Consider the following 51,280-nt stretch of genomic DNA (forward strand, 5'->3'; position numbering starts at 1 on the left):
TGCGCTCCTCGCGCAGGACCAGCCGCAGGAAGGTGGACTTTCCGGAGCCGGAGGACCCCACGAGGAACACGAACTCGCCCTTCTCCACCTCGAGGGAGACATCCCTGAGTGCGGGGCGGGTCTGCTTGGGGTAGACCTTGGAGACGTTGTCGAATCGGATCACGGATGCACCACGGGTCGCCGGGGGTAGATGAGCGTGACCATACGCGAACCGGGTACGCAAGCGCAGGCGCAGGGAGGGGTTGCGGAAGGCTTGTGGGCTTTTGTCTGGTGCTGTGAGGGGGCGCAGCCCCCGCAGCACCAGGGGCGCGGGGAACTGCGCGACAAGCCCCCGTCGGCACGGGGCCGCGAGACAAGAGCAATCCCCCCTCTGGGAGCGACCCGCGCAACCTCCGGAGGAACCTGGCAGAGTGGTAGGGGAACGTTCGCGTTCCCGTAAGCGTTGTGTCCATGGAACCGGTGCAAGGAGGGCGAGCGCATGACGTACGACCGGCTGGTGTGCGCTAACTGCGCCGCGCCCGTGAGCGAGGGCCGGTGCCCGGTGTGCCGCGCGAACCGCGAGCGGCTGCAGCAACAGGAGAACTTCTTCGCGGGGCTGAACCCCATGGCGCTGATCGCGCTGCTGGCGGTGCTGGTGGCGGCGTTCGCGCTGCTGGCGCACCAGACCGCGTAACCCGCGGCGGGACACCCGAAGGGGCCCGGAGCTGCTGCTCCGGGCCCCTTGGTGCGTACGTCACGTACGGGTGCGACTACCTACCGTCAGGCAGCGGCCCCGCCGCGGCCCTCCACGAGGCGCGGCAGCACGCGGAAGCCGATGCCTCCGGCGATCATCGTGGCGGCGCCGATGATCAGGAACATGGTCTGTCCGGCACCGGTCTCGGCCAGCTCCTTGCCGCCGCTCTGCGCGGCCGCGTCGGAGGTGTCCGAGGTGTCGGTCAGCGCGGAGCTGCCCACCTCCTGGGTGGAGGCGCCGTCGGTGCCGGTGCCCGTACCGGCGGAGGCGCTGCCGGCCGAGGTCGAACCGGCGGAGGTGCCGCCCTCGGAGGACGAGCCCGAGGAGGTGTTGCCCGTCGAGGTACCGGACGAGGTACCGGTGGACGTACCGGACGAGGTGCCCGTGGACGTGCCCGCCGAGGTACCGGTGGACGTACCGGACGAGGTGCCCGTGGACGTGCCCGTCGAAGTACCGGTCGACGTGCCCGCCGAGGTACCGGTCGAGGTGCCCGAGGACGTACCGGTCGAGGTGCCCGTGGACGTACCGGTCGACGTACCCGTCGAGGTGCCCGAGGACGTGTTGCCCGCGACGGTGCCCGAGGACGTGTTGCCCGCGACGGTGTTGCCCTCGGAGGCGTTGCCCGCGGCCGTGTTGCCCTCGGAGGCGTTGCCCGCGGCCGTGTTGCCCTCGGAGGCGTTGCCCGCGGCCGTGTTGCCCTCGCTGGAGTTGCCCGCCGCCGTGTTGCCGCCGTCCTCGCAGTCCGGGTTGGCGACGATGGTGCACGGGTCGTCGCCGTCACCGGCAACGGTCGAGACGAGCCCGCTCAGGCCGCCCTCGTCGGTGTCGGCCGAGGCGACGCCGGCGATCGTCAGCGAGGCGCCCGCGGCGATCACGGCGCCGGCGGCTATGCGCGCGACCCGGATCCGCGTCTTCTTGGTCATATGGTTGCTACCCCCAGTAGCTGATCGTCGATGAGGCCGCGCTCGGGACTGTGATCGACGGAGGTAGCAGAGATGCAGCTGAAGTCCCCCGGTTCACATGCGCCCCGGAGATACGCATGCCACACTGCACCTTCCCCATTTTTCAAAGCAACGTCAAGGTCGTTGCGCACGCAATGTCCAGGTCGGGGCGCTTTGCGCGATGGCGGTGTTGTGAATGTGACGTAAAAGGTAACCGCCCCTGATCCAGGGGCGGTTACCTTGTCGACAAAACTACTTCTCTTGCTGCTTGCGCCAGCGAATTCCGGCTTCCAGGAACCCGTCGATCTCACCGTTGAACACGGCCTCGGGGTTACCGACCTCGAACTCGGTGCGCAGGTCCTTGACCATCTGGTACGGGTGCAGGACGTACGAACGCATCTGGTTGCCCCAGGAGCTGCCGCCGTCCTTGAGGGCGTCCATCTTGGCCCGCTCCTCCTGGCGCTGCCGCTCCAGCAGCTTCGCCTGGAGCACGTTCATCGCGGTCGCCTTGTTCTGGATCTGCGACCGCTCGTTCTGGCAGGAGACGACGATGCCGGTGGGCAGGTGGGTGAGGCGCACCGCGGAGTCGGTGGTGTTCACGCCCTGGCCGCCGGGGCCGGAGGAGCGGTAGACGTCCACCCGCAGCTCGGACTCGTCGATCTCGATGTGGTCGGTCTGCTCGACCACGGGGAGGATCTCGACACCCGCGAAGGAGGTCTGCCGGCGACCCTGGTTGTCGAAGGGCGAGATGCGCACGAGGCGGTGCGTGCCCTGCTCGACGGAGAGCGTGCCGTACGCGTACGGGACCTGCACGGCGAAGGTGGTCGACTTGATGCCGGCCTCTTCGGCGTACGACGTCTCGTAGATCTCGGTCTTGTAGCCCTTCTGCTCCGCCCACCGCAGGTACATGCGCTGCAGCTTCTCGGCGAAGTCCGCGGCGTCGACGCCACCGGCCTCGGCACGGATGTTGACGAGCGCCTCGCGGGCGTCGTACTCCCCGCTGAGCAGCGTCCGGACCTCCATCTCGTCCAGCGCCTTCTTGACGGCGGTGAGCTCGGACTCGGCCTCGGCGCGGGTGTCCGGGTCGTCCTCCTCCTCGGCCATCTCGAACAGCACGGAGAGGTCGTCGATCCGGCCGCGCAGCGCGTCCGCCTTCCTGACCTCGGCCTGGAGGTGGGACAGCTTGCTGGTGATCTTCTGCGCCTCGTCCGGGTTGTCCCACAGGGACGGCGCGGCCGCCTGCTCCTCGAGCACGGCGATGTCTGCCCTCAGCTTGTCGAGGTCCAGAACGGCCTCGATCGACTCCATGGTCGAGGAGAGGGACTTGAGCTCTTCGGATACATCGACGACTGCCACGCCTCCAGCGTAACGGACCCGGCATCCCAGCCCGTCCGGCATCCGGGAGACGAGGAGGTCACGGTGACGCCGGGGTCGAGTTGTTGGTGTCCTGCGGGGTCGCCCCCGCGTCGTCGCCCGAGGTGGCCGCCCAGGTGCCGATCCCCGCGGCAGCGACCAGGGCCGCCGCGGCCACGCCCAGCGTGATCCGGCGCCGACGCGTGGCGGAACGGTTCCGTGCCGAGCCGGGGCGCGGTGCACCGGCCGCCCTCGGCACCCGGGCCGTCCCGTGCGCCCCGCCCGCCAGCTCGTCCGGCGCGGGGACGCGCATCGACGTGTGGGTGTCGCGGTTGGAGTCCGGCTTCGCGCCCGGCACCAGCGGGACAGAGCCCCGCCGGACCTTCCCGGAGGGCGCCTCGGGGGCGGACGCGGCGGGCGCGGTCTCGTGCGGCTCGGCGCCGTCCTCCTGCTCCGTGTCCGGCGAGTCGACGTCCAGCGGCGGCATTCCCGCCAGCGTCGGCAGCTGCTCCCGCAGCCGTGCGGCCAGCTCGGACGCCCGCAGCCGGGAGGCCGGCGCCTTCGCCAGGCACTGCACGAGCAGTTGCCACAGCTCGTCCGGGATGCCGGGCAGCGGGGCGACGGACTCGGTGACATGGCGGCGCAGCACCGCGCCCGGGTGCCCGCCGCCGAACGGGGTGAAGCCCGCGAGCAGCTCGTACAGCACCGTCGCCAGGGCGTAGATGTCGACCGAGGCGCGCGGCGGGAGGCCCTCGACGATCTCCGGGGCGAGGTAGTCCGGCGTGCCGATGATCTTCGTGGCGCGGGTCCGCTTGGGGGTGTCGATGAGTTTCGCGACGCCGAAGTCGGTCAGCAGCGCGCGGTGCGAGCCACCGGGGCCGAGCGGGCCCTGCATGTCGAGCAGGATGTTCTCGGGCTTCACGTCGCGGTGCACGATCCCGGCGGCGTGCGCGGCGGCCAGGCCCTCGGCGACGTCCGCGACGATCGCCACGGCGGCCTCGGGCGCGAGCCGCCGGTCGCGTTCGAGGCGGGTGCGCAGGTCGGTACCCCGGACCAGGTCCATGACCAGCGCCAGGTCGTTGCCGTCGACCACCAGGTCCCGTACGGACACCACATGGGGGTGTTCCAGACCGAGCAGTGCCGTGCGCTCCTGCACAAAGCGGCCCACGAGCTCCTCGTCGGAGGCGAGGTCCTCGCGCAGCAGCTTGACGGCGACGGGGCCTTCCGGTCCCTCGCCCAGCCACACCGTGCCGGCGCTGCCCCGTCCCAGGATCTGGTGGGCGGTGTACCGGCTGCCGATCTTCCGTGCCAAGACTGCTCCTACAGACGCGTGTTGCCCATCAAAGTACGCGTCCGAAGAGCCAACCTTCACCGCGGAGACGGAAATCACCCGTCAGATGTCGACAAGTCCACAAACTCGCGGTCAGGGCAGGCGCCGAAACGGTGCCGACCGGTGCCGACCGGTGTCTCCCGGCGGCCACCGGTGCCTCAGTTCCCGGTGCCGCCCGAGCCGCTCCCGCCCAGGTCGCCGATCCACCCGGTGACATCGCCGATCCAGCCGGTGACCAGCTGCCAGTAGCTCTTGCCGGTGCCGATCCAGCCCTGCAGCGGGCTGAACTCCCAGACCAGCCAGCCGGCCACGAACAGGATGACGATCGTGAACAGGCAGCCCTTGAGACAGCCCAGGCCGGGGATCCGCATCGGGTTGGCGCTGCGCTGCCGCGGCTCGCGCGGCTGCCGGGGCTCGGGCGCGGGCCGCTGCTGCGGCTGCTGGGGCTGCGGCGGCGGCGCGTACCGCTGGGGCTGCTGGTGAGGCTGCTGGGCTTGCGGAGGCGCGTACTGCTGCTGCGGCTGCCCCTGGTACCCGTAGCCGGGCTGCTGTTGTTGCGGACGCTGCGGAGGCCGCTGCTGCTGCGGTTGCTGCGGGGGATACGGCTGCTGCTGCGGCTGCTGGCGGTTGACCTGCCGCTGGGGGCGGCGGCGCAGCGGGTCCTCGCCGGGGTCGAGGTACTGCTGGACCTGGGTCTGCTCGTTGCGGGCGCGGGCGCCCTGCATCTGGGACTGCCAGGGGTGCGGCTGCTCGGGCTGCTGCCCCTGCTGGTGCGGCGGCACCGGCGGCAGGACGGCCGTCGGATCGGCCGCGCCCTGCGGAGTGCCCGTGTGCGGCAGGACGGCGGTGGGGTCGGCGGCGCCCGCCGGGCCGTTCGTGTGCGGCAGGACGCTGGTCGCGGCGTTCGGGTCGTAGGCGCCGCCGGGCACGGTCGCGGGCGAGGGGTCGGGCGCGAGCACATGGCCGACGCCCTCGGCGGCGGCGATCTGCATCGAGTTCGCGTGCACCCCGATGCCCTCGGCGACGATCCGCAGCCCGCGCGCGAGGTTCTCGGCGCTCGGCCGGTCGTCGGGGTTCTTGCGCAGACAGCGCTCGATGACCGTCCACAGCGGATCGGGGACCGTGGAGGGGCGGCGCGGCTCGGCGCTCAGATGCTGGTGGAGGACCTCCAGGGCGGAACCGCCGGAGAACGGCGGACGGCCGGTGACCAGCTCGTACAGCAGGATGCCGGCGCCGTAGATGTCGACGGCGGAGGTCTGCGGGCGGCCCTCGGCGGACTCGGGGGCGACGTACGCGGGCGTGCCGACGAACTCGCTGGTGCGGGTCAGTCCCGGGGAGTCGGCGAGGCGGGCGATGCCGAAGTCGGTGAGCAGGGGGTGCATCTCCCCGCCGTTCTGCCGCAGCAGCACGTTGGCCGGCTTCAGGTCGCGGTGCACTACGCCGTCGGCGTGACTGGCGGCGAGCGCGTCGGCGACCTGGGCGGTGAGCAGGGATGCGGCGACGGGGGTGAAGGGGCCGTTCTCGCGCAGATAGCGGTGCAGGTCGGGGCCCTCGACGAGGTCCATGACCAGCGCCAGCAGATCGCCCTCGACGACCAGGTCACGGACCTGGACGATGTTCGGGTGGGTCAGCCGCAGCAGTACGGACCGCTCCCGCAGGAAGCGCATCACGACGTCGGGGTCGTTGGCCAGCTCTTCCTTGAGGACCTTGATCGCCACGGTCTCACCGGGCTGGCCGGGCACGGCCGCCTCGGCGCCCGCGGTCTCGCGCTGGCGGGCTCGCCAGACGGTGCCCGTGGCGCCGCGTCCGAGCGGCTCCTCGAGCAGGTACTTGCTGCCGACTGGCCGCACGTCACGCGCTCCCTGCTGCTTGCTTACCTGTCTGTCCGTGTTCCGACCCACTGTAGTGCCGCCGTACGGACACCGGGCTGTCGTCCTGGTGCGAAGGAAAGACGCGTGACTCGGTCGTCCTGGTTGCCGGAGCCGGACGTGACCGATCTCAACTGATCATCGGCGCCGCACTTGTCAGGCACTTTTGCGGGCAGAGCCGACCAATCAAGATCACTTGCCATCGGGTGGTGGGCGCATTGTCAGTGACAGGTGCGAGGATGCCTTCAGTACTGGCCGCTGTGCTCGTGTGGGGTGGGGGAAGTCCGCGCCCGTGCAGAAGGGACCGCTGACGGCGATGCAGATCCGGCTGACCGTCGTAGACCCGCAGGGCCCGCACCCCGAGGCGCGGGGCCGGGCCGCGAGCTGCGACGTGCTGGTCACGGCGCCCGCCGGCACCGCCCTGGCCGCGGTGGCGTCGGCGCTGGCCGCGGCGGTCTCCGGCGAGGGCGCCGCGTCGTCCTCGACCGCGGCCGCAGTCGTGCTGTACGCGGGCGTGGAGCGGCTCGACGCCCAGCGCTGCACGCTCGGCGAGCCCCCGCTGATCGACGGCGCGGTGCTGTCCCTGGGCGCCCCGGCCGACCCCGAACCGCATCCCGAGGTCGACGACGCCCCGGCCCGGCTGCACGTGGTGGCGGGGCCCGACGCGGGCGGGGTCCATCTCCTGCACGGCGGCCAGGTCCGCGTCGGCCGCTCCGCCGACGCCGACGTGCCCCTCGACGACCCGGACGTCTCGCGCCTGCACTGCGCGCTGACGCTCTCGCCCGACGGCCGGCTCACGGTCGCCGACCTCGGCTCCACCAACGGCACCACCCTGGACGGCACGCGCGTACCGTCCCGGCCCGTCCGCCTCGCCCCCGGCGCCCTGCTCCGCATCGGCGAGTCGGCCCTGCGCCTGGCCCCGCCCGGCGGCCCGGGCCCCCGGGTGGCGACGACCCCGGACGGGGAGGGTCATGTCCGGGTGCCGTGCGGGGGGACGGACGCGGAGGCGGCCCGCCACACGCGTGTGCCGGGCGGCAGCGAACCGGCCGGCACGACGGGACCGGCCCCCGCGCGCGTGCCAGGCGGCACCGCGTCGGCCACGAGCGGCCCGGTCGGCCGGGCGGGCCCTTCCGGTCCGACCGGTCACGCCTACGGCACGGTGGACTGGAGCGGCTCGGCCGACGCCCGGGGCGAGCGCCCGCGCGGCTCCGGGGAGACGCCGCTGGTGCCGGACCAGGGCACGGCGCCACGCATCGAGAGCCGGCGCGGCGACGGCACGGCGCGCGCGGCGGACGTCGGCCGCCGGACCCCGCCGGGAGCCGTTCCCCCGGGCGGCACGCCCGCAGCGGGCGGCGCAGCCATGGACGCCTCGGCCACCCACGGCGGCCGCTCCGGCCTCGGCTCGTTCACCACGGCGGACGACGACGTCCGCGGGTCTCACAACTCCCCGGCTTCCCACGCCTCCCACCCCCCGCAGCACCCGTCCGCCGCTTCACCCGCCTCCCCCGCCTCCCCCTACGACGGCCCTGACGACGTCCCCGACACCGACCCGCGGAGCGCCTCCCGCCGCAAAGGCACCCCCCTGCGCGGCACCGACGTGCCCCCTGGCGTGCGCAGACGCGGGGGGCTCTCCGGGTGGGCGCGGCGGCTGGCCGGGGGCCGCGGGGGCGACCAGGAGACGGCCGCCCCGGGGGACCACGACGACGAGCCGGCCGGTATCGAGGCGCAGCCGTCGGCCGCCGCCCCGCCGCCCGCACCCGAGACCTGGCCGGACCCGGCGGCGCTGCTGCTGACCGCGCTGGGCCCGGGCCCCCGCCTGTGGGAGCGCGGCCCGGGCCACCCGGAGGCGCTCACCGTGCGGCTGGGCACCGCCGACCGGCCGGCGCCGGACGGCTCGGGCCTGCTGCCCGCGGTCCCGGTGACGGCGGGGCTGCGCGAGGTCGGCGCGCTCGGTCTGGCCGGGCCGCGCCCGCGGCTGTCCGGGCTGGCACGCGCGGTGCTGGCCCAGCTCGCCGCGCTGCACTCCCCCGACGCCCTGGAAGTCGTCCTGATAAGCGCGGACCGCGCGCGTTCCGAGGAGGAGCGCGTCGCCGAGTGGTCCTGGCTGGGCTGGCTGCCCCAACTGCGGCCCGGGCACGGCCAGAACTGCCGTCTCCTGCTCGCCTACGACCGCGACCAGGCCACGGCCCGCACCGACGAACTCCTGCGCCGCCTTCAGGACCACCTCTCCGACAGCCCGAGCGGCGCGGACAGCGCCACCGCACCGGCGCACGTACCCGCGCCCCGCGGCACCGAACGCCGACCCTCCTGGGCGGTGGCCGACGACACGACGGGCGGCGGCTTCCCCGGCCCGTACACGGTGCTCGTGGTGGACGGCGACCCCGGCGGCGCCGACCTGCGGGAAGCCGTGAGCCGGCTCGCGGTGGCCGGTCCGCGCGCGGGGATCCACGTCGTCTGCCTGGCGGAGACGCCCGCGGCCTCCCCTGCCGCACCGGTGACGCAGATGTACGAGGCGGCCTGCGCGACGGCGCCCACGTTCCGCGCGTGCGGGGCGGTCGCGCTGCTCAGCGGGGACGTGGCGACGGCCCTGCGGCTGCTGCGGGTCGCGCGGGCCGGGGCGGAGACGGAGCGGCCCGGCCCGGTGGGTGCCGGCACGGTCGGCGCGGTGGACGCGGTCTCCCCGGCCTGGGCCGAACGCTTCGCGCGGGCTCTCGCACCGCTGCGAACGGACGGCTCGGGCGGCGGCGAGCGGCACACGCGTGTGTCGGCGCCGCTGCCCCAGTCGGCGCGTCTCCTGGACGAGTTGGGTCTCGCCCGGGCCACGCCGGCCTCCCTGATGGCCCGCTGGGCGGACGCGGCGGACGACTCCGACGCGCTCGGCGGCCGGGTCCGGGCCGTGCTCGGCGCCGGTCCGCGCGGGCCGGTCGGGGTGGACCTGGTCGCCGAGGGCCCCCATCTGCTGATCGAGGGCCCGACCGGCAGCGGGCGTACGGAGTTGCTGCGGGCGGTCGTCGCCTCGCTGGCCGCGGCCGAGCGCCCGGACCGGCTGGGCATCATCCTGCTGGACGGCCGCGACACCGTCGGCAAGGGCAGCGGCGGCCCGGGCGACGGCCTGCAGGTCTGCACGGACGTCCCGCATGTCACCACCCATCTCACCGCCAACGACCCGGTACGGATGCGGGAGTTCGCGCAGTCGCTGAGCGCCGAGCTGAAGCGGCGGGCCGAACTGCTGGGCCGCTCCCACTTCGCGGAGTGGCACACGCACCGCGCGGTCTCCGGCCGCATCGTCCCGCAGCGCACCGCGAACACCCCGCCCCCGGGGACCGGAGCGGGCCACAACGCCACGTCCGGCGCCGCATCGGGCGCCGCCGATTTGGAGGCCCCGCCCAGCACCACCCTCCGGCTGCGCCCGGGAGCGGCCGCCCGGCAACGTACCGAGACGGTGTCCCCGCTGCCCCGTCTGGTGGTCGTGGTCGACGACCTGGACGCCCTCGTCGCCCCCGCTCTCGGCTCCCCGGGCCGGCCCGCCGCCGGCTCCGTCATGCGCGCGCTGGAGGCGGTGGCCCGCGAGGGCGAGCGGCTCGGCGTGCACCTGGTGGCGGCGGCCGGTCCCGGAGGCCGTACGGCGGAGTCGGAACCGGCCCGCATGTCCACCGTTCGGATCACTCTCGACCCGCCGAGTTCCGGCGCGGACGAACCGGCGCCGGGCCGAGGCCGCCTCAAGGGTGCGGACGGCCGACTCACCCCGTTCCAGGGCGGCCGCGTCACGGGCCGTATCCCCCGCACGGCGACGCTGCGCCCCACGGTGGTTCCCCTGGAGTGGCCCCGCATGGGCGACCCTCCGACCCGCAGACCGGTCCGAGAACTGGGCAACGGCCCCACCGACCTGGCCCTGCTGGCCAGCGCCCTGGAGCGGGCGGCACGCCAACTCGGCCAATTCAGCCCGTCCGGCGTGTGAGGAGCGGCGCCCACCGATCACGACGCGGTCACGATCCCCCGCTTGGCAGCGGGGGCGCTCTTGCCGAGGCATGGCACCCGGCGTAGACCAGTGCCCACGGGACAGCGCTCAACGTTCGACGAGGAACGAAGAACGGGGCAGTGATGCGCAGCACCAGCGACGACACCATCCGGACACGCAGGACCGTGAAAGCAGCCGCCACGCTCCTGGCGGGGGCCCTCGCGCTCTCGGCCACGGCGTGCAGCAGCGGCGACGGCAAGAGCAGCGGAAGCGACAGCAGCACCGGAACCAAGGACTCCGGCAGCACTCTCACCCTCCCCAAGCTCGACGGCACCACGCTCGAGGTGGCCGCCGTCTGGACCGGTACCGAGCAGGCGAACTTCAAGAAGGTTCTGGCCGAGTTCGAGAAGCGCACCGGCGCGAAGATCACCTTCGTGCCCGCGCAGGACCCGATCATCAACTTCCTCGGCTCGAAGATCGCGGGCGGCGCCCCGCCGGACGTGGCGATGCTGCCGCAGCCCGGCGCCATCAAGCAGGCCGCCGACAAGGGCTGGGCCAAACCGCTGGGCGCCGAGGCCCAGGCGGAGCTCGCCAAGAACTACTCGCAGGGCTGGCAGGACATCGGCAAGGTGGGCGGCAAGCAGTACGGCGTCTACTACAAGGCCGCGAACAAGTCTCTGATCTGGTACAACGCCAAGGTCTTCGAGAACGCGGGGGCGGCCGAGCCCAAGACGTGGAAGGACCTGCTGGCCACCGCGCAGACGGTGTACGACTCCGGTGTCACGCCGTTCTCGATCGGCGGCGCCGACGGCTGGACGCTCACCGACTGGTTCGAGAACGTCTATCTCTCCCAGGCGGGCCCGGAGAAGTACGACCAGCTCGCCCAGCACAAGATCAAGTGGACGGACCCCTCCGTGAAGGAGGCGCTGACCACGCTCGCCCAGATCTGGGGCAAGAAGGACTGGGTGGCGGGCGGCGCGAAGGGCGCGCTGCAGACCGAGTTCCCGGCCTCGGTGACCCAGACCTTCACCGGCGGCGACCAGCCGAAGGCGGCCATGGTCTACGAGGGTGACTTCGTGCAGGTCAACATCGCCGACACCAAGTCGAAGGTCGGCACGGACGCCAAGGTGTTCCCGTTCCCGACGGTCGGCGCCACCGCGCCCGTGGTCTCCGGCGGCGACGCGGCCGTCATCCTGAAGGACTCCAAGGGCGCCCAGGCGCTGGCCACCTTCCTGGCCTCGCCGGACGCGGCGGAGATCCAGGCCAAGCTCGGCGGCTATCTCTCGCCGAACAAGAGCGTCGACATCTCCGCGTATCCGAACGAGGTGCAGCAGACGATCGCCAAGGCGCTGATCGCGGCCGGCGACGACTTCCGCTTCGACATGTCCGACCAGGCCCCGCAGGCCTTCGGCGGTACGCCCGGCAAGGGCGAGTGGAAGGACCTGCAGGACTTCCTGAAGAACCCGACGAACGTGGCCGGCACCCAGGCGAAACTGGAGTCGGACGCGGCGACGGCGTACGGGAACTGACCCGGCGATGGCGACGCCCGCGGCGGTGGGGGCTCCCGGAGCCCCCACCCCTCCTCGCTCGCGCAAGAGTGTGACCGGCACCCGAAGGACCGTGGCAGCGCTGTTCCTGCTGCCCGCCCTCGTGTTGCTCGGCGCGCTCGTGGTCTACCCGATCGGGTACTCGGTCGTGCGCAGTTTCTACGACCAGTCCGGCGACGGCTTCGCCGGCGTCGACAACTACAAAGCCCTCTTCACCGACGACGGCATCCGCACCGCCCTGAAGAACAACATCATCTGGGTGGTGTTCGCGCCGACGGTCGCCACCGCACTCGGTCTCATCTTCGCGGTGCTGACCGAACGGGTGCGCTGGGGCACGGCGTTCAAGCTGGTCGTCTTCATGCCGATGGCGATCTCCATGCTGGCCGCCGGAATCATCTTCCGGCTGGTCTACGACCAGGACCCGGACAAGGGCGTCGCCAACGCGGTGTGGGTGGGCGTCCACGACACGTTCGCCCAGGCCTCGGCGTTCCCGAAGGCCCACCCGGGACGCGACTCGCCGCTGCGGGCCGACCAGGGCGGCTTCATCACCAGGACGCCCGTCCGGGCCGGCACCCCGGTCGCCCTCCCCCTGGTCGGCGTCGCCCCCGACCAGATGCCCGACGACGCGAAGAAAGCCGTCCGGGCCCAGCCCGAGGACGGCAAGGTCACCGGCACCACCTGGCAGGACTTCACCCGCGGCAAGGGCGTGGGCACGCTCGGCGCGCCCGACCCGTCCGAGGTGGGCTACCCCGGGATGAGGATCGAGGCGGTGAAGGACGGCAAGGTGGTGGCGTCGACGAAGGCCGCCGCCGACGGCACCTTCAGCCTCCCCGCCAAGGCCGACGGCGCTCAACTCCGGCTCCCCGCCGGAAACTTCAAGGAGGCCTACAACGGGCTGGACTGGCTGGGCCCGTCGCTGGTCACTCCGTCGATCATCGGCTCGTACATCTGGATGTGGGCGGGCTTCGCGATGGTGCTGATCGCGGCCGGTCTGGCGGGTGTGCCGCGGGAACTGCTGGAAGCCGCGCGCGTCGACGGCGCCAGCGAGTGGCAGGTGTTCCGCAGGGTCACCGTGCCGCTGCTCGCGCCGGTCCTCGCGGTCGTCACCGTCACCCTGATGATCAACGTGCTGAAGGTGTTCGACCTGGTCTTCATCATCGCCCCGGGCTCCTCGCAGGACGACGCGAACGTGCTCGCCCTGGAGCTGTACCGCAAGGGCTTCTCCGAGGACCAGCCCGGCATCGCCAGCGCGATCGCGGTGTTCCTGCTGCTGCTGGTGATCCCGGTGATGTGGTTCAACGTGCGTCGGCTCAGGCGGGAGGTGCGGCGGTGACGAAGCGGCTCGAATGGGTCATGGAGAAGCTGAACGGCGGGCTGGTCCGCGTCTTCCTCATCGTCGTCGGCCTGTTCTGGCTGGTGCCGACCATCGGGCTGCTGATCTCCTCGCTGCGCGCTCCCGAGGACATGAGCGCCAGCGGCTGGTGGAAGGTGTTCTCCCAGCCCTCCCAGCTCACCTTCGACAGCTATCAGAAGCTCCTGGAGAACAGCGACATCACCAATTCGCTCGTCAACACCGTGCTGATCACGGTGCCGGCGACGGTCCTGGTCGTCGTCATCGGCTCGCTCGCCGGCTACGCGTTCGCGTGGATGGAGTTCCCGGGCCGGGACTGGTGGTTCCTGGGCGTCGTGGGGCTGTTGGTGGTGCCCGTGCAGGTGGCGCTGATCCCGATCGCCGAACTGTTCGGCAAGATCGGCCTGTTCGGGAACATTCTGGGCGTGATCCTGTTCCACGTCGGGTTCGGGCTGCCGTTCGCGGTGTTCCTGCTGCGGAACTTCTTCGCGGAGATCCCCCGTGAACTGCTGGAGGCGGCCCGCCTGGACGGCGCCGGTGAACTGCGGCTGTTCGCGCGGGTCGTGATGCCGCTGGGCGGGCCGGCGATCGCGTCCCTGGGCATCTTCCAGTTCCTGTGGGTGTGGAACGACATGCTGGTGGCGCTGGTGTTCACCAACGCCGACAGCCAGCCGATCACGGTCGCCCTGCAGACGCAGGTGAGGCAGTTCGGCAACAACATCGACGTGCTCGCGCCCGGCGCGTTCATCTCGATGGTGATCCCGCTGGCCGTGTTCTTCGCGTTCCAGCGGCAGTTCGTGTCCGGTGTGATGGCGGGCGCGGTCAAGTAACCCGGGAAAGCGGTCAGGGGCGGGCCGAGCCATCGGCCCGCCCTTCTCCGTTCACCCGCATTCCCCTCACGCCCAATCCTCCGTATGCCGCACGAACCGTAACCGATTCACCCCATTGGCCGTTCCCGGGCAAGGCCCTGCCCCCCGCCCGCGCCGACCCATGGATGTGCCTTGCCCAGGTTCAGTGTCATCGTCCCCGCGTACAGGGTTCAGGCGTATCTGCACGAGTGCCTGGAATCGGTGCTGTCCCAGTCGTACGCCGATCTCGAACTGATCGCCGTCGACGACCGTTCGCCGGACGCCTGCGGCGAGATCATCGACGAGTTCGCGGCCCGCGACACGCGCGTGCGCGTCGTGCACCTGCCGCGGAACGTGGGTCCGGGGCAGGCCCGCAACGCGGGGCTGGCGCAGGCGAGCGGCGACTACCTGCTGTTCCTCGACTCCGACGACACGCTCACCCCGGACGCGCTGCGCACCATCGCCGACCGGCTGAAGGAGACGGGCGAGCCGGACGTCCTGGTCTACGACCACGCGAGCACGTACTGGACGGGCGAGACCGTCCGCAACCCGTTCGCCGACCAGCTCACCGAGGAGGGCCCGGCCCCGTTCCGGCCGGCGGACCGCCCGGGGCTGCTGAACATGCTGATGGTGGCCTGGAACAAGGCCCACCGGCGGGAGTTCATCGAACGCGAGGGCCTCACGTTCCCGCCCGGCGACTACGAGGACACTCCGTGGACGTACCCGGCGCTGCTGGCGGCACGGACCCTGGCGACGCTGGACCGGGTCTGCGTGCACCACCGCCGGCGCCGCCGGGGCAACATCCCGTCCACCACGAGCCGGGGGCACTTCGACGTCTTCGAGCAGTACGACCGGGTCTTCGCGTTCGTCGAGCGGCGACCCGAACTCGCCCAGTGGCGGCCGGTGTTGTTCCACCGCATGGTCGACCACCTGTCGACGGTCTTCACCAGGCGCGACCGGCTCCCGCGCGGCTCGCGCGCCGAGTTCCTGCGCAGGGCGCGCGCCCACTACCGCCGCTACCGCGTCCCGGGCGCCTCGGCCCCTCCCCCGCTCTCGGCTCCGCTCGAGTGGGGGCACCCCCACCGCTCACGGCTGCGCCACACCGTGGTCCACTTCGGCGTACACCGCACCTACCGGCTGTTGCAGATGTCGATGTGCGTGCGCCGGCGTACGCACAAGGCGGCCTCGAAGCTGTTCCGCACCCTGCGGGCGGCCGTTCTGCAGGCCCACTACCGCGTCCGGCTGCGGCTGCCGCTGCGCGCCGACCGGGCCGTGTTCGCCGCGTACGGGGGACGCGGGCACAGCTGCAACCCGGGCGCGCTGGAGGAGGCGTTCCGCACGTTCGCGCCGCAGGTGCGCACGGCGTGGATCGCCCGGCCCGAGCACCAGGGGGCCGTCCCGCCGGGCCCGCGCCAGGTGCGCCCCGGCACGGCCACCTACTGGACGGCGCCGGACGTGGCCCGGCTGCGCGAGTCCCGCGGCATCCCGCGCGACACGGTCGCCGTCCTGTACGCGCCGACCCACCGCGACTACCGCCGCGTCCGGGGTTCCCACCTCGACCTGGAACGCGTGCTGCGCCGTCTGAGCCCGCGTTTCATGGTGCTGTCCCGCGCGCACTACCGGCAGGACGCCCCTGTGGCCCTGCGGGTGGCCGGCGTCGTCGACGTCACCGGCCATCCGAGTGTGGAGGCCCTCTGTCCGGCCTCGGACGCCCTGATCACCGACTACTCGTCCCTGATGTTCGACTACGCCAACCTGGACCGCCCGATCGTGATCCACGCCGATGACTGGGAGGCGTACGAGGCGGCCCGCGGCACCTACTTCGACCTGCGGGCCTTCGCCCCGGGCGCGGTCGCGCGCAGCGAGGACGAGCTGATCGACGTCTTCTCGACCGGCCACTGGCGCGGCTCCCGCTCGGCCCAGCTGCGGGGCGCGTTCCGCGAGCGGTTCTGCGCCCACGACGACGGCCGCGCCGCCGAGCGGGTCGTCCGGCGGATCGTGCTGGGCGAGTCGGAGCTGCCCGCGGTGGTGCCGCTCGCCGAACGCCGCCCGGTGCCGTCGACGGCCCGGTCGACGGCGCAGTCGGCGGCACAGCCGGCGACGTCAGTGCCTTCGGCGCGCACCCCGCTCGCCCCCGTGCCGCAGCCCTCCGCCACCGGCCCCGCCACCGGACCTGTCATCGGCCCTGTCATCGGCCCCGTCGCCGACGGCTGCTGAACGCCGTTCGCGGGCGGCCCGGGGCACATACTTCGACATCACGGCCGAGCCACCGGGACATGTGACGCGCTCCGACGAGGAACTGGCGCAGGTGTTCGCCTCCGGCGCCTGGTCGCGGGCACGGCGGGAAGGCGTCGCAAACGCCTCGGAAACGCCTCGCAAACGCCTCGGGAAGGCGTCAGGATCCGCCGTGCGGCCTAGCCGCCGGGAGCAGAACGCCGCGAGGGGGAAGACGCGAGGAATGCGCCCCACTGCCCGCGTCTTCCGGCCTCCGACGCCGTACCAGTTCTTCGGCACCCTGGTCTGGCTGGCGATGTCGCTCGCGTGCTGGCGGGACCCGCTGGGCCGCGCGGCGGTGGCCGGACCGTTCAACCTGCTGGTGCTGCTGACGGGGATCGGCCGTTTCACGCGCGTGCTGACGGATCGTCGCCGGGCCGCGCTCCTGGGCCTGGGCCTGTTCGGCCTGGCGTTGTTGTGGGGCGGCGACGGGTCCTGGCCGGACGGTGCCGGCGGCCTCGGTCATCCGTCGACCTTGGCCGTCGGGCTGACCTGCTGGGCCTGGGCGTGGACGGGCACGCGCGCGGGGGCGGTGCGCTGTCCGGTCCGGTTCGTCGGTCCGAGCGGCCTGCCGAGCCTGTGGGGGTACGCGTCGGTCGGGGCGCTGTACGCGCTGATCCTGCTGGTGCACCCGATGACGTTCGTCGCGGCGGCGGTCGGGGCGGTGGCGCTCGTCGCCGGGTGGGAACGCGAGCGGCGGGCCGCCGTGGTGAGCCGGTGGGCGCTCACGGCCGCGGTGCCGTCGACGGCGGCGTACTGCAGGCCCTACCTGGACGCGCTCGTCCTGAGGACCGGGATCGCGGGTGCGGATCCGCTGCCCGAGCGGCTGCCGCAAGGGGTGCCCGGACACTTCTGGCTGGTGCTGATCTGTGTGCCCGCGCTGTGGCTGCGGGCGTGGCGGGTGCGGCGGGCGGCGGGACACTGACCGCGTGTCGCGCCGCCCGCCGCTGAGGTCCCGACTGAGAGGCCTGGACTACTCGACGACGAGGTCGACCTCGATGTTGCCGCGGGTGGCGTTGGAGTAAGGGCAGACCTGGTGGGCCTGCTCGACGAGCTTGCGGCCGGTCTCCTCGTCCACGGCGTCGGGCAGCTCCACGCGCAGCGTGACCTTCAGGCCGAAGCCCTCGCCCTGCTTGCCTATGCCGACCTCGGCCGTCACCGCGGCGTCGCTGACGTCGACCTTGGCGGCGCGGCCGACGAGGCCCAGGGCGCTGCCGAAACAGGCGGCGTAACCGGCGGCGAAGAGCTGCTCCGGGTTGGTGCCCTCCCCGTTGCCGCCGAGCTCCGCAGGCATGGCCAGCGCGAGGTCGATCTTGCCGTCGGAGGAGACGGCGCGGCCCTCGCGGCCGTGCGTGGCGGTGGCGACAGCGGTGTAGAGCGCGTCCATGGAAAACCATCCCTCTCAGATCATGTTCCGGCGGCCCGGTCCGGCCGCCCGACGGAGATAAGTAGAGCACACAATTCAATTGGGCACAACTAAATTGCGGGTAAGAGCTACCCTGGGGACATGACCGCCCCCGTCCCCACCCCGCTGCCCGCCGTCGGCCAGGAGAACGCCACGGAGAACTGGCTCCGCCTGGACCGCCAGATCTGTTTCTCCCTGCACGCGGCGTCCCGCGCCTTCAACGGCGTGTACCGCGTGATCCTCAAGGATCTCGGGCTGACCTATCCGCAGTACCTGGTGATGCTGGTCCTGTGGGAGGAGGGCCCGCTGCCCGTCAAGAAGCTGGGCGAACACCTGCGTCTGGACTCCGGCACGCTCTCCCCGCTGCTCAAGCGGCTGGAGACGGCCGGTCTGGTACGACGTGAGCGCAACGCCCGCGACGAGCGCTCGGTGGAGGTGCGGCTCACCGAGGAGGGCACGGCCCTGCGCGAGCAGGCCCTGGGGGTGCCGCGCAGAATCCTCGGCGCCACCGGCCTCGAACTCTCCGAGATCGGCGTCCTGCGCGAGCGCCTGGACCAGCTCACCGTGGCACTCGACGCGGCGGCCGCCCAGGAAACGGAAGAGACACACGAAACCCAGAAGACACCGCAGAACCGATAGCCGGGCGGCCCGGATGACTGACTCGCCGCACGCCGTCAACTGCGCCGTCGGCTGTGTCGTCGGCTCCGCCGTGGGGGACGCGCTGGGCGCGCCCTTCGAGTTCGGACCGGAGGGCGCGTTCTCCGAACGCTTCCCGCCGGCCGGACAGGGCGGCTCCGCCGCGCGCGCCGGCGAGATGTGCGGGGGCGGCGGCTGGGATCCGGGGGAGGCGACCGACGACACGCAGATGGCCGTCCTCGTCGGGGAGTCCCTGCTGGAGCGCGGCGGACTGGACCCGGCCGACGTCTTCCACCGCTTCCGGCGCTGGGCCGCCGCCGACCCCAAGGACATCGGCCTGCAGCGCCTTGCTGAGCCACCGCGCCTCAACACGCCCTGCAGCGCCTCGACCGCTTACAGCGCCTTGATCGCCTCGGCGGTCGCCCGAGCCAGTGCGGCCAGGTACCCCTTGGGCAACTTCGGGCTGCGGATCACCACCGAACGCCAGTACAGCGGACCCGAGATCAGATCGAGCGCCAACTCCTCGTTGAACCCCGCACGGATCTCCCCGCGCTGCTCCGCCGCCGCGACGATCTTCAGGGCGACCCCGTCCTGCCCCTCCTTCAGAGCCTTCTGCATGGCCTCGGCGATGTCGGGATTGCGGGCCGCCTCGGCCTGGAGGTCCGGGATGATCTGCGAGGCCACAGGATGGCGCAGCGCCCGCGAGGTCACCTCGTAGAGCATGCGCAGGTCGCCCTCCAGGCTGCCGGTCTCCGGGGCCGGCAGGCCCTGCACGGCGATGACCGAGACGATGTCGAGGACCAGGTGCAGCTTGGAGCGCCAGCGGCGGTACACCGCGGTCTTGCCCACTCCCGCGCGGCGGGCGATGCCCTCGATGGACATCCGGGCGTAGCCGACGGTCGCGAGCTCCTCGAAGACGGCGGCCCGGATGGCTTCCGTCACCTCCTCGCGGAGCACGGCCGCACCCGCGGGCGCCCGGCGGCGCGGGCGCACCTGGGGTCCTTCGGCGTTCGTCGTGTTCGTCGTCATGGCGACCAGCATAGGGCGTTACGACGATACGGTTGCGTTCCGACGTCAACTCGGCCTACTCTCACGTTGCGACGATACGGTCCCGTCCTGACGTAAGAAAACGTGAAGAGAAACGTAAGAAAACGTCGGACGACTTAAGGAAACGGCGCCCGCAACCCCCCTCCCCCGAGTGAAAGCAGCGGATGTGAGTCAGGTCCTCCACACACCGCCCCAGACACCGGCCTACGGTCCCGGCGAGCTCGCAGCCCTGGCCGAGCGGCATGGCCTGGCGGTCAGCGGCGCCCGCCCTCCCCTGCCGGAGTACATCCGCCAGCTCTGGGCGCGCCGCCACTTCATCACCGCGTTCGCCACCGCCAAGCTCACCGCCCAGTACAGCCAGGCGAAGCTGGGCCAGGTCTGGCAGGTGATGACCCCGCTGCTGAACGCGGCGGTGTACTACTTCATCTTCGGTGTCCTGCTGGACACCAAGAGGAACGTGGCGGACTTCATCCCGTTCCTGGTCACGGGCGTGTTCGTGTTCACGTTCACCCAGAGCTCGATCATGACGGGCACCCGCGCCATCTCCGGCAGCATCGGCCTGGTACGGGCCCTGCACTTCCCCCGGGCCGCGCTGCCGCTCTCGTTCTGTCTGCAGCAGCTCCAGCAGCTGCTGTTCTCGATGGCCGCCCTGGTGCTCATCCTGTTCGCGGTGGGCGTGCCGCCGGCCCTGTCCTGGTTCCTCGTCATCCCGGCGCTGACGCTCCAGTTCGTCTTCAACGCCGGCGTCTCGATGATCATGGCGCGGGCCGGCGCGAAGACGCCGGACATCGCCCAGCTGATGCCGTTCATCCTGCGCACCTGGATGTACATCTCGGGCGTCATGTGGAGCATCGACAACCTGATCGAGAAGCACCACGGCATGCCCACCTGGGTCGGCGACCTGCTGCGGGCCAACCCCGCCGCCGTCTACATCGACCTGATGCGCTTCGCGCTGATCGACAGCTTCCACGCCAGCAAACTGCCGCCCCATGTGTGGCTGATCGCGACCGGCTGGGCGGTGCTCGCCGGCGTCTGTGGCTTCATCTACTTCTGGAAGGCTGAGGAGACGTACGGCCGTGGCTGACATCGCAGACAACGCAACGCGCACCGCACCCGCCGAGCCCGTCGACGAGCGGGCCCCCACCGTCATCGCCGACAGCGTCGACATCGTCTACCGGATCAACGGAACCGGCAGCGGCCGGGGCAGCGCCACCGCCGCCCTCAACCGCATCATGCGCCCCAAGCAGGCCGCGAAGGCCTCGGGCATGCGGATCGTGCACGCCGTCAAGAAGGTCTCCTTCGTCGCCTACAAGGGCGAGGCGGTCGGCCTGATCGGCACCAACGGCTCCGGCAAGTCGACTCTGCTCAAGGGCATCGCGGGCCTGCAGCCGGTGGAGAACGGCAAGATCTACACCGACGGCCAGCCCTCCCTCCTCGGCGTCAACGCGGCCCTGATGGGCGACCTGACCGGCGAGCGCAACGTCTACCTCGGCGGCCTGGCCATGGGCATGACGCCCGAGCAGATCAAGGAGCGCTACCAGGAGATCGTCGACTTCTCCGGCATCAACGAGAAGGGCGACTTCATCTCCCTGCCCATGCGCACCTACTCCTCCGGCATGGGCTCCCGGCTGCGCTTCTCCATCGCCGCCGCCAAGGACCACGACGTGCTGCTCATCGACGAGGCGCTGTCGACCGGTGACGCCCGGTTCCAGGCGCGCTCGGCGGCCCGCATCCAGGAGATGCGCCAGCACGCCGGCACCGTCTTCCTGGTCAGCCACAGCAACGCCGCGATCCGCACCACCTGCGACCGCGTGCTGTGGCTCGAGCGCGGCGAACTGCGCATGGACGGCCCCACGGAAGAGGTCCTGGCCGCCTACGAGGAGTTCACCTCGGGCAAGAAGAAGTAACCCGTACGGTCACGGTCCTCGACACGACTCAAGGGCGCCCCCGATGGTTCGGGAGCGCCCTTGAGTCGTATCCGAGACCGTGCGTCTGAGACCGTGCGTCTGACCTCAGGCGCCCGTGCTCGTGCGCCCGTGCTCGTGCGCCTGAGTTCGTGCGCCTGAGGCCGTGCGCCTGAGGCCGTGCCTACCGGCCTACGAGTGCGTCCGCAGCAGGGTGCGCATCGTCCGCATGGCCACCGACAGGTTGGCCAGGTCGAACGTCTCCGAGCTCTGGATCTCCTCCAGCGTGGTGCGCGCCCGGCCCAGGATCGCCGCGTTCTTCTCCTCCCACGCCTTGAACCGCTGCTCGGGCGTCGAGGCGCCGTTGCCGACGGCCAGGACGTCCGCGGTCAGCGCCGCATGGGCCGCGTACAGGTCCTCGCGGATGGAGGCACGGGCCATGGACTGCCAGCGGTCGGCGCGCGGCAGCTCGATGATGCGGTCCATGAGCTGGGTGATGCGCAGACGGTCGGCGAGGTCGTAGGAGACCTCGGCGACGTCCAGCGGGTCCTTGCCCATGCGGTCGGCCACCGAGACGATGTCCAGCGCCGGGAACGCCGACGAGAACCCGGCCACCCGGGTGGCCAGCTCGTCCGGGACGCCCGCGTCGGTCAGCTCGTCGTAGATCTTCTGCCACCACTCCAGGTCCGCGCCGCGCAGCAGCTTCGTCAGCTGCGCCCACACCTGCTCGACGCGCTCGGCGAAGAAGTCGACGGTCTCGGCGAGCTGCAGCGGCTGCGGCCGGTTGTTCAGCAGCCAGCGCGTGCCGCGCTCGACGAGCCGCCGCGAGTGCAGCCGGATCCGCGTCTGCACGGCCGCCTCGACCTGGTTGTCGAGGGCCTCCACCGCGTCCCACACCGGCGCCGAGCAAAAGATCGCCCGAGCCGCGGTCTGAGCCCGCACGATCTCCTCCAGCGACGCGCCGGTCTCCTCGCGCAGCCGGTGCAGATACGTCGTACCGCCCGTGTTGACCGTGTCGTTGACCAGGACGGTCGTGGTGATCTCGCGGCGCAGCGGGTGGCTGTCGATGCCCTCGGGGAACCGCTCGCGCAGCGCCGTCGGGAAGTACGCGTGCAGCAGCGTGCGCAGGTAGGGGTCCTCGGGCAGCGAGGTGTGCAGCAGCTCGTCCGACACCGTGATCTTCGTGTACGCCAGCAGGACGGCCGTCTCCGGGCTGGTCAGCCCCTGCCCGGCGCCGAGGCGCTCGCGGATCTGCCGGTCCGTGGGCAGGAACTCCAGCGCCCGGTCCAGGTGCTTCTCCCTGACCAGGTGGCGCATGAAGCGCTGCTGGGCGTGGAGCATGTCCTTGGACTGGGCCAGGGCGTTGGCGATCGCCGTGTTCTGCGCGTAGTTGTTGCGCAGGACGAGAGCGCCGACCTCGTCGGTCATCTCCGCGAGCAGCTTGTTGCGCTGCTTGACGGTCATGTCGCCCTCGGCGACCAGGCCGTTGAGCAGGATCTTGATGTTCACCTCGTGGTCGGAGGTGTCCACGCCCGCGCTGTTGTCGATGGCGTCGGTGTTGATCCTGCCGCCGCCGCGGGCGAACTCGATCCGGCCGAGCTGGGTCAGACCCAGGTTGCCGCCCTCGCCGACGACCTTGACGCGCAGGTCGGCGCCGTCCACCCGGATCGGGTCGTTGGCCTTGTCGCCGACGTCCGCGTTCGACTCCGTGGAGGACTTCACGTACGTGCCGATGCCGCCGTTCCACAGCAGGTCCACCGGCGCCCGCAGGATCGCCTTCATCAGGTCGGCCGGGGTCAGCTTGGTGACGCCCGCCTCGATGCCGAGGGCCTCCCGGATGTGCCCGTTCACCGGGATCGCCTTCGCCGACCGCGGGAAGACACCGCCGCCGGTCGACAGCAGGCCGGTGTCGTAGTCGGCCCAGCTGGAGCGGGGCAGCTCGAACAGGCGGCGGCGCTCGGCGTAGGAGGTCGCCGCGACCGGGTTCGGGTCGATGAAGATGTGCCGGTGGTCGAACGCGGCGACCAGACGGATGTGCTCGGACAGCAGCATGCCGTTGCCGAACACGTCGCCGGACATGTCGCCGATGCCGACGACCGTGAAGTCCTCGGCCTGCGTGTCCACGCCCAGCTCCCGGAAGTGCCGCTTCACGGACTCCCAGGCGCCGCGGGCGGTGATGCCCATGCCCTTGTGGTCGTAGCCGGCCGAGCCGCCGGAGGCGAAGGCGTCCCCGAGCCAGAAGTTGTACGACTCGGCGACCTCGTTGGCGATGTCGGAGAACGTCGCCGTGCCCTTGTCGGCGGCGACCACCAGGTAGGTGTCGTCCTCGTCGTGCCGGACGACGTCGGCCGGCGGCACGACCTCCCCGCCGACCATGTTGTCGGTGATGTCGAGCAGCGCCGAGATGAACGTCTTGTAGCTGGCGATGCCCTCGGCGAGCCACGCGTCACGGTCGACGCCCGGGTCGGGCAGCTGCTTGGCGACGAAGCCGCCCTTGGCGCCGACCGGCACGATGACGGTGTTCTTCACCATCTGCGCCTTGACCAGGCCGAGGACCTCGGTGCGGAAGTCCTCCCGCCGGTCCGACCAGCGCAAGCCGCCGCGCGCGACCTTCCCGAACCGCAGGTGCACGCCCTCCACCTGCGGCGAGTACACCCAGATCTCGAACGCCGGCCGCGGCGCGGGCAGGTCCGGGATGGCCTGCGGGTCGAACTTCATCGACACGTAGTCGTGCGGACGGCCGCCCGCGCGCTCCTGGAAGAAGTTCGTGCGCAGCGTCGCCTTGATGACGGTGAGGAAGGACCGCAGGATGCGGTCCTCGTCGAGCGAGGCCACCTGGTCGAGCGCGGCGTCGAGCTCCTCCAGCAGGGCGTCGACGATCTCGAGCCCGGCGCGCTGCCGGTCGGGCGACATCCGCGCCTCGAACAACGACACCAGCAGCCGGGTGGTGTGGACATTGGTCCGGAGGGTGTCCTCCATGTAGTCCTGGCTGAACGTGGACCCGGCCTGACGCAGGTACTTGGCGTACGCGCGCAGGACCATCGCCTGCCGCCAGTTCAGCCCGGCGCCCAGCACCAGCGCGTTGAACCCGTCGTTCTCCGCCTTGCCGGTCCAGGTCGCCGAGAACGCCTCCTGGAACCGCTCGCGCCCGTCGTCGCCGAGGAAGTCACCGCCGGGACCGGCCAGCGACTTGGGGATGCGCAGACCGAAGTCGTAGATCCAGGCGTTGCTGCGGTCCGTGCAGCGCAGCTCGTACGGCCGCTCGTCGATCACCTCGACGCCGAGCCGGCTGAGCACCGGCAGCACCGCCGACAGGGAGATCGCCTCACCCTTGCGGTAGATCTTGAAGCGGCGCATGTCCGGCCCGGCGCCCACCGGCTCGTACAGGCTGAGCGAGAAGTCCCGCTCCTCGGTGAGCTGTTCCAGATGGACCAGGTCGGCGACCGCGGCGCGCGGCGTGTGGTCGGCCTTGTAGCCCTCGGGGAAGGCGTTGTTGTAGCGCCGCAGCAGCTCCGCGGCCCGCTCCTCCCCGCACTCGGCGTTCATCGCCTCGCCGAACGCGTCGGCCCAGGACCGCGCCGCCTCCACCAGCCGCGCCTCGATACGGTCCTTGTCGGCGTCGGACAGCTCGGGCAGCTCGGTGCCCTGCGGGACCCGGACGACGAAGTGCAGCCGGGACAGGATCGACTCGGTGTTCCAGGCGGTGAAGTCGACGCTCGTCCCGCCCAGCTCCTCCTTGAGGATGTCGATGATCCGCAGCCGCACGCCGGTGGTGTAGCGGTCGCGGGGCAGGTAGACCAGCGCGGAGTAGTAGCGCCCGTACTCGTCCTGCCGCAGGTAGAGCCGCAGCCGCCGCCGCTCCTGCAGATACAGCACGCTGGTGACGATGGCCCGCAGCTCGTCCACCGGCGTCTGGAACAGCTCGTCGCGCGGGTAGGTCTCCATGATCTGGACCAGGTCGCGCCCGTCGTGGCTGTCCGGCGAGAACCCGGCGCCCTTCAGCACGTCCGCGACCTTGCGCCGCACGACCGGCACCCGCGTCACGGACTCGGTGTAGGCGGCGGAGGAGAACAGCCCGAGGAAGCGCCGCTCACCGACGACGTTGCCGTCCGCGTCGAACTTCTTCACGCCGACGTAGTCGAGGTAGGAGGGCCGGTGCACGGTGGCCCGGCTGTTCGCCTTGGTCAGCACCAGCAGCTTGTGCTCGCGCGCCTTGGCGCGGGCGTCGGCGGACAGCCGCTCGAAGGAGGGGCTGACCGGGTGGCTCTCGTCGCCGGAGTGGTGCGGGTCGGAGCGCAGGACGCCGAGACCGGTGCCCGGCACGGCGGCGAGGGTGTCGTCCTCGCGCAGCTGGTACTCCCGGTAGCCGAGGAAGGTGAAGTGGTCGGCGGCCAGCCAGCGCAGCAGCTCACGGGCCTCGTCGACGTCGGGCCGCGCCAGGTCGCCGGGAACGGGCTCCTCGGGGAGCTCGTCGGCGACCCGCAGCGCGGTGTCCCGCATCTTCTCCCAGTCCTCGACGGCCTCCCGGACGTCGGACAGGACCCGCAGCAGATCGGCGGTGATCTGCTTCAGGTCGGCGCGGTCGGTCTCCCGGTCGATCTCTACGTGGATCCAGGACTCGACGTGTGCGTCGTGCGGCAGGTCCCCGGCGGCGGGCGGCGCGCCGAGCACCTCGATGAGCCTGCCGGTCACATCCCGCCGCACCGCGATCTGCGGATGGATGACGAGGTGGATCCCCCGTCCCTGCCGGCTCAGCTCATTGGTGACGGAGTCGACGAGGAACGGCATGTCGTCGGTGACGACCTCCACCACGGAGTGACTGCACGTCCACCCGTTCTCCTCGACCGTAGGGGTGTGGACCCTTACGTTGGCCGTCCCCTGCGGCCGGCTCTCGGCCAGCCGGTAGTGCGAGAGTGCGGCTCCGAAGACGTCGACCGGGTCACGGTCGCTGAGGTCCTCCGGGGCGGTGTGCAGGTAGTACCGCTGGAGGAACGCGAGGAGGGCCGCGTGGTCCGGGGTCCCCGGAGTGCCCTCGCTCGTCGTCCCAGTCGGTAGGTGCCCCCCGACCGGGCTGTTCTCAGCGACCCGCGCCGCCCTCTCGAGCAGCTCGGCCTTGGCTTCGTCCAGCTTGGTCTGCATTGTCCTCTGGCTCCTGTCGCGCGCCGTTGCGTGACGTAGAAGGAAGTACGGTCTCTTCCCCTGCGGCTCGACGCCACGACCCGGGGTCTCCGGGCTGCTTCGACGCTATGCCGCAAGGCGAGATGAGCGGGGGGATATCGGCCATGTTCGACACGTCCCCGGCATGTGACGCTGCTCTCTGCCGCGCCTGCTCCCAGGGTGTGTACGGCGTCCAGGGGCCCCATGCGGCCCCGTCCCGCCCGCGCCGACCAGCGTCCACAGCCCGGTCGCGGAGATGGTCCGCACACACCGGGCGCAGGGCAGGGGCGACCACACCCCCGCGAGCTATCGCGCTGATCACGCCACCAAGGCTATCGCTCCTCACGGGGCCCCCGTCATGAGCCGTATGTGTACAAAACAGCGACCAGAAGTTTGACGTTCTGCACAGCACCGGAACACGGAAGACCATGAAAGAGGCGGCCGGGAAGAAACGCCCGAACGCACCCCCTCTTGGCAAGCCCACCCCCAAGAGGCACCTTGCCCATGACACCGCCCGCCCGAGAGGAACCGCCCACCATGACCGCGAAGATCCTCATCGTCACCGGCGACGCAGCGGAATCCCTGGAAGTCCTCTACCCCTACCAGCGCCTGCTCGAAGAGGGCTACGAGGTCCACATCGCCGCCCCCACCCGCAAGAAGCTCCAGTTCGTCGTCCACGACTTCGAACCCGGCTTCGACACCTACACCGAGAAGCCCGGCTACACCTGGCCCGCCGACCTCGCCTTCTCCGAGGTCGACCCCGGCCAGTACGTCGCCGTCGTCATCCCCGGCGGCCGCGCCCCCGAGTACCTCCGCAACGACCCCGAACTCCGCAAGATCCTCAAGTCGTTCTTCGACGCCGACAAACCCGTCGCCCAGATCTGCCACGGCCCCCTGATCACCGCGGCCGCCGACGCCCTCCGCGGCCGCCGCGTCACGGCGTACCCGGCGCTGGAGATCGACATGCAGTCCGCCGGGGCCGTCTTCCAGGACGCCGAGGCAGTGGTCGACGGCACCCTGGTCTCCTCCCGCGCCTGGCCGGACCACTCGGCCTGGATGCGCGAATTCCTGACAGTGCTCCACGCAAAGGCACCGGTGACCTGAGCCCCAGGTGCGGCGCCCTCAGGACGCCGCACCTGGGGCTCATGCCGCCGCAGCCAACTCCCCCGCGACCTCCACCGCCTCGCCCAGCGTGTCCACCACCGGCACCCCGACCCCCTCCAGGCTGGCCCGGCTGTGCGACCCGCCGGTGTACAGCACGGCCCGCGCCCCCACATGCAACGCGGCCACCGCGTCATCCGCGGCGTCCCCGATCACCACCGTGCGCGCCGCCTCGACGCCGGCCAGCGCCTTCAGGTGCCGCACCATGTGCTCGGCCTTGCTGCCCCCGGACGGCCCCGTCCGCCCGTCGACCCGTAGGAAGTGCGGCTCGATCCCGAACCCCCGCACCAGCGGCACAAGCTCCTCGTGCACGTACATGCTCAGCAGCGACTGACTGTGCCCCGCCGACCGCCACCCCGCGAGCAGCTCCACCGCGCCCTCGGTGAGCCCGCACCGCACCCGGTGCTCGGCGTAGTACCGGTGGAACACCGCGTCCATGGCCTCCCACTCGGCGTCGGTGGGCAGTCTTCCCATCAGCCGCTCGTAGAACTTCGGCACCGGCACGCAGTACAGCGCCCGGTAGCGCTCCAGTGTGAGCGGCTCCAGCCCCAGCTCCGCGAACGCCGCGTTCGTCGCCCCGATGATCGCGTCATTGTCGTTGAGCAGCGTCCCGTTCCAGTCCCAGACGATGTGCGCCGCTTCCTGCTGCATCCCCATACCGGAAAACGTACCCGCCGCCACTGACAATCAAGTGACCGAACGAAGCCGGCCGGAGACAGCGGGTTCAGTCCCCCGACCCGACCAGGTTCCAGATCTCCTGCGGGGCGAACCACAGCAGCTCGTGGTCCTCGGCTCCGTCCACGACGAACTGCGCGTCGTCGTCCCCGCCGTCCGCCGCCGCGAGCGCCTGCGCCGCAGCCGTCACGTCGCTCTCCGCCTCCCCGGCGTCCACGTGCACCGCCGCCGCCTTCGACAGCGACACGGCGCCGGTCACCCGCACCTCGCCCAGCGCCGCCGGATCGAGCCCCCGGTCGGGGTCCACGGCGGCCGCGCGGTCGGGCACGTCGACGGCCACGACGACCCGCCGCCGCGGGGCGCCCTGGTCCGCCGCGAGCAGGCGCAGCGAGGCGAGCGCGGCCCTGCCGAGCGCCGCGTACTCCAACTCCTCGATGTCGTCGGAGAGGTACCACTCGCGCAACGCGGGCGTGACGGCGTACGCGACGAGCGGCTCGCGCCCCAGCTCACCCGTCTTGTGCGCCTCGGCGAGACCGGGGAGGGTCAGGGGGACGTACACGCGCATGGCTGGCCGCTCTCTTCGTGGTCGTTGCGTGGTCGCAAGCTCGGTCTCGGCGCCCCGGGAGGGCGGTTCCGCGCCTCCCCGAGCGCCTTCAGGATACGTGCGGCCGTCCTCTTTCGGGTCCCTGCCCACACCCCCGCAGGCGTCGACCCAGCGCCCCGGAATTCACCCGGCCCGCCCCCATGACATCGGGCTTTCCACACCGTCGACCACCCCTGATAGGTGAACCTTCCACCCCCTCGCCCCCGACGCCCCGCTTGCTTGCCGTCACGGACCGCGACCCCGTACAAGATCCGCAACGGAAAGTTACCGCCCGGTAGTCGCCGGGCCCGCCGAACGGGGACACCCATGAACAAGGTCATGACGAGGACGCAAGCACACCCCGGCACCCGCCCTCCCGGCCGCCGCGACACCCGCCGCCCCGCAGGCACCCCACCCCGCACCCCGGGCAACGGCAGTCGCCCACCCCGAGCCCCTGGCACCGGCACCGGCACCGGCACCGGCTCCCCCACCCTCGCGCCCACCGTCGCCGCTCAGACCCCCGGCCGCCCCGCCTCCCAGCCCCGTCCCACCGACCTCTTCGCCGACCGGCTCCTCGCCGTCCTGACCGGCCGACGCCCCGTCCACTTCATGCTCCGCCACACCCTCGGCCACGCCTACGACGACCTGGCGCACCTCGCCGAAACCGGCGCCCTGCGCACCGCCCACGGCGCCCGTCCCGTCGTCCGCGACATCGGCTACTACGTCCCCCGCCCCGGCGCCATCGAGGCCTTCGCCCGCATCGGCGCCGGCGACCGCCTGCGCGCGATGGCCTTCCGCCTGGAACGCGGCACGGACCGCCGCTGGCGCTGCACCGCGGTGGAACTCGACGGCCCCCGCAGGCCCCACCCCCAAGACGACTGAAAGGACAACTGAACGGCCCCCAGAGCCGCTGAACGCAACAGCCCGACGGACTGGTCCCCCAACCCTCCGCACCCCTCCGCCCTGCCCACAAGGACCACCCAGGGCCACCCAGGAACACCCCAGGAACACCCCAGGAACACCCAGGAACACCCAGGGCCACTGAAAGCCAAGGGGGCGGTGAGGGCCAAGCTCGCGAAAGTTCGCGCCTCCCCACGCCAAAGGGCCGGGCCACCCACAGGTGACCCGGCCCCGAAGCCGCTACGAACTGCCCGTCCCCGAGCCCTACTTCTTACGGCGCCGCCCGGCCTTCGCCTGCTTGCGCCGCTCCGCGCGCGTGAGACCGTCGGCCTCGGAGCGGACGGGCTCGTCGTCGTCACTCTCGAAGTCGCCCTCGATCGTGCCGCCCTCGCCGTCCACCGTCGGAGCCGAGAAGTGCAGCTGACGACGCTGCGGAGCGTCCAGCCCCTTCGCCCGGATCTCCGGACGCGAACCCGCCTGCGCCGGCACCACGTCCTGCTTCTCCATGTCGACCGGCTCGGCGTCCTCCACCGGAACCTCCTCGACCTGCTGCTCGACCTGGACCTCCAGGTTGAACAGGTAGCCGACCGACTCCTCCTTGATGCCGTCCATCATCGCGGAGAACATGTCGAAGCCCTCACGCTGGTACTCGACCAGCGGGTCCTTCTGCGCCATCGCGCGCAGGCCGATGCCCTCCTGGAGGTAGTCCATCTCGTAGAGGTGCTCGCGCCACTTGCGGTCCAGGACCGACAGCACGACCCGGCGCTCCAGCTCACGCATGATCTCCGAGCCGAGCTGCGACTCCCGGGACTCGTACTGCTCCCGGATGTCGTCCTTGATGGACTCGGAGAGGAACTCGGCGGTCAGACCGGCCCGGTCACCGGCCGCCTCCTCCAGCTCCTCGACAGTGACCTTCACCGGGTACAGCTGCTTGAAGGCACCCCACAGCCGGTCCAGGTCCCAGTCCTCCGGGAAGCCCTCGGCGGTCTCCGCACCGACGTACGCGTCGATCGTGTCGTCCATGAAGTGGTGGATCTGCTCCTGCAGGTCCTCACCCTCCAGGACACGACGCCGCTCACCGTAGATGACCTCACGCTGACGGTTGAGGACCTCGTCGTACTTCAGGACGTTCTTACGCGTCTCGAAGTTCTGCTGCTCCACCTGCGACTGCGCCGACGCGATCGCGCGCGTGACCATCTTGTTCTCGATCGGCACGTCGTCCGGAACGTTCGCCATCGACATCACGCGCTCGACCATCTGCGCCTTGAACAGCCGCATCAGGTCGTCACCCAGCGACAGGTAGAACCGGGACTCGCCCGGGTCGCCCTGACGGCCCGAACGACCGCGCAGCTGGTTGTCGATACGCCGCGACTCGTGCCGCTCGGTACCCAGGACGTAGAGGCCACCGAGGTCCTTGACCTCTTCGAACTCGGCCTTGACCGCCTGCTCGGCCTTCTCCAGGGCGGCGGGCAGGGCCTGCGCCCACTCCTCGATGTGCTCCTCGGGGTCGAGGCCACGCTGCCGCAGCTCCGCCTCGGCGAGGTCGTCGGGGTTGCCACCGAGCTTGATGTCCGTACCACGACCGGCCATGTTGGTGGCGACGGTCACCGCGCCCTTACGGCCGGCCTGGGCGACGATCGACGCCTCACGCTCGTGGTGCTTGGCGTTCAACACCTCGTGCTGGATGCCCCGCTTGGACAGCTGCTGCGACAGGTACTCGGACTTCTCGACCGACGTCGTGCCGACGAGGATCGGCTGACCCTTCTCGTGCTTCTCGGCGATGTCGTCGACGACCGCCTCGAACTTCGCGACCTCGGTGCGGTAGATCAGGTCCGACTGGTCCTTACGGACCATCGGCCGGTTGGTCGGGATCGGGACCACGCCGAGCTTGTAGATCTGGTGGAACTCGGCGGCCTCGGTCATCGCCGTACCGGTCATGCCGGACAGACCGGGCTGTTCCTTGTCGTCGTGGTCGTGACGCTTGTAGAGGCGGAAGAAGTTCTGCAGGGTGATCGTGGCGAGCGTCTGGTTCTCGTCCTTGATGTCCACCCCTTCCTTCGCCTCGATCGCCTGGTGCATGCCCTCGTTGTAACGGCGGCCGGCGAGGATACGACCGGTGTGCTCATCGACGATCATGACTTCGCCGTCCATGACGACGTAGTCCTTGTCCTTCTTGAAGAGCTCCTTCGCCTTGATGGCGTTGTTCAGGTAGCCCACCAGAGGGGTGTTCACCGACTCGTACAGGTTGTCGATGCCCAGCCAGTCCTCGACCTTGCTGACACCGGCCTCGTGAATGGCGACCGTGCGCTTCTTCTCGTCGACCTCGTAGTCGCCGGTCTCCTCGATGCCCTTGAGCGGGTTGCCGGCCTCGCCCTTCTTCAGGCGCGTCACCAGCTTCGCGAAGTCGCCGTACCACTTCGTGGCCTGGTCGGCCGGGCCGGAGATGATCAGCGGCGTACGCGCCTCGTCGACCAGGATCGAGTCGACCTCGTCGACGATGGCGAAGTTGTGGCCACGCTGCACGAGCTCGTCCTGCGCCCACGCCATATTGTCGCGCAGATAGTCGAAGCCGAACTCGTTGTTCGTGCCGTAGGTGATGTCGCACGCGTACTGCTCACGGCGCTGGGCCGGCGTCATGTTGGCCAGGATGCAGCCGACGTTCAGACCCAGGAACTTGTGGACGCGCCCCATCATCTCGGAGTCGCGCTCGGCCAGGTAGTCGTTCACCGTGATCAGGTGGACGCCCTTGCCGGACAGCGCGTTCAGATACGCGGGCAGCGTGCCGACGAGCGTCTTGCCCTCACCGGTCTTCATCTCGGCGACATAACCGAGGTGCAGGGCGGCGCCACCCATGATCTGCACGTCGTAGTGACGCTGACCGAGGACACGCTTGGCGGCCTCACGCACGGTGGCGAACGCCTCCGGCAACAGGTCGTCCAGGCTCTCACCATCGGCGTACCGCTGCTTGTACTCATCGGTGAGGGCCCGCAGCTCGGCGTCGGAGAGGTCGACGAAGTCCTCTTCGATGGAGTTGACCTGGTCCGCGATGCGGTGCAGCTTGCGCAGGATCTTGCCTTCGCCTGCACGCATGATCTTCGAGAGGACGGACACGGGGGTTGGTCTCCTTGCCGGTCGGGCCTGGGACGGTCGGTTTCCTTTTGACTTGCTGAGCAACGGCCATCGTATGCGAGGACCCCACCGCGCCGGGAGGCCTGCCGTACGAGGACCGCACACTGCTGCGCACCTGCTCCGAAATCTTCTACCCGGGACAACGGCCGGGCCCCGCCGATGGTGCCGCGTCCGCCACACGAATTGCGCGAATTGTGATCACGCGCTCACGCACCGCAAAACAATGGCGCACCGTGCGCACGCGCACGGAGAATCGGCCGATGGAGCCCCAGCCCGTCACCCTCACCACCACCCGCCTCGTCCTACGCCCCCTCGGCCCCCAGGACACCGCCGCCGTGTACACCGCCGCCCAGGACCCCGACATCCAGCGCTGGACCACGATCCCCTCCCCCTACCTCCCCGAACACGCCCAGAACTTCACCGAAATGCTCGCACCGGAGGGCTGGTCGACCGGCTCGATGTTCACCTTCGGCGTCTTCCTCCCCGACGGCGCCCTCACCGGCGTCCTCAGCCTCACCCTGCGCTCCCTCGGCACGGCCGAGGTCGGCTTCTGGGCCACCAAGGAACACCGCGGCCTCGGCTACACCACCGAGGCCACCCTCGCCGCCACCCGCTGGGCCTTCACCAACCTCTCCATCGACCGCGTCGAATGGCGGGCCGAAGTCGGCAACACCGCCTCCCGCGCGGTCGCCGAAAACGCCGGCTTCACCCTGGAAGGCACCCTGCGCTCCTCCATCAACAACAAGGGCGTACGACGAGACTGCTGGCTCGCCTCCCTGCTCCCGTCGGACCTCGGACTGCCGTCGACGGCGCCCTACCTGCCCGCGCCTCCCCAGCCGCCCGGCCCTTGAACCAACCCACCTCGCGCCCGGCCCAATCCGCCTCGCGCCCGGTCCAGCCCGCGCCGGCGCTTGAACCGGCCGCCCGGCGCTTGTCGGAACGAAGCCCCTGCGAGCCCCCGAACCCCCAGCTCAACCGCCACTGTCAGACCCACCCCCTATCGTGCGAGCCATGACGACCCCGCACCCCGCCACCGAGCTCTCCGCAGACGAAGCCCGCCGCATCGCCCTACGGGCACAAGGCTTCCTCGGCACTCCCGACCGCAAGGCCGGCGTCCGCGGCGTCCTCCGCCACCTGGGCGCGGTCCAACTCGACACCATCTCCGTCCTCGCCCGCTCCCACGAACTCATCCCCTACGCCCGCCTCGGCGCCGTAGGCCGCAAAACCGTCGAGAACGCGTACTGGAAAGACACCCACGCCTTCGAGTACTGGTCCCACGCAGCCTGCATCCTCCCCATCGAGGAATGGCCCCACTTCGCCTTCCGCCGCCGCGCCTACCGCAGCCGCCCGCACTGGAACCACACCCTCCCCGACGGCACGTACGAGCAGGTCATCAAGCAGCTCCGCACCGAAGGCCCCCTCACCGCCACCGAACTCGGCGGCGCGAAGAAGACCAGCGAGTGGTGGGACTGGTCCGGCACCAAGGTCGCCGTGGAACGCGCGCTGATGTACGGCGAGGTGGTCTGCGTCGACCGCCGCGGCTGGAAACGCGTGTACGACCTCGCCGAACGCGCCGTACCCGCCGACCTGTTGCACGACGAGCTCGACGACACCGAATGCCTGCGCCGCCTCGTCCGCCTGGCCGGCCAGTCCCTCGGCGTGGGCACGCGCGCGGACATCGCCGACTACCACCGCCTCAAGGGCGAGCAGGTCGACGCGGTGATCGCCGACTCGGGCCTGGTCCCCGTCACCGTCGAAGGCTGGGGCAAGCCCGCCTGGGCCGACCCGACGGCCCTGGAAACGCCCCCGCGCGGCCGCCACCGCACCACGCTCCTGTCCCCGTTCGACTCCCTGATCTGGGAACGGGCACGCACCGAGCGGATCTTCGGCTTCACCCACCGCCTGGAGGCCTACGTCCCCAAGCCGAAGCGCGTGTACGGCTACTTCGCGATGCCGGTCCTGGCCGGCGGCCGACTCGTCGGCCGCGTGGACCCGGCCCGGGAAGGCCGCACCCTGGTCGCCAAGCAGGTCACCCTGGACGGCCCGAAGGCGGTCCCGGCGGTCGCACAGGCCCTGCTGGAGGCCGCTACCTGGGTGGACTGCACGGACGTACGCGTGGAACGCGTCGACGCCCCCGACCTGCGCGAGCCGCTCACCAAAGAACTCACCCGCGCACTCGCCTGACCGACCCGCCCGACCGGCCCGCCCGACCTGCCCCGCCCCGCCCCGCTTGACCGGAGTCAGCGGATCTCGAGGATCTTCTCCCGCATCGCGTACACCACCGCCTCCATCCTGGAGTGCAGCTGCAGCTTCTCCAGGATGTTGCGCACATGGTTCTTCACGGTGTTCTCGGAGATGAACAACTCCTTGGCGATGTCACGGTTGTTCATTCCCGTGGCCACCAGCTTGAGCACCTCCAGCTCACGGTCGGTCAGCCGCGGCGCGGGCACCAGCCGACGCTCGTCGGTCCGCTGGATCATCGACTTGAACTCGGTGAGCAGCTTCGACGCCATGGAGGGGCTGATCTGCGACTGCCCGTCGGCGACCGCGCGGATCGCGGTGGCGACCTCGTCCGTGGAGATCTCCTTGAGGAGATACCCGGTCGCACCCGCCTTGATCGCCTCGTAGAGGTCGGCCTCCTCGTCGCTGATCGTCAACATGATGATCTTCGCGCTGGGGGCCACCTCCTTGATGGAGGTGCACGCCTCGATACCGCCGCGCTTGGGCATCCGTACGTCCATCAGCACGATGTCCGGCAGCAGGTCGGCCGCCTTGTCCACGGCCTCGGCCCCGTCGCCCGCCTCACCGACGACCTGGATGTCCTCCTCGGCCGCGAGCACGATCTCCAGGCCGCGACGGAACAGGGCGTGGTCGTCCACGACAAGGACTCTGATCGGCTCCTTGCGTGGAGTGCCCTCGTCCGGGCCCATGCCGACGACGCCGTCGTCGGCGCCCTCGTCCCGCATCGGTCCGAAGCTGTCCGCCATCGTTCCTCCCCCTGAAGGCTGTGGCCGTGGTCCTGAGCCGTCGCCAACCCAAGGCAACGACCCACCGGTTGAGCCGCCCTGCCATGATTCCATGCCCAGACGACAACGCGGTGACAGAGCGATGCCCGAAGGGGTCGCACACGGATGCCCCTGGGGGCGCACACCGCGCTCCAGGGGCACACCGCTCAGCTGTCACCGCTCACTGTCACCGGGCAGCGTCAGCCGCCCAGCGCGCCACCCGCCTCGGGTGAGTGCGCCTGCGCCACCATCGGGTCGGTGTCGAGGTAGATCACGCCGTAGTCGTAGGCGTGCCGCCGGTAGACGACGCTCGGCTGCTTCGTCTCGGAGTCGACGAACAGATAGAAGTCGTGTCCGACCAGTTCCATCTCGTAGAGGGCCTGGTCGAGGGTCATCGGAGCGGCCACGTGCGTCTTCTCGCGGACCACGAGGGGGCCGTCGCCCTGCACCTCCAGCGAGCCGATCTTCTTCGTCGGCACACTTTCCGACTCCCCTGCCTGGACGGGGCGGCCGTTGCCGTTGAGCGTCGCCACACCCGGGACGTGGTCGGGAACCTCTGCCGCGGAGAGCCTGCGGGCGCCGCGGCGCGTGTAACGCTTGTCGTGCTGCTTGCGCAGCTGGGCGTCGAGCTTCTCCGCCGCCAGGTCGAGTGCCGCGTACGGGTCGTTGGCCGACGCCTCCGCCCGGATCACCGGACCGCGGGAGCGGAGCGTGATCTCCACTCGGTCACAGCGGTCGGCCTGTCGCGGGTTGGGCTCCTTGGAGACCTCGACGTCGAGGCTGATCACCTTGCCGTCGAGCTTCTGGATCTTCTCCAGGTTCAGCTTCTCGGCCACGTGCTTGCGGAACCGCTCGGGCACCTCGGTCTTGCGGCCCTTGACGACGATGTCCACGCAGAACTCCGTTCCCGGATCACTCCGCTTCGCCGCGGAGCATCTCCCTTTTGCACCAGGCTCCGGTGAGCACCGGAACCTCGGACTTGGTGACTTCCACCTCCTCCTCCCCCATGGGCGAGATCTACACCCCAGGCGCTGCGGGCGATTACGCAAACCGCAGCACGGCATTCGGATATGAGAGGTGTGGCCTGCGGCTTTCCCTCACAACCGAACATATCTCGCCCGGACGGATGTCGTCACCCTCTACTGCGGCGTACCTCCGTTCAGGTGAATTGACCTTCTCATTACCTGCAACGACGCAAGTTCTCACTCAGTTCCGGTTTATTTCGAAAGAGTCCGGCGAGGCCGCGACCACGGCCGCGCACAGCACGTCAGCGGCACCGCCCGCGGCTGTCTCCCTCACTCCGAACGACTTCACCTGTCTGCCTTCCCTGGTGACACCCCCGTACACCGCCGCCGCCCCTTCACCACCCATCCCGCCCCCCATCTCCTCCCAACGCTCCCCCTCACCCGGGCGCCCCCGCCATGCCGCCCGCCCCCGCGCCACCTCCGGCCGCCTCTCCTGGTCCGCCGACGACCACGGCGGCACCGACGCCGACAGCGACGCCCGTACCGCGCGCGCCGCCTCCGCCAGCGAAGCGCCCGTCGTCACCAGGTCGTCGACAAGCACCACAGGACCGCCGCGCAGCACCCGCGCGCCCCCGGGCACCACCGCCAACGCGCCCACCAGGTTGGCCAGCCGCTGCCGGGAGTCGAGCCCCGACTGGTCGGCCACCGGCCGCCGCTGCCGCAACACCGCCGCCACCCGCGCCGGCATCCCGGCCCGCCGCAGCTCACCGGCCGCCGCAAGCGCGATCCGCCGCGCCGGATCATGCCCACGGGCACGCACGGCGGCACGGGCGGAGGGGACGGGGACGAGCAGCAGGCTTCCGGGGGACTGGGGGGCCTCCCCCACCCCCACCCCCTCCCCCGCCTCCCCCACCCCCGCCCGCACAGCCCCCGCCAACGCCGCACCCAAAGGTCGCGTCAGCGCCAGCGCGCCGCGTTCCTTGTGGGCGAGCAGGACGGCCCGGACTTCGTCGGCGTACCGGGCCGCCGCGTGCACGGCGGGCAGCCCTGGCGGTTCCGGCGTCGGCCGTACCCGAAACGGCGCGGCCCCGCTCAGCGCCGTACGGCATTGCGGGCAGAGCACCGTACGTGCGCTTCCGCAGCCCCCGCAGTCGGCGGGCAGCACCAGGCCTGCGAGTTCCTGCCACCACCTGCGAACGCTTTCCACGTCGACCACTGTGCCCCTGTCCGGAGCGGCTCACCACCCCTGTGGAAAACCCTGGAACCATGAACGAGAGGCTGTGGAAAACTCCCGGGACGGCGGACCTGAGGCGATCTCACAGCCCGCCCGGCGTCACTCCCGCTGGAAAAAAATCATCCGGGGTAAAACACGGTGGAAGCGGTTTCCTTCAGGGTTCGCCAGCCGCTCCCGCCGGGCAGCCACAGCAGCCCGTCCTTGGAGGTGGCGAACAGCGGGGTGTCGCTGTCCTCGGAGGCGGCGATGCTGGTGACCTCGGTGAGGCCGGGAAGTGTGCCGGCCTCGGGGATCGAGCCGTCGCACTGCACGTACTGGGCCTGCTCCACGCCGCCGGCCTCGCGGCCGACCACCACGAGCCGGCTGTCCCCGGCCCACGCCATGGCGCTGACCTGTTCCAATTCCGGTGTCGCCGAGCGCAGTTCCTGGACCGACACGGACGGCTTCTCGCCGCTGCCCGCGCCGCGTTCGATCCGCCCGATGAGCAGGGACTGCTTGCCGCCCTTGTCCACGACGAGCGCGATCCGCACCCCGTCGGCGGCCACGCGTACGGCGTTGATCCGGCCGTCCAGTCCGGGCGTGAGGACCTCCAGGGGCTGGCCGCCGCCCTTCGCCAGCAGGAGCAGCCGAGGGCGACCGGGGTCGCGGTCGGCCACCCACAGGTCGCCCTGGGCATCCCAGCTGGGGGTGGTGAGCCGGTCGGTCTCCGTCTTGCCCTTGCTCTGCAGTACGGGGTCGCCGATGGAGCTGCCCGACACGGTGGAGGTGACGTAGAGCGTCTTGCCGTCGAGGGCGACTCCGGCCGCGCTGTGTTCGTCGCGGGCCACGGCGACGGAGCGCAGTGCCTTGGCGCCGTCGCCGAGCGCTCCGGGCACGGCCTCGGCCCGGGTGTTGCCGCTGCCGCTCGTCATGCGGACGAGGCGGTGCTGGCCGTCGATGAAGTACAGGTAGCCGGGGTTGGTCTGCGAGCCGCGTGCGGCGACGGCCGCGGCCCGGTCCGCGGCGAGGCTGCACAGTTGTGTGCCGCCCGCGCGAAGCGCGATCTCTTCGATGGTGGGGGCGAGGCTCTGCAGGGAGAACAGCAGCTGGGCGGCCATCTCGTCGCACTTGCCGCGCCCGATGTGGGCCGCCTTGTCGTTCAGCGGCACGGTGAGCTTGTTCTGGTCGTCGGGTGCGAGCGAGGTGCCCTTGGGCAGTGCGGTGCCCGTGGGGAAACTGGATCTGACGACGTGGCGCAGCCAGCTGGTGGGTCCGGTGAGCACACTGCGCACCATCTGCGTCATGGGGTCGACGCGTTCCCGTACGTAGACGGGGTCGGCGACGGCCATGGGCTGTCCGGAGGCGTCGGCGGCGGTGTTGGAGGCGAAGTAGTACTTGTTGACGGACACGTAGTTGCGCTGGAAGTCGGACTTGCCCATGACGACGCCCGAGGGGAGCGCGTCGATGCGCCATTGTCCGGTCTTCTTGTCACGGGTGAGGTGGACCGTCTGGCCGTAGTTGCCCGAGGCGGGCGTGTACGACTGCTGGGCGTCGACGACGGCGACTCTCGTGCCGGTCAGGACGTACGAGAAGTCGTTGCCGTCGTCCCGGCTTCCGGTGGGTCCGGCCACGGTTGCCGGTCCGTCGGCGAGGACCGTCGTGGAGCGTTCGGGCTCCCATTTCTGGGCGGCCTTGTTGGTCAGGTACTGCCGTGCCGTGGAGTAGCTCGGGTCGTCGCTGGTGAGCGCCTCGAGGAAGCCCTGGACGATCTCCTGGGGCTGTGCGTCGTCCGGGGGCGGCATCGCGAACACGCGCACCTGGGGGTCCTGGCGCGGTGTGGATTCGACGCCGCGCAGGTCGCCGCTGTCGGGCATCGAGGCGCACCCCGCCAGCAGTACGGCGCCACAGGCGACGTACGCCATCGTGCGCACCGGCGTGCGCCGGGCTACCCCCTTGCGCCGTTCAGCGCCCACGGAATGCCTCCCCTTGGTCGTCCGAGCTCTCCGTGGCGGCTGCCCGCCGGTCCGGAGTCCCCCTCAGTGCCGTGTCACCCTGGTCCGCCGTTCCGGACGGCTCCGGGTCCTCGCCCTGTGCTGTCTCCGTCGCGGCCCGGGTCGTGGACGGTTCGTCGGGTCGCCGTCCGTTTCCCGTGCCCGGGGCGGTCCGCGGCACGACGCGTGCGCCGTTGCCGGGCAGGGCCGTCGGGTCGGCGGTGGGCGCCACGCTGGTCATGCGGGGTGTGAGCGGGGCACGGGCGGCCGACAGTTGCTCACTGGCGGGCTGCACCGGCACCGTGGCGCTCTTCTCGCCTCCGCCGCGCGGGCGGCCTGCGTCGTCGCGTTCGCCGCGGTTGCGGCGGGAGTCCTTGGGTTCGAGCGGTATCGGCGAGCCCCGCAGCGGCTCGTCGGCGGTCCTGGGCAGCGTCAGCCGGAACTGGGAGCCGCCGCCGGGCTCGCCCCAGGCCTGCAGCCAGCCGCCGTGCAGTCGGGCGTCCTCCAGGGCGATGGACAGGCCCAGGCCGGTGCCACCGGTGGTACGCGCGCGTGCCGGATCGGCGCGCCAGAAGCGGCTGAAGACGCGGGTGGCCTCGCCGGGTTTGAGCCCGACGCCGTAGTCGCGTACGGCGATGGCGACGGCGCCGCCCGCGGCGGCCAGTTTGACGATGACGTCCTTGCCCTCGCCGTGTTCCACGGCGTTGACGACCAGGTTGCGCAGCACCCGCTCCACGCGCCGGGCGTCGGCCTCGGCGACGACGGGCTGCTGGTCGCCGATGACGCGTACGGTCGTGCCCTTGCGTTCGGCGAGCGGGGCGGCCCCGCTGACGACGCGCCGCACGACCTCCCTGAGGTCGATCGGTTCGGCTTCCAGGGCGGCGGCGCCGGCGTCGAAGCGGCTGATCTCCAGCAGATCGGCGAGGAGCGTCTCGAACCGGTCGAGCTGGTCGGCGAGGAGTTCCGCGGACCGCGCGGTGACGGGGTCGAAGTCGACGCGGGCGTCGTGGATGACGTCGGCGGCCATGCGGACGGTCGTCAGCGGCGTCCGCAGCTCGTGCGAGACGTCGGACACGAAGCGCCGCTGCATCCGCGACAGGTCCTCCAGCTGCTGGATCTTCAACTGGAGGTTCTGGGCCATCTTGTTGAAGGCCTCGCCCAGGCGGGCGATGTCGTCCTCGCCGGTGACCTTCATCCGCTCCTGCAGTCGTCCCGCGGAGAGCCGTTCGGCGATCCCGGCGGCCATCCGCACGGGTGTGACGACCTGGCGCACCACGAGCCAGGCGATGGCCCCGAGGAGGACGACGACGAAGAGTCCGGCGGTCGCCAGGGTGCCCTTGACCAGGCTCAGCGACTTCTCCTCCTGGGTGAGCGGGAAGAGGTAGTACAACTCGTACGGGTCCTCGTTGGGGTCGCTGACCTGCTTGCCGATGACCAGGGCGGGCTGGGACTCCTTGTCGCTGAGGTAGATGATGCGGGAGTAGCTCTGGACCGCACCGGTGCTGGTGTTGACGCGTTCGCGCAGGTTCTTTGGGACGCTCTTGTTGGGGTCGACGAAGCCGGAGGCGCGCGGTCCGTAGCCGCCGCTGTCGTCGCCGGAGGGCAGGGTGACCACGTCGAACGCGCCCTGGCCGCCGCTGGACAGCGACAGCACGAGCTCGCTCATCCATTCGCTGACATTCCGCGAGGCGCGGCTGCCCGGCGGGGTCCCGTCGTCCGCGACGGCGCTGGAGGCCTCGTCGGCCTTCTGCTTGGCCACGGCGAATCCGCCGGTGGCCTGGCTCTGGGACGCTTTGACCTTGGCGTCCAGCAGGCCGTTGCGGACCTGCCCGATGACGACGAAGCCCAGCAGCAGGACGACGCCCAGCGACATCAGCAGGGTCGTGGCGACGACCTTGAGCTGGATGTTGCGCCGCCACAGCCGCATGACGGGCAGCAGTGGCCGGCGTACCCAGCGCAGCAGCAGCCGTAGGACGGGGCTGCCCTGTACCCCGCCTTGCAGCAGTCCGCCTTCGAGGAGGCGGGCAAAGCGTGAACCCGGTGTCTTACGGCCGACAGGCCGCTCCGGTCGGGCCCCGGACCGGCCGGGAGCCGAAGCGGCACTGTCCCCGGACATGTCAGCTGGGTCCTGCCTTGTATCCGACGCCACGGACGGTCACCACGATCTCGGGTCGCTCGGGGTCCTTCTCGACCTTGGAGCGCAGCCGCTGGACGTGCACGTTGACCAGGCGGGTGTCGGCGGCGTGCCGGTAGCCCCACACCTGTTCCAGGAGCACCTCGCGGGTGAACACCTGCCAGGGTTTGCGCGCGAGCGCGACCAGCAGGTCGAATTCCAGCGGCGTCAGCGCGATCGACTGCCCGTCCCGCTTCACGGAGTGGCCGGCCACGTCGATGACGAGGTCGCCGATGGCGAGCTGCTCGGGCGCCGGTTCCTCCGACCTCCGCAGCCGAGCCCGGATCCGGGCGACCAGCTCCTTCGGCTTGAACGGCTTCACGATGTAGTCGTCGGCGCCGGACTCCAGCCCGACGACCACGTCGACTGTGTCGCTCTTCGCCGTGAGCATCACGATCGGCACGCCGGACTCCGCCCTGATCAGGCGGCACACCTCGATGCCGTCCCGGCCGGGCAGCATCAGGTCCAGCAGCACCAGATCGGGCTTCGCCTCACGGAAAGCAGCCAGCGCCTTGTCACCGTCGGCTACGAAAGACGGCTCAAAACCTTCACCACGCAACACGATGCCGAGCATCTCGGCCAGTGCGGTGTCGTCGTCGACGACAAGGACTCGTCCCTTCATAAACGACATCATCCCATTCTCATAACGGTGAAGGTTGCCCAGGTGAGCAGGGTCACCGGCCAGTGACGATAGTCGTACGGGACCGTCACTGTCTGCCCCCGTCCTCCATAGCCGATGTCAGCGGCTGATGTCAGTGCCTCTGTGCGCGGCGGCGCCCGGGCCGGCGCAGGCGGTGATGCCGGTGAAAATCGCGGTGCGGCGCGGCGGTCTCGGTGATGGGATGCGCCGCATGAGCGACCCGTTGCGCGACCGCATCGAGCGGTACTACGCCACCGTGCCCCTCCTCTTCGCCGACGCCGAGGACTTCGGTGCGCTGCGACTGTTCGTACGCAGGGAGCCGGGTGCCCCGTACTACGGCGGTCCGAGCCACGCCCGGCCCAGCGCGGAGGGCGCGGCCTGTATCGGCTCCGCCGACATCGCCCGGGTGCGGGCCCGCCAGCGTGAGCTCGGTGTGCCGGAGGCCTTCGAATGGCTGGCCGAGTCGGCACCGACGCTGCGGGCCCGTATCGAGGCGGCCGGCCTGCCCGTACTGCGCCGCCCGCTGATGGTTCTCGCTCCCCGTCGCGCACTCCCTCCACAGCCCCTTCCCACCGGCGTGGCGCTGCGTGCGCTCACCGCGGACGATCCCGCCCTCCCCGCAGTCCTCGCCCTGCCCCGCCTGGCCTTCGCCACGGAGCCCAGGCGCACCACGGACCCATCGGCCCCATCGATCCCATCAAACCCAGCGCGCCCCGCGGACCGTACGGAGTTGTCCAGGCTGGCCGAGGAGCTGACGGAGGACGGCACCGTGGCCATGGTCCGCCCCACGATCCGCGCCGGACACAAGACGCTCGTCGCCGCCCTCGCCCCGGACGGCACCCCGCTCGCCGCCGGCCACTACCACCCGGCGACCGGCGCCACGGAGATCGGCGGCGTCTGCGCCCTGCCCTCAGCCCGCCGCCAGGGTCTGGCCGCCGCCGTGACATCGGCCCTGGTCACCCACGCCCGCGACCACGGCGTCGACACGATCTTCCTGGCCTACGCGAAGGAGGCCGTTGCCCGCATCTACGCCCGCCTCGGCTTCCGCCCCGCCGGCACGACCCTCCTGATCGCCAACCAACCCGCACGCTCATGACGCCGGCAGCCGCGGGCCGGTCCGGTCAGGGCCGGTCCCCGCCCCGGCGCGCCCTGCGGTACAGCTCGGCAAGGGCATCGGCCGTCACCGGCGATATCGCGCCCTCCTCCGTGACGATCGCCGTCACCAGCTCCGGCGGCGTCACGTCGAACGCCGGGTTGTACGCCTGGGTCCCCAAGGGCGCCACCGGAATCCCTCCTCCCGCTCCCGTCACCGGCGCCTGCGGTGCCGTGACCTCCGTCACCTCGAACCCGGGACGTTGCTCCACCTCGATCGACGCCCCGTCCGGCGTCTCCGGATCCACCGTCGTCACCGGCGCCACCACGATGAACGGCACATGGTGATAGCGCGCGAGCACCGCGAGCGGATAACTCCCCACCTTGTTCGCCACCGATCCGTCGGCCGCGATCCGGTCCGCCCCGATCAGCACCGCGTCCACCTCGCCCGCCGCGAAGAGCGAACCCGCCGCGTTGTCCGTCAGCAGGGTGTACGCCATGCCGTTGCGCGCGGCCTCGTACGCCGTGAGCCGAGCGCCCTGCAGCAGCGGACGCGTCTCGTCGACCCACAGCCGGCGAAGCCGCCCCGCCCGGTGCGCGGCGAGCGCCACCGCGAACGCGGTACCCTCCCCGCCCGACACCAGCGAGCCGGTGTTGCAGTGCGTGAGGACACGGTGTCCGCCGCCGGGCAGCAGCTCGTCGAGGAGTGCCAGCCCGTGCCCGGCCATCCGGGCGCTGGCCTCGGCGTCCTCCCGGTGCAGCCGGCGCGCGGCCGCCAGCGCCGCCAGCGCGCCCTGTCCCGGGTCGCCGCTGCGGGCGAGTTCCGCCTGGTACGCGGACCGGGCGCGGCGCACGCCGACGGACAGGTTCACCGCGGTGGGCCGGGCCCCCGCCAGCGCGTTCGCGGCCTCGTCCACGTCGAAGCCGCGCGCGGCGGCGAGCGCGACACCGTACGCCCCGGCGATCCCGAGCAACGGCGCTCCCCGCACGGCCAGCGAGCCGATCGCCTCCACCAGCGCGGACGCGTCCGTACACACCAGTTCGACTTCCTCGGTCGGCAGTCTCGTCTGGTCGAGAAGAACCAGTACGGGACCTTCTGGCGGCTCCTCCCAACGAAGCGCCGGGGCCTCGGTCGGCCGCTTGCCCTCGCCGGATTGCACGTACTGATCAGCCATGCGGTCAGTCTGCCCACTATCCGACGGACCATTGAAGATGTGCGGCCCATACCGCGGCCGGTCCCCCGGTCAGCACCCCATGGCACGATGGCTCCCAACCTGCCGCCGCGACCGCGGACGGGCACCGTGAAGGAGCGACGATGAAAGACACTCCGGGCTGGGCCTCGCCCGGATCCGCCCCGTCCGACGGACAGGAGCCCGGCGCGTCCCACCCCGCCGAGCCGACCGACCGGCCCGCCTGGCAGCAGCCCGCGGACCAGCCGGACGCGAACCCACCGAGCCCCGGCACGAAGTGGTCCAAGGAACAGCCGCCGCCCGGCCAGTGGTCGGCGCCCACAGGCCCCCAGAACCCCGGCCAGGCCCCGCCACCGCCGCCACCCCCGCCGCCCGGCCCAGGCTGGGGCCCCCACCCGCCCGCCGGACCGGGAGGCGGACACCCCGGCGGCCCCGCCGGACACGGCGGTTACGGCCGTTACGGCGGCTACGGCCCTCCCGGGGGCTGGGGCGGCCCCCCGCCCGCCGCGAAGCCCGGCGTGATCCCGCTGCGCCCGCTCGGCGTGGGCGAGATCCTCGACGGCGCCGTCGCCACCATGCGCACCTACTGGCGCACGGTCCTGGGCATCTCGCTGACCGTCGCGATCGTCACCCAGGTCTTCGTCGTCCTGCTGCAGGGCCTGATCCTCGACGGCTCCACGGACACCGCCGCCCTCGGCGACCCGGCCGCCACCGTCGACGAGCAGCTCAACGCCATGGGCGACGCCATGCGCGCTTCCGGCCCCGTCCTCCTCATCACGCTCCTCGGCACCATCACGGCGACCGCCCTGCTCACGGCCGTCACCAGCCGCGCCGTGCTCGGCAAACCCGTCACTCTCAAGGAAGCCTGGCGCGACGCCCGCCCCCAAGTACCCCGGCTGTTCGGGCTGATCCTCCTGCTGATGCTCATCACCGCCGGCGTCGTCCTCGCCTGTCTGCTGCCGGGCATCCTCGTGGGCGCCGCCGGGAACTCCGACGCAGGTGACGCGCTCATGGCCTTCGGCATCCTCGGCTCGATCGTCCTCGTGCTGTGGCTGCTGATCCGGTTCTCCCTCGCCTCGCCCGCGCTGATGTTGGAGAAGCAGGGCATCAAGAAGTCGCTCGGCCGTTCCGCGAAGCTCACCCGCGGCTCCTGGTGGCGCGTCTTCGGCATCCAGCTGCTCGCCCTCATCATCGCGAACATCGTCGCGATGATCGTCGTCGTCCCCTTCGCCCTCCTCGGCGCAGCCCTGAGCGACGGCGGCGTCGGCGGCATGGTCGAGGCGGGCGGCGACTACGGCTGGACCTACCTGATCGTCAGCGGCATCGGCTCGGTCATCGGCTCCATGATCACCTTCCCGATCGCGGCGGGCGTCATCGTGCTGCTCTATATCGACCAGCGCATCCGCCGCGAGGCCCTCGACCTCGATCTGGCCCGCGCCGCAGGCCTCCAGGGCTACGGCTCCCCCACTCCCGGCACCACCCCGGGGAGCTGATGCGGTGATCCCGGCGGGGGGAGTTCTCATAGCGGTACCGCGCCCGGGCGGTTTGCCCGTCCGGGCGCTGCCCGGCCTCACCGACGCACCCGCGGCAGCCCTCTCCCGCGCCGCCGGCCGGGCCGCGCAAGCCCTGTTGCGGGCGGGCGGCGACGGCACCGTACTGTCACTGGCCCGCTCCGGCGACGAACCGCCGGTGACCATCCCCCGGGACCCCGCGCGGGAGGCGGCCCGCCGCGAGCTGTCCAAGGACCTGTACCACCAGAACGACCCGAGCCTGTTCCGACGCGCCCTGGACACCTTGTGGGACTGGATCGGCGACCTGTTCGACACCGCTTCGACCGCCACCCCCGGCGGCACACTCGGCCTCCTGGTCGTCGTCCTCGCCGTCGTGGCCGTCGCCGGCGCCCTATGGTGGCGCCTGGGCACCCCGCGCCGCCAACCCTCCTCCGCCGCCGCCCTGTTCGACGACCGCCCCCGCAGCGCCGCCGAACACCGCGCCGCCGCCGAGGCACACGCCGCCCAGGGCCACTGGAACAGGGCCGTCCAGGAACGCATGCGCGCCATCGTCCGCTCCCTGGAGGAACGCGCCCTCCTCGACACGCGCCCAGGCCGCACGGCCGACGAAGCCGCCGACGAAGCCGGCCGCACCCTGCCCGCCCACACCGACCGACTGCGCACCGCCGCCCGCGACTTCGACGACGTGACATACGGCGGCCGCCGTGCGACCGAGCAGTCGTACAGGCAGATGGCCGAACTCGACCTCGACCTGGAACGCACCAAACCCCAACTGGCGGCGAGCAGCACCCACACCACGGCCCACCCCGCCCGCCAGGGAGCCGCCGAGTGACGACCGAGGCCACGCTCCCCTCCACCTCGTCCTCGCCCACCGCCCTGCGGCTGTGGACCCGCGCGCGAGGACTCACTCTCGCCTTCGTACTGCTCCTGGCGGGAGCCGTCACGCTCGCCGCGCTCCAGTCCGACGCCCGCCACGGCGCCCTCGACCCCCGCTCCGCCGACCCCTACGGCAGCCGCGCGATCGCCGAACTCCTCACCAACCACGGCGTGTCGACCCGCGTGGTCGACACCCTGGCCGACGCCCGCACCGCGGCAGGCCCCACCACCACCCTCCTCGTCGCCACCCCCGACCTCCTGACGGAACGTCAACAAAACGAGCTGCACGCGGCGATCGCCGACTCCGGCGGCCGCACCGTCCTCATCGCCCCCGGCAGCTCGTCCGTGGGAACCCTCGCCCCCGGCGTGACCGCGGACCCGGCCACCAACCACGGCTCCACGCTCTCCCCCGACTGCACCCTGCCCGCCGCCCGCGGCGCCGGCGCCGCGGAAACCGGCGGCATCCGCTACACCACCCGCCACCTCGGCACCGACGAGTGCTACCCCAGCGAGCGCCTGGCGACCCTCCTCCGTATCCCGGACGCCTCCGGCGACGGCGACACCGTCGTCCTCGGCGCGCCCGACATCCTCTACAACAACCGCCTCGACAAGCAGGGCAACGCCTCGCTCGCCCTCCAACTCCTCGGCTCCCGCACCCATCTGGTCTGGTACCTCCCCTCGCTCTCCGACACCTCCGCCGCCGACCCGGACGACGAAAAGGGCTTCCTCGACCTGCTCCCCTCCGGCTGGATCTGGGGCACCCTGCAGCTCTTCGTCGCGGCAGCCCTCGCCGCCCTCTGGCGGGCACGCCGACTCGGCCCCCTCGTGCCCGAAAAACTCCCCGTGGCGATCCGCGCCTCCGAAACCGTCGAAGGCCGCGCCCGCCTCTACCGCAAGGCAGCCGCCCGCGACCGCGCGGCCGCCGCTCTTCGCTCCACCACCCGCACCCGCCTCGCCCCTCTCCTAGGCGTCCCCGTCACCCAGGCGCACGCGCCCGAGGCACTCATCCCCGCCCTGTCCGCCCACCTCCACGGAGACGGACAGTCCCTGCACTCCCTCCTCTTCGGCCAGCCCCCCGGCGACGACGCGGCCCTGATCGCGCTCGCCGACCAACTCGACGCCCTCGAAAGAGAGGTACGCCGTCCATGATGGACCCGACCACTGACAACGCCGGGACCACCGGGGACCCGGGCCGCGCCCGAGCCTCCCTGGAAGCCCTGCGCGCCGAGATCGCCAAGGCCGTGGTCGGCCAGGACCCCGCCGTGACCGGCCTCGTCGTCGCCCTCCTCTGCCGCGGACACGTTCTCCTTGAAGGAGTCCCCGGAGTGGCCAAAACGTTGCTCGTCCGCGCCCTCGCATCCGCACTCGAACTCGACACCAAACGCGTCCAGTTCACCCCCGACCTCATGCCGAGCGACGTCACCGGCTCCCTCGTCTACGACACCCGCACCGCCGAGTTCTCCTTCCAGCCCGGCCCCGTCTTCACCAACCTCCTCCTCGCCGACGAAATCAACCGCACCCCGCCGAAAACCCAGTCGTCCCTCCTCGAAGCCATGGAGGAACGCCAGGTCACCGTCGACGGCACCCCACGCGCCCTCCCCGACCCCTTCCTGGTCGCGGCAACCCAGAACCCCGTCGAGTACGAGGGCACCTACCCCCTCCCCGAAGCCCAACTGGACCGGTTCCTCCTCAAACTGACGATCCCTCTCCCCTCCCGCCAGGAGGAGATCGACGTCCTCACCCGCCACGCCGAGGGCTTCAACCCACGCGACCTGCACGCCGCCGGCGTACGCCCCGTCGCAGGCCCGGCCGACCTCGAAGCGGCCCGGGCGGCCGTCGCCAAAACAACGATCTCCCCCGAGATCACGGCCTACGTCGTCGACATCTGCCGCGCCACCCGCGAATCCCCGTCCCTCACCCTGGGCGCCTCCCCGCGAGGCGCGACCGCCCTCCTCGCCACAGCACGTGCGTGGGCATGGCTGACCGGCCGCGACTACGTCATTCCCGACGACGTCAAAGCCCTCGCCCTCCCCACTCTCCGCCACCGCGTACAACTCCGCCCGGAGGCCGAGATGGAAGGCGTCACCGCCGACTCCGTCATCAACGCGATCCTCACCCACGTCCCCGTCCCCCGCTGATGGCACTCACCGGACGTACCGCGCTCCTCGCGGCCCTCGGCTCCCTCCCCGTCGGCATCTGGGACCCCGGCTGGACGGGCATCCTCGCGGTCAACGCCCCCCTGGCCGTGGCCTGCGCCTGCGACTTCGCACTCGCAGCCCCCGTACGCCGCCTGGGCCTGACCCGCTCCGGCGACACCACCACCCGCCTCGGCGAACCGGCGGACGTCACCCTCACGATCACCAACCCGTCCCGCCGCCCCCTGCGCGCCCACCTCCGCGACGCCTGGCCCCCCAGCAGCTGGCAGCCGGGAACGGAGACGGAGGCCTCCCGCCACCGTCTCACCATCCCGCCCGGCGAACGCCGCCGCCTCACCACCCGCCTACGCCCCACCCGCCGCGGCGACCACCACACCGATCGCGTCACGATCCGCTCCTTCGGCCCCCTCGGCCTCTTCTCCCGCCAGGGCGCCCACGAGGTCCCCTGGACCGTGCGGGTCCTCCCCCCGTTCACCAGCCGCAAGCACCTCCCGTCGAAGCTGGCCCGCCTGCGCGAACTCGACGGCCGGACCAGCGTCCTGACCCGCGGCGAAGGCACAGAGTTCGACAGCCTGCGCGAATATGTTCCTGGTGACGACACCCGCTCCATCGACTGGCGCGCCACAGCCCGCCACTCCACGGTCGCGGTCCGCACCTGGCGCCCCGAACGGGACCGACACATCCTCCTGGTCCTCGACACCGGCCGCACTTCAGCGGGACGCGTCGACGACGCTCCCCGCCTGGACGCCTCCATGGACGCGGCCCTCCTCCTCGCCGCGCTGGCATCGCGCGCCGGCGACCGAGTCGACCTCCTCGCCTACGACCGCCGCGTACGCGCCCTGGTCCAGGGCCGGACCGCACGGGACGTTCTTCCATCCCTGGTCAATGCCATGGCCACGCTCGAACCCGAACTGGTCGAAACGAACGCGCGCGGCCTCATGGCAGCAGCGCTCCGCACGACTCCCCGCCGCTCCCTCATCGTCCTCATGACCACGCTCGACGCCGCCCCGGTCGAGGAAGGCCTCCTGCCCGTCCTCCCTCAGCTCACCCAACGCCACACCGTCCTGGTGGCCTCGGTCGCCGATCAGCGCATCGCCCGCATGGCCACGTCCCGCGGCGACACCGACGCTGTGTACGAGGCCGCAGCCGCAGCCCAGGCTCAGGCAGAACGCCATCGCACAGCCGAGCAACTCCGCCGCCACGGCGTCACCGTCGTCGACGCGACACCGAGCGAGCTCGCCCCTGCACTGGCAGACGCCTATCTGGCACTAAAAGCAGCAGGCCGCCTGTAACGCAAAACGGGCTCTCCCGAAGGAGAGCCCGTCCAGACAACCATAAACGCAGAAAACCCCCGTGCGAATGGCACGGGGGTTTCCTCAATATTTGTTCGGCGGTGTCCTACTCTCCCACAGGGTCCCCCCTGCAGTACCATCGGCGCTGTAAGGCTTAGCTTCCGGGTTCGGAATGTAACCGGGCGTTTCCCTCACGCTATGACCACCGAAACACTATGAAACTGTTTCAGCCGCACCACACCCGTGACCATGGGCATGGGGCTGTTCGTGGTTTCAGAACCAACACAGTGGACGCGAGCAACTGAGGACAAGCCCTCGGCCTATTAGTACCAGTCAGCTTCACCCATTACTGGGCTTCCACATCCGGCCTATCAAC

38 protein-coding genes, 1 rRNA gene and 1 pseudogene (1 of these 40 running past the window's edge) are annotated in these 51,280 nt (G+C 71.3%); 21 read left to right on the forward strand and 19 right to left on the reverse strand.

Features of this window, described 5'->3' with window-relative positions:
• Positions 1–163, reverse strand: the beginning of a protein-coding gene (gene ftsE, locus ACIBTS_RS25650; protein WP_020132390.1) for a cell division ATP-binding protein FtsE. 527 nt of this gene lie to the left of the window's left edge; 163 of the gene's 690 nt are visible here — the first part of the coding sequence; the start codon lies at positions 161–163; its stop codon lies off the left edge, out of view.
• A gap of 315 nt (positions 164–478) precedes the next feature.
• Here ftsE and ACIBTS_RS25655 point away from each other — a divergent pair, with 315 nt between their 5' ends.
• Positions 479–673, forward strand: coding sequence for a hypothetical protein (locus ACIBTS_RS25655; RefSeq protein ID WP_079661906.1), 195 nt, complete (start codon positions 479–481; stop codon positions 671–673).
• Between the two features lie 86 nt (positions 674–759).
• Here the strand turns inward: ACIBTS_RS25655 and ACIBTS_RS25660 are convergent, their stop codons facing one another.
• From ACIBTS_RS25660 to ACIBTS_RS25675, 4 genes are all read right to left on the reverse strand, one after another.
• Entirely contained in the window at positions 760–1,656 is an 897-nt protein-coding gene (locus ACIBTS_RS25660) for a hypothetical protein (protein WP_399322424.1), read from the reverse strand.
• Between the two features lie 270 nt (positions 1,657–1,926).
• Positions 1,927–3,030: a peptide chain release factor 2 gene (prfB, locus tag ACIBTS_RS25665; RefSeq protein WP_399322426.1), complete on the reverse strand. Its 1,104-nt coding sequence runs from the start codon at positions 3,028–3,030 to the stop codon at positions 1,927–1,929.
• A 58-nt stretch (positions 3,031–3,088) separates the two neighbouring features.
• On the reverse strand, positions 3,089–4,339 hold the full coding sequence (locus tag ACIBTS_RS25670; protein ID WP_399322427.1) for a serine/threonine-protein kinase: 1,251 nt from the start codon (positions 4,337–4,339) through the stop codon (positions 3,089–3,091).
• A gap of 176 nt (positions 4,340–4,515) precedes the next feature.
• Entirely contained in the window at positions 4,516–6,207 is a 1,692-nt protein-coding gene (locus ACIBTS_RS25675) for a serine/threonine-protein kinase (protein ID WP_399322429.1), read from the reverse strand.
• A gap of 334 nt (positions 6,208–6,541) precedes the next feature.
• Here ACIBTS_RS25675 and ACIBTS_RS25680 point away from each other — a divergent pair, with 334 nt between their 5' ends.
• The 6 genes from ACIBTS_RS25680 (at position 6,542) to ACIBTS_RS25705 (ending at position 17,128) form a co-directional block, all read left to right on the forward strand.
• Positions 6,542–10,183 carry an FHA domain-containing protein gene (locus ACIBTS_RS25680; RefSeq protein WP_399322476.1) on the forward strand — a complete coding sequence of 1,214 codons (3,642 nt, stop codon included), beginning with the start codon at positions 6,542–6,544 and terminating at the stop codon, positions 10,181–10,183.
• Positions 10,184–10,326: 143 nt separating this feature from the next.
• The gene (locus ACIBTS_RS25685; RefSeq protein ID WP_399322431.1) at positions 10,327–11,712 is read left to right on the forward strand and encodes an ABC transporter substrate-binding protein; all 1,386 of its coding nucleotides are present in this window, start codon (positions 10,327–10,329) and stop codon (positions 11,710–11,712) included.
• 7 nt (positions 11,713–11,719) lie between these two features.
• The gene (locus tag ACIBTS_RS25690; RefSeq protein ID WP_399322433.1) at positions 11,720–13,063 is read left to right on the forward strand and encodes a carbohydrate ABC transporter permease; all 1,344 of its coding nucleotides are present in this window, start codon (positions 11,720–11,722) and stop codon (positions 13,061–13,063) included.
• Positions 13,064–13,083: 20 nt separating this feature from the next.
• Positions 13,084–13,911 (forward strand): carbohydrate ABC transporter permease, encoded by an 828-nt coding sequence (locus ACIBTS_RS25695; protein WP_099937252.1) that lies wholly within the window; start codon positions 13,084–13,086, stop codon positions 13,909–13,911.
• 171 nt (positions 13,912–14,082) lie between these two features.
• A complete protein-coding gene (locus ACIBTS_RS25700; RefSeq protein WP_399322435.1) occupies positions 14,083–16,146 on the forward strand; it encodes a CDP-glycerol glycerophosphotransferase family protein in 2,064 nt (687 codons plus the stop codon).
• Positions 16,147–16,387: 241 nt separating this feature from the next.
• Positions 16,388–17,128, forward strand: coding sequence for a hypothetical protein (locus ACIBTS_RS25705; protein ID WP_399322436.1), 741 nt, complete (start codon positions 16,388–16,390; stop codon positions 17,126–17,128).
• A gap of 48 nt (positions 17,129–17,176) precedes the next feature.
• Here the strand turns inward: ACIBTS_RS25705 and ACIBTS_RS25710 are convergent, their stop codons facing one another.
• Positions 17,177–17,590 carry an organic hydroperoxide resistance protein gene (locus ACIBTS_RS25710; protein ID WP_079661896.1) on the reverse strand — a complete coding sequence of 138 codons (414 nt, stop codon included), beginning with the start codon at positions 17,588–17,590 and terminating at the stop codon, positions 17,177–17,179.
• A gap of 120 nt (positions 17,591–17,710) precedes the next feature.
• Here ACIBTS_RS25710 and ACIBTS_RS25715 point away from each other — a divergent pair, with 120 nt between their 5' ends.
• Together ACIBTS_RS25715 and ACIBTS_RS25720 are read left to right on the forward strand one after the other, a co-directional pair.
• Positions 17,711–18,247: a MarR family winged helix-turn-helix transcriptional regulator gene (locus ACIBTS_RS25715; protein ID WP_399322437.1), complete on the forward strand. Its 537-nt coding sequence runs from the start codon at positions 17,711–17,713 to the stop codon at positions 18,245–18,247.
• A 13-nt stretch (positions 18,248–18,260) separates the two neighbouring features.
• Positions 18,261–18,587, forward strand: a pseudogene (locus ACIBTS_RS25720) (ADP-ribosylglycohydrolase family protein); the annotation flags it as partial.
• Between the two features lie 50 nt (positions 18,588–18,637).
• Here the strand turns inward: ACIBTS_RS25720 and ACIBTS_RS25725 are convergent.
• The gene (locus tag ACIBTS_RS25725) at positions 18,638–19,285 is read right to left on the reverse strand and encodes a TetR/AcrR family transcriptional regulator (RefSeq protein WP_319674513.1); all 648 of its coding nucleotides are present in this window, start codon (positions 19,283–19,285) and stop codon (positions 18,638–18,640) included.
• A gap of 172 nt (positions 19,286–19,457) precedes the next feature.
• Here ACIBTS_RS25725 and ACIBTS_RS25730 point away from each other — a divergent pair, with 172 nt between their 5' ends.
• Both ACIBTS_RS25730 and ACIBTS_RS25735 read left to right on the forward strand, forming a co-directional pair.
• Positions 19,458–20,375 carry an ABC transporter permease gene (locus tag ACIBTS_RS25730; protein WP_399322439.1) on the forward strand — a complete coding sequence of 306 codons (918 nt, stop codon included), beginning with the start codon at positions 19,458–19,460 and terminating at the stop codon, positions 20,373–20,375.
• Position 20,376: 1 nt separating this feature from the next.
• A complete protein-coding gene (locus ACIBTS_RS25735) occupies positions 20,377–21,198 on the forward strand; it encodes an ABC transporter ATP-binding protein (RefSeq protein ID WP_319674519.1) in 822 nt (273 codons plus the stop codon).
• Positions 21,199–21,387: 189 nt separating this feature from the next.
• Here the strand turns inward: ACIBTS_RS25735 and ACIBTS_RS25740 are convergent, their stop codons facing one another.
• The gene (locus tag ACIBTS_RS25740) at positions 21,388–26,334 is read right to left on the reverse strand and encodes an NAD-glutamate dehydrogenase (RefSeq protein ID WP_399322441.1); all 4,947 of its coding nucleotides are present in this window, start codon (positions 26,332–26,334) and stop codon (positions 21,388–21,390) included.
• Positions 26,335–26,889: 555 nt separating this feature from the next.
• On the opposite strand from ACIBTS_RS25740, the gene ACIBTS_RS25745 reads away from it, so the two are divergent.
• A complete protein-coding gene (locus ACIBTS_RS25745) occupies positions 26,890–27,456 on the forward strand; it encodes a DJ-1/PfpI family protein (protein WP_399322443.1) in 567 nt (188 codons plus the stop codon).
• 39 nt (positions 27,457–27,495) lie between these two features.
• Here the strand turns inward: ACIBTS_RS25745 and ACIBTS_RS25750 are convergent, their stop codons facing one another.
• Positions 27,496–28,170 carry an HAD family hydrolase gene (locus tag ACIBTS_RS25750; RefSeq protein WP_319674517.1) on the reverse strand — a complete coding sequence of 225 codons (675 nt, stop codon included), beginning with the start codon at positions 28,168–28,170 and terminating at the stop codon, positions 27,496–27,498.
• A gap of 67 nt (positions 28,171–28,237) precedes the next feature.
• Entirely contained in the window at positions 28,238–28,753 is a 516-nt protein-coding gene (locus ACIBTS_RS25755; RefSeq protein WP_399322444.1) for a DUF6912 family protein, read from the reverse strand.
• Between the two features lie 345 nt (positions 28,754–29,098).
• On the opposite strand from ACIBTS_RS25755, the gene ACIBTS_RS25760 reads away from it, so the two are divergent.
• Entirely contained in the window at positions 29,099–29,653 is a 555-nt protein-coding gene (locus tag ACIBTS_RS25760) for an Rv3235 family protein (protein WP_399322445.1), read from the forward strand.
• A gap of 282 nt (positions 29,654–29,935) precedes the next feature.
• Here ACIBTS_RS25760 and secA read toward each other — a convergent pair whose 3' ends face one another.
• Entirely contained in the window at positions 29,936–32,782 is a 2,847-nt protein-coding gene (secA, locus tag ACIBTS_RS25765) for a preprotein translocase subunit SecA (RefSeq protein WP_099936747.1), read from the reverse strand.
• Positions 32,783–33,060: 278 nt separating this feature from the next.
• On the opposite strand from secA, the gene ACIBTS_RS25770 reads away from it, so the two are divergent.
• Both ACIBTS_RS25770 and ACIBTS_RS25775 read left to right on the forward strand, forming a co-directional pair.
• Positions 33,061–33,651: a GNAT family N-acetyltransferase gene (locus tag ACIBTS_RS25770; RefSeq protein ID WP_399322447.1), complete on the forward strand. Its 591-nt coding sequence runs from the start codon at positions 33,061–33,063 to the stop codon at positions 33,649–33,651.
• Positions 33,652–33,811: 160 nt separating this feature from the next.
• Complete coding sequence (locus ACIBTS_RS25775; protein ID WP_399322449.1) at positions 33,812–34,984, forward strand: winged helix-turn-helix domain-containing protein; 1,173 nt, start codon at positions 33,812–33,814, stop codon at positions 34,982–34,984.
• A 56-nt stretch (positions 34,985–35,040) separates the two neighbouring features.
• On the opposite strand, the gene ACIBTS_RS25780 is transcribed toward ACIBTS_RS25775, so the two are convergent.
• The 6 genes from ACIBTS_RS25780 to mtrA all read right to left on the reverse strand — a co-directional run bounded on the left by ACIBTS_RS25780 (position 35,041) and on the right by mtrA (position 42,781).
• On the reverse strand, positions 35,041–35,787 hold the full coding sequence (locus tag ACIBTS_RS25780; RefSeq protein ID WP_079661884.1) for a response regulator transcription factor: 747 nt from the start codon (positions 35,785–35,787) through the stop codon (positions 35,041–35,043).
• A 218-nt stretch (positions 35,788–36,005) separates the two neighbouring features.
• Complete coding sequence (hpf, locus tag ACIBTS_RS25785) at positions 36,006–36,698, reverse strand: ribosome hibernation-promoting factor, HPF/YfiA family (protein ID WP_399322451.1); 693 nt, start codon at positions 36,696–36,698, stop codon at positions 36,006–36,008.
• Positions 36,699–37,011: 313 nt separating this feature from the next.
• Entirely contained in the window at positions 37,012–37,977 is a 966-nt protein-coding gene (locus ACIBTS_RS25790; RefSeq protein WP_399322453.1) for a ComF family protein, read from the reverse strand.
• 146 nt (positions 37,978–38,123) lie between these two features.
• Complete coding sequence (locus ACIBTS_RS25795; protein WP_399322479.1) at positions 38,124–39,905, reverse strand: LpqB family beta-propeller domain-containing protein; 1,782 nt, start codon at positions 39,903–39,905, stop codon at positions 38,124–38,126.
• 40 nt (positions 39,906–39,945) lie between these two features.
• A complete protein-coding gene (gene mtrB, locus ACIBTS_RS25800) occupies positions 39,946–42,090 on the reverse strand; it encodes an MtrAB system histidine kinase MtrB (protein ID WP_399322455.1) in 2,145 nt (714 codons plus the stop codon).
• Between the two features lies 1 nt (position 42,091).
• Entirely contained in the window at positions 42,092–42,781 is a 690-nt protein-coding gene (gene mtrA / locus ACIBTS_RS25805) for a two-component system response regulator MtrA (protein ID WP_187283109.1), read from the reverse strand.
• Positions 42,782–42,989: 208 nt separating this feature from the next.
• Between mtrA and ACIBTS_RS25810 the strand changes: the two genes are divergently transcribed.
• Entirely contained in the window at positions 42,990–43,883 is an 894-nt protein-coding gene (locus ACIBTS_RS25810) for a GNAT family N-acetyltransferase (RefSeq protein ID WP_399322480.1), read from the forward strand.
• A 25-nt stretch (positions 43,884–43,908) separates the two neighbouring features.
• On the opposite strand, the gene mtnA is transcribed toward ACIBTS_RS25810, so the two are convergent.
• Entirely contained in the window at positions 43,909–45,054 is a 1,146-nt protein-coding gene (gene mtnA, locus ACIBTS_RS25815) for an S-methyl-5-thioribose-1-phosphate isomerase (RefSeq protein WP_399322456.1), read from the reverse strand.
• A gap of 140 nt (positions 45,055–45,194) precedes the next feature.
• On the opposite strand from mtnA, the gene ACIBTS_RS25820 reads away from it, so the two are divergent.
• From ACIBTS_RS25820 to ACIBTS_RS25840, 5 genes are all read left to right on the forward strand, one after another.
• The gene (locus ACIBTS_RS25820) at positions 45,195–46,562 is read left to right on the forward strand and encodes a glycerophosphoryl diester phosphodiesterase membrane domain-containing protein (RefSeq protein WP_399322458.1); all 1,368 of its coding nucleotides are present in this window, start codon (positions 45,195–45,197) and stop codon (positions 46,560–46,562) included.
• 133 nt (positions 46,563–46,695) lie between these two features.
• Complete coding sequence (locus tag ACIBTS_RS25825) at positions 46,696–47,412, forward strand: DUF4129 domain-containing protein (protein ID WP_399322481.1); 717 nt, start codon at positions 46,696–46,698, stop codon at positions 47,410–47,412.
• Positions 47,409–48,605: a DUF4350 domain-containing protein gene (locus ACIBTS_RS25830; RefSeq protein ID WP_399322460.1), complete on the forward strand. Its 1,197-nt coding sequence runs from the start codon at positions 47,409–47,411 to the stop codon at positions 48,603–48,605. Before ACIBTS_RS25825 ends, ACIBTS_RS25830 begins: the two co-directional genes overlap by 4 nt.
• Positions 48,605–49,594 carry a MoxR family ATPase gene (locus ACIBTS_RS25835; RefSeq protein WP_099936741.1) on the forward strand — a complete coding sequence of 330 codons (990 nt, stop codon included), beginning with the start codon at positions 48,605–48,607 and terminating at the stop codon, positions 49,592–49,594. The genes ACIBTS_RS25830 and ACIBTS_RS25835 overlap by 1 nt, the downstream gene beginning before the upstream one ends.
• Positions 49,594–50,904 (forward strand): DUF58 domain-containing protein, encoded by a 1,311-nt coding sequence (locus tag ACIBTS_RS25840; protein WP_399322462.1) that lies wholly within the window; start codon positions 49,594–49,596, stop codon positions 50,902–50,904. Before ACIBTS_RS25835 ends, ACIBTS_RS25840 begins: the two co-directional genes overlap by 1 nt.
• Before the next feature lie 93 nt (positions 50,905–50,997).
• On the opposite strand, the gene rrf is transcribed toward ACIBTS_RS25840, so the two are convergent.
• Positions 50,998–51,114: ribosomal RNA gene (gene rrf / locus ACIBTS_RS25845) — 5S ribosomal RNA — on the reverse strand.
• Between the last annotated feature and the right edge of the window lie 166 nt (positions 51,115–51,280).

Origin of the sequence: Streptomyces sp. NPDC050121 (assembly GCF_044460385.1) — a bacterium.
Classification (GTDB): Bacteria; Actinomycetota; Actinomycetes; order Streptomycetales; family Streptomycetaceae; genus Streptomyces; species Streptomyces soliscabiei.

What these genes read in the sequence shown, in the direction of transcription:
- ACIBTS_RS25655 (WP_079661906.1), top strand. Translation starts at nt 479, where the DNA reads ATGACGTACGACCGGCTGGTGTGCGCTAACTGCGCCGCGCCCGTGAGC.
- ACIBTS_RS25660 (WP_399322424.1), bottom strand. Translation starts at nt 1,656, where the DNA reads ATGACCAAGAAGACGCGGATCCGGGTCGCGCGCATAGCCGCCGGCGCC.
- ACIBTS_RS25680 (WP_399322476.1), top strand. Translation starts at nt 6,542, where the DNA reads ATGCAGATCCGGCTGACCGTCGTAGACCCGCAGGGCCCGCACCCCGAG.
- ACIBTS_RS25685 (WP_399322431.1), top strand. Translation starts at nt 10,327, where the DNA reads ATGCGCAGCACCAGCGACGACACCATCCGGACACGCAGGACCGTGAAA.
- ACIBTS_RS25690 (WP_399322433.1), top strand. Translation starts at nt 11,720, where the DNA reads ATGGCGACGCCCGCGGCGGTGGGGGCTCCCGGAGCCCCCACCCCTCCT.
- ACIBTS_RS25695 (WP_099937252.1), top strand. Translation starts at nt 13,084, where the DNA reads ATGGAGAAGCTGAACGGCGGGCTGGTCCGCGTCTTCCTCATCGTCGTC.
- ACIBTS_RS25705 (WP_399322436.1), top strand. Translation starts at nt 16,388, where the DNA reads ATGCGCCCCACTGCCCGCGTCTTCCGGCCTCCGACGCCGTACCAGTTC.
- ACIBTS_RS25710 (WP_079661896.1), bottom strand. Translation starts at nt 17,590, where the DNA reads ATGGACGCGCTCTACACCGCTGTCGCCACCGCCACGCACGGCCGCGAG.
- ACIBTS_RS25715 (WP_399322437.1), top strand. Translation starts at nt 17,711, where the DNA reads ATGACCGCCCCCGTCCCCACCCCGCTGCCCGCCGTCGGCCAGGAGAAC.
- ACIBTS_RS25725 (WP_319674513.1), bottom strand. Translation starts at nt 19,285, where the DNA reads ATGCTGGTCGCCATGACGACGAACACGACGAACGCCGAAGGACCCCAG.
- ACIBTS_RS25740 (WP_399322441.1), bottom strand. Translation starts at nt 26,334, where the DNA reads ATGCAGACCAAGCTGGACGAAGCCAAGGCCGAGCTGCTCGAGAGGGCG.
- ACIBTS_RS25745 (WP_399322443.1), top strand. Translation starts at nt 26,890, where the DNA reads ATGACCGCGAAGATCCTCATCGTCACCGGCGACGCAGCGGAATCCCTG.
- ACIBTS_RS25750 (WP_319674517.1), bottom strand. Translation starts at nt 28,170, where the DNA reads ATGGGGATGCAGCAGGAAGCGGCGCACATCGTCTGGGACTGGAACGGG.
- ACIBTS_RS25755 (WP_399322444.1), bottom strand. Translation starts at nt 28,753, where the DNA reads ATGCGCGTGTACGTCCCCCTGACCCTCCCCGGTCTCGCCGAGGCGCAC.
- ACIBTS_RS25760 (WP_399322445.1), top strand. Translation starts at nt 29,099, where the DNA reads ATGAACAAGGTCATGACGAGGACGCAAGCACACCCCGGCACCCGCCCT.
- ACIBTS_RS25770 (WP_399322447.1), top strand. Translation starts at nt 33,061, where the DNA reads ATGGAGCCCCAGCCCGTCACCCTCACCACCACCCGCCTCGTCCTACGC.
- ACIBTS_RS25775 (WP_399322449.1), top strand. Translation starts at nt 33,812, where the DNA reads ATGACGACCCCGCACCCCGCCACCGAGCTCTCCGCAGACGAAGCCCGC.
- ACIBTS_RS25780 (WP_079661884.1), bottom strand. Translation starts at nt 35,787, where the DNA reads ATGGCGGACAGCTTCGGACCGATGCGGGACGAGGGCGCCGACGACGGC.
- ACIBTS_RS25795 (WP_399322479.1), bottom strand. Translation starts at nt 39,905, where the DNA reads ATGGCGTACGTCGCCTGTGGCGCCGTACTGCTGGCGGGGTGCGCCTCG.
- mtrB (WP_399322455.1), bottom strand. Translation starts at nt 42,090, where the DNA reads ATGTCCGGGGACAGTGCCGCTTCGGCTCCCGGCCGGTCCGGGGCCCGA.
- mtrA (WP_187283109.1), bottom strand. Translation starts at nt 42,781, where the DNA reads ATGATGTCGTTTATGAAGGGACGAGTCCTTGTCGTCGACGACGACACC.
- ACIBTS_RS25810 (WP_399322480.1), top strand. Translation starts at nt 42,990, where the DNA reads ATGCGCCGCATGAGCGACCCGTTGCGCGACCGCATCGAGCGGTACTAC.
- mtnA (WP_399322456.1), bottom strand. Translation starts at nt 45,054, where the DNA reads ATGGCTGATCAGTACGTGCAATCCGGCGAGGGCAAGCGGCCGACCGAG.
- ACIBTS_RS25820 (WP_399322458.1), top strand. Translation starts at nt 45,195, where the DNA reads ATGAAAGACACTCCGGGCTGGGCCTCGCCCGGATCCGCCCCGTCCGAC.
- ACIBTS_RS25835 (WP_099936741.1), top strand. Translation starts at nt 48,605, where the DNA reads ATGGACCCGACCACTGACAACGCCGGGACCACCGGGGACCCGGGCCGC.
- ACIBTS_RS25840 (WP_399322462.1), top strand. Translation starts at nt 49,594, where the DNA reads ATGGCACTCACCGGACGTACCGCGCTCCTCGCGGCCCTCGGCTCCCTC.